Consider the following 57,671-nt stretch of genomic DNA (forward strand, 5'->3'; position numbering starts at 1 on the left):
CAAAAGAAAGCGGCTTATCCGGATTGGGCGATTTTTTATTCGCATAAAAATTTTCAACATCCTTATTGGTGACCTCTGGCCCGTAGAAATTTACCGCGCTTTTGGAAACATTATCCACACCCTTTGCAAGATTTACTTTTTTTGAATCCGTATCGTTGAAAATAACCTCAAATGCCTCTCCTTCCAGCGTGGTATTGGTACCTGCAAGCAATTGTTTCAAGTAATCTGAAGAAAATTCTGGCTTCAGCTTATCCTTTGAATAATGGTGGTGAATTCCATTGCTAAACCAAACTCTCTTCAAATAGGTTTCAAAATTTTTCCAGTCCTCGCTATTTTTATCACCGTTATAGGTGGTGTAAATTTTTTCCAGCGCATTTCTTATTTCAAGATTGTGGCGGTAGTTTTGGTCCCACATTATATCCCTTCCAGCAAGACCTGCCTGCGTTAGGTAATATACAAGTTTTTGTTCCTTAAGCGAAAGTTGGTCCCAGCTCGGTATTTTATAACGCAAGATTTTTACGTCGCCAAATTGTTCTACTTCGTAATTGAAGTCTGAAACTTGTTCATTTTGAATTTCAGCAACTTCCTTTTTTTCTTCCTTTTCTTTACAGGAAAAAAGTAGGATACCGCTTACTGCCATTGCCAAAATAAGGGTTTTCTTCATTTTTATGATGATTTTAGATTTTAGCAAATGTAACAAATTATAAAATTTTAATCCGAAAGCTTTTCCCGGTCGATTTAAAGGAATGCTTCTGAAGGGGATACTTTTTAAAATTTAACAATAGCACAGAATTTCATTATATTAGCCGTGCTAAATCAATACCTCCCAATATGAAGATTTTAAAATACTTATTCTTCCTCATTTTAATATTTATTATCGGAACGGCCATTTATTTCGGAACAAAGGACGGAACGTACGATATAAGCGATTCAATGGTAATCCAGGCTCCGCCGGAAGTAGTTTTCAACAAAGTGAATGACTATAAAAATTGGGAAAGCTGGGGTCCTTGGAAAAAAGAAGATTCCACAATGACGTTTAATTATGCTGAAAAGACAGTTGGTGAAGGTGGTTCGTATTCTTGGGAAGGTACTGTTAATGGCTCCATGGTAACGACCAAGGTTATTCCTAATAAAGAAATCGAACAAGATTTAAAGTTGGAAACTCCCGCAGGTGAACGAACTTCAAAAGTTTACTGGACGTTTGAGGAAACTGAAGAAGGTACAAAAGTAACGTGGCGAATGGCGGGGGAGCACACGCTTGTTGATAAGGCATATTTTGCGATAACCGACTACGATTTTGAGGAAGGAATCCACAAAATGAACGAAGCAGGATTGGAAGGCATTGCCGAAGAAGTGGCGGCAGATATGAAAAGATATTCCATAAATGTAGATGGCGTCACCCGCTACGGCGGTGGTTATTATATGTATACCACAACGGTTGCTCAACAAGATGAGATTGCGGAAAGAATGGAGCCAATGCTTACACAAGTTATGGGATTTATTGAACAGAACAATTTAAATATGGCTGGCCCTCCGTTTACAATTTACAATCAGTTTGACAATACTACTGGAACTGTAATATTTTCGGCAGGAATACCTGTGAGAGAGCAGGTTATAACTCCCGAAGGCAGTCCAGTGGTTTGTGGATTCATGGATCCCGTCCAAACGGTAAAAATTTCTTTGAAAGGTGATTATTCCCATTTAACCGAAGCCTACAAAACCGGAATGGAGTTTATTGAAAAGAACAATCACCAATTGCACCCCACGGCAAAAATGTTTGAAGTTTATGTAAGCGACCCGGGGGAAACGCCCAACCCAGCGGATTGGCTCACGGAGATTTATATTCCCATAACTGTACAGGAAACCGAGACACCAATCAGTTTTTAATGAAACAACTTGCCTTGGTATTTATTGGAGGAGGCTTGGGCAGTGCGTTGCGCTTTTGGATATCCAAATATTTGAACAGCTTTGAAAATGGAATTCCCTACGGAACTTTTGCCGCAAACATTCTCGGAAGTTTTTTAATTGGAATAATACTTGGGCTTGCCTTAAAAAACAATTCGCTATCCACCAATACCGTTCTATTTTTGGCGACCGGATTTTGTGGTGGCTTTACAACCTTTTCCACCTTTGCCTATGAAAATCACTTATTCCTTAAATCGGGTGATTTTTTCACATTTGCTTTATACACCATCGCTAGTTTTGTGATAGGTTTTGCCGCGGTATTTTTTGGAATGTGGCTTGTGAAGATTTTTTAATGCTTTTTGAAATCCTTCACTCCCGCTTCTATTCTTACTTCCAGATCATTTTCGGCCGGAGGGATTGGGCATGAATATCTATGATTATAGGCACAATACGGATTGTATGCAGTGTTAAAGTCAATTACAATAGTTTCACCTTCAGGAATTTTAAGGTCTATAAATCTTCCGCCACCGTAAGAGCCATCCCCGCTGGTAAAATCTGTAAAAGGCAGAAAGAGATAATCCTCATATCCCGGTTCATCGTACGGTTCAATGCTTTTATATAAATTCAACTTTAATTTCTGTCCATTTATATCAAAATGCGCTTCCCCATATTTCACATATTCCGGCTTTCTGCTTGTGGTTGTTTGCATTAAAAAAGGTTTCTCGCCTGGGGTGCGCACAAATTCAGCCTCGACAATATATTTTTCAGAAATGGGATAAAACTCTAAACCTTTAAAATTCTTAAAATCTTTGGGTTTCAGGATTGTAGTTTCCGGATTGCTAAATTCTTCGTTCAACTTCTGTTGTGCTGCTTTGCTTTGCTCAATACCAGCTCCATTTTGCGCCAATAAAATTTTCGAAATAAGTAAAAAGCTAAAAAGTAAAATTTGTTTCATTTCATTGAATTTGAGATAAAAATAAAAAACAAATCCGGAAAAATATCATTCAGAAAAATTTATCAAAAAGAAATTTGATTACATTTGAATTGAAATCAACATCAAAATGAAAAATACATATTCAACCGTAAAAAGAAATGTTTCAAAGCTGAAGCACGGGAATATGTTTTGATTATTTAGTTTAAAACTTTCAATATAAAACGTCCCGATTCAAATTCGGGACGTTTTAGTTTGTACCAACTGTGAAAAAAATTTACACAAGCTATATCGATAATTTTCGAGGCCTCTCTCGGGAAATTTGGCTATTGTCGCTGGTTACGTTTATAAACCGTGCCGGCGCAATGGTCATTCCATTTTTGTCCCTGTACTTGGTAAATGCAAAGAATTTTACCCTGCCGGAAGTGGGAATAATAATGACGTGCTTTGGTGCCGGTTCTCTTTTGGGAACATGGATAGGAGGAAGACTTACAGATGCCGTTGGTTTTTACAAAGTAATTCTTTTTAGTTTGCTTTTTGGCGGGATCGGGTTTGTGTTATTGCAAATTTTAGAGACTTTTTATGAATTTTGCATTGGTATTTTTCTACTTATTTTAGTAGCGGATGCAGGACGGCCTGCCATTTTTGTGGCTGCGGAAACATATAGCAAGCCAGAAAATATTACCCGGAGCATTACCCTTATAAGGTTGGCAATAAATTTGGGCTTTTCAATTGGACCTCTCATCGGCGGACTTATTATTGCGCACATAAATTACACATCACTTTTTTGGATTGATGGACTTACGTGCGTAATTGCAGGCATAAGTGTCTTTTTGCTATTAAAACCAAAACGACCAAAAGATGCCGATGAACAAATAATAATTGTTAAAGAAGGAATTCCACCTTATTTGAACAAATACTTTCTGCTATTTTTCATAATTATGATAGCGAACAGCATGATCTTTGTTCAGTATTTTTCGGTAATGCCACTGTATTATGAAAAAGCACATTTCCTCTCAGAAGATTTAATTGGTTGGCTACTATTCATCAATGGCGCAACGATCGTATTATTCGAAATGCCACTGATTGCGTGGTTGGATAGAAAGGGAATAAGTAAAACCATGGCTACTTTTTGGGGAATATTTTTCCTCGGTTTAAGTTTCGTAGTGTTAAATCTGACAGACTTTACTGGAGTTTTGATTGTCGGGATGTTGCTAATGACGATTGGCGAAATGGTTGGCTTTCCATTTTCGAACGCGCTCGCGCTTAAAATGGCACCCAAAGGAAGAAAAGGCAGCTACATGGGATTGTATAGTATGAGTTTTTCAATCGCGCACTTGGCGGGCCACAATGGCGGAATGAATTTGGTAAATACCTTTGGATACTCCAAAACATGGTTGATTTTTTCAATATTTTTAATAGTAATATGTATGCTCACTATCTGGCTCTATTTTCTTCTGAAAAAATCTGGCGCCAAAGAAATTTAAAGTTTAGCTATTCAATTCGGTATTTTGAATTTTGGTTTGTCTTCTTGCTTTTCGTTGACTTCTGCTGATAATTACTGAATCCAAACAAGAAACCATCAACCCAATACCAGCAAATAAACAAATAAGGCGTACTACGATTCCGCCGGGAAAATCAAGTCCCGTAAAGCCTAAAAGCGCTGAAATAATTGTGATTATTAAGAAGTGAAGAGTAAATTTTTTCATAATGCGATATTTTTAGTATTCCAAAGATAATTTCTGAAAGAGTCGAAAATTCACAAGAACTTCTCAATTGTAAAATTTTTAACAGCGGTGAAACATTTATTTAAGCGGTTTCAACTCTTTATTCTTTACTACTTGCGATAGGACAATTTGCGTTTTGGTTTCTCCGAAAACAATCAATTGATCAATAAAACTTTCCAAATGTTTTTGATTTTTTAAAACAACTTCCATTACAATATTTTCGTTACCGGTTATTCTATAACAATTCAAAACTTCATCGTATGTTTTTACAATCTCCAAAAAAGGTTTCAATTTTCCCATAAAGGCACGTAATGTAATTATCGCCTTGAATTGATAACCCGCTTCATAGGGAGAAACGAGTGTTACATAGCCTTCAATAACACCTGAATCCTCCATTTTTTTGATGCGCTCAGATACGGCCGGGGAACTTACCCCAACCTGCCTGCCAATTTCTGTATTTGCTTGTCTTGCATTTTTCTGAAGTGCTTTAAGTATTTTCCAATTCAAAATATCTATTGCCATATTTTAAAATTTTAAATCAAAAATACATAAATATTAAAGCAAAAATTATATTCTGCTTTAATAATGAAATTTAGTTGTACTGTCTTGTGATTAAATTTGGAATGCTTAAGAAAAGAAATATGCTGCCACATTTGGGCAATTCTATGAATCATTCTGCCATTTATAAAAAGGCCCTTGAAATCTTTGCCCTAACACGACAAATATCTTTTTATTTGACTCCGGATGTTTCGCATCTTCAAAAAAACGGAACCGAAGATCCCAATATATATTTTACCGGAGATATTGTTCAGCAATCAGTTTCGTTGGGACCACAAATATTAAAAGCAGAGCGTCAATATTTTTCCGAAGAGAAACATAAATATGCAGCCTCGGTAATGCGGTTGTCCAATCTGCTATACAAAAACTGTGAAAGGCTCGAACAAATAAACAGCAATGGAAAAGATTTTCTGCCTTTATTGCGTTCCGAGATAAAAAAATTCCGAAAGTTACAGCGCAATTGGCTTCTTACATTGTAAATTTCAGTAAGAATATTTATTTGGTTTTCGTTTCGTGATTTTAAAAGGTAATGGTAAAATATACGTGAGCATACCACCATTTTGCCAAAGAATTTAAATGAGATTCTTCCTATAAAATTTAATTTACATATTCCTTCTATACTGCCCGCCTACTTCAAACAAAGCTTCGGTAATTTGCCCAAGGGAACAAACCTTTGTGGCCTCCATTAGCTGTTCAAAAATATTTTGGTTGTGTACGGCAGCATCTTTTACTTTATCCAGAGCTTTTTTAGCATTTTGTTTATATACTTTATGAAGATTTTTTAAGGTTTCAATTTGAGCCATTTTTTCATCTTCAGTAGCTCTAATTACTTCCGCCGGTAAAACCGTTGGCGAGCCTTTACTGCTCAAAAATGTATTCACACCAATGATTGGGAAATCGCCATTGTGCTTCAAAGTTTCATAGTATAAACTTTCCTCTTGGATTTTTGAACGTTGGTACATTGTCTCCATAGCACCAAGCACACCACCACGTTCCGTAATACTATCAAATTCCTTTAATACAGCCTCTTCAACAAGATCGGTCAATTCTTCAATAATGAAGGAACCTTGTATAGGATTTTCATTTTTGGCCAATCCCAATTCCTTATTAATTATCAATTGAATCGCCATGGCGCGCCTTACACTTTCTTCGGTTGGTGTCGTGATGGCCTCATCGTAAGCATTGGTATGCAATGAGTTACAATTATCATAAATAGCATACAATGCTTGAAGCGTAGTTCTTATGTCATTAAAATCAATCTCTTGCGCGTGGAGTGATCGACCGGAGGTTTGAATATGATATTTCAACATCTGCGCCCTGCTATTGGCACCATATTTCTCCTTTAATGCCTTTGACCAAATTTTTCTGGCAACGCGGCCAATCACGGAATATTCCGGATCAATACCATTGCTAAAGAAAAAGGAAAGATTTGGACCAAATTCATTTATGTCCATCCCACGACTCAAATAATATTCTACATACGTGAAGCCGTTTGATAAGGTAAACGCTAATTGCGTTATTGGGTTCGCTCCAGCTTCCGCAATGTGATAGCCAGAAATGGATACGGAATAAAAATTTCGGACCTTTTTTTCAATGAAATATTCTTGTACATCACCCATTAACCGCAAGGCGAATTCAGTTGAAAATATACAGGTATTTTGCGCTTGATCTTCCTTTAAAATATCTGCCTGCACCGTGCCTCTTACTTGTTGCAAAGTTTCAAATTTAATTTTATTGTAGACTTCAGCTGGCAAAACTTGATCGCCCGTAACACCTAACAACATAAGCCCCAGACCATTATTGGATTCAGGCATAGCGCCATTGTATTTCGGTCTCTCAATCCCTTTTTTCTTATATATTTCTGAAATTTTATTTTCAATTTCATCAACCAAATTATTTTCAGAAATATATTTTTCACAATTTTGATCGATAGCCGCATTCATAAAAAAGCCGAGAAGCATAGGCGCGGGACCGTTTATAGTCATACTCACAGAGGTCATCGCGTGACTTAAATCAAAACCTGAATATAATTTTTTCGCATCATCCAGACAGCAAATAGAAACTCCCGCATTCCCGATTTTACCATAAATATCCGGCCGTAAATCTGGATCATTTCCATAAAGCGTTACACTGTCAAACGCTGTGGAAAGCCTCTTTGCCGGCAGGCCCATACTCACATAATGAAATCTGCGATTGGTACGCTCCGGCCCACCTTCTCCGGCAAACATACGAGCCGGATCCTCATTAGTCCTTTTGAAGGGATATAACCCAGCCGTATAGGGAAATTCACCCGGCACATTTTCCTGTAATACCCAGCGGAGCACATCGCCCCACGCTTTGTATTTGGGAAGTGCAACCTTAGGGATTTGGGTATGCGAAAGTGATTCGGTGTGTGTGTCAATATTAATTTCCTTATCGCGAACCTTAAATGTATACACAGGAGCTTTATATTTCTCAACCTTTTCATTCCAATTGATAATAATCTCCCAATTATAAGGATTTAAATTCAGCTTTTCCCTATCAAATTCAGCCAAAAGCAATTTCAGCAATGGTTGGTTTTTTTCTGAAGAATTTAATTTTTCTGAATCAATGCCAGATTTATCCAATATTGGCCTTTTACCTGAAATGGATTCAATGGTTTTGAAGATTCCATATAGCTTCTGAGCAACTTCAGCTTGCTCAGCAACTTTAGTATCGTAATTTCTATTATTTTCAGCAATTTCTGAAAGATAGCGCGTGCGTGAAGGCGGGATTACAAAGACTTTTTCATCCATTTCCTCAGAAATTTTGAAATTGCTTTTTAATTCAGAATTCGTTTTGGTAACTATTTCGGACATGATCGCCTTGTATAGTCTATTCATTCCAGGATCATTGAACTGCGAAGCAATAGTACCGTAAACTGGCAGATTTTCTTGGGGGGTGTCCCACAATTGATGGTTGCGAACGTACTGTTTTTTTACATCCCTTAAGGCATCCAAAGATCCACGTTTATCGAATTTATTGATGGCAACCAGATCGGCGAAATCCAGCATATCGATTTTCTCCAATTGTGTTGCGGCACCAAATTCCGGAGTCATTACATATAGCGATACATCACTGTGTTCCAGTATTTCCGTATCGCTCTGTCCAATGCCAGAAGTTTCCAATATAATAAGATCATATTTTGCGGCTTTCAAAATTTCAATTGCTTCCGAAACATATTTTGAAAGCGCCAAGTTGCTTTGCCGGGTCGCTAAGCTCCTCATATATACCCTTGGTGAATTTATAGCATTCATACGAATTCTATCACCCAAAAGTGCACCGCCCGTTTTTCTTTTTGAAGGATCGACTGAAATTATACCCAATGTTTTTTCGGGAAAATCAATTAAAAATCTGCGCACTATTTCATCCACCAAGGATGATTTTCCAGCACCCCCTGTTCCTGTAATTCCAAGAACGGGTATCGAGGAATTTTTATTTATGGTATGAATTTTTTTTAGAAATGGATCTGCTACCTCCGGAAAGTTTTCAGCAGCTGAAATCATGCGCGCCACAGCACCATTGACCTTATTATCAAGCTTATCAATTTCACCATTTAGAGTTTCACCTATTGCGAAATCTGATTGCTCCACCAAATCATTGATCATACCCTGAAGCCCCATTTCACGGCCGTCATCAGGTGCGTAAATCCTGGTAATCCCATAATCCATCAATTCTTTAATTTCAGTGGGAAGTATAACACCGCCTCCCCCACCAAAAATCTTGATATGTTCCGCCCCTTTCTCCTTCAGCAAATCATACATATACTTAAAGTATTCCGTATGGCCTCCTTGATAAGATGTTAAAGCGATAGCATTGGCATCCTCTTGTATAGCAGTATTTACAACCTCCTCCACACTCCTGTCATGGCCCAGATGGATAACTTCCACACCCGTTGATTGTATAATCCGGCGCATTATATTAATAGCGGCATCGTGACCATCAAAAAGTGAAGCGGCCGTTACTATTCTTACTTTGTTTTTTGGTTTATAGGGAGTTATATTCTGCATGAATAAATTTAATTTTAAATGGTTAGCAAATTTAATGAAAACTTACTGAAAACAGCATGTTATTGGCGTTGAGACAATTTAAATTTTTCAAAATATGCTTGTTTGTTTTTCATAATTTTGTATATTGCGTCATCAATATTAAACAATTTAAAACTTAACATTATGAAAAAAATTTACTTATTGGCATTTGCTTTAGGGGCATTTGCTTTTTCATCTAATGCCCAAATCATTAATGATGACTTAGAAAGTTATTCATTAGGGCCTGTTCATGAAGATCATTGGTCTAGTTGGAGCGGAGATGCCGGAGCAGAGGATCTAATTATCCAAACAGCTTTCGCCAATTCTGGTACACAATCCGGGGTTATAGGACCTGGAGATGTGCCTAACGGTGGTCCTCAAGATGCATTATTGTTATTAGGAAATAGAACTTCGGGTACCTACTATTTAAGATTTCAAATGTATATTCCTGCAGGGAAATCTGGATATTTCAATTTCCAAGGAACTACAACTGCTAATGGTGGTGCCGGAACTAGTACAACTACTGGTAATCAAGGAATATTCAACTCTCCAAATTTAGTATTTAATAATGCCCAAAGCGCTAGTGGTGCACCTGGACTTGGTGGTGCTTATGGAAATATTGATGATGCAGATCCTATTTACACTTGGACTTACCCTGAAGATCAATGGTTCCCAGTTGATATAACATTTAATGTTGATGCTGGTTTATGGACAATGACTGTCGCTGGTGATGAAATTCCATCACAACTATTTGATGATGAGAATGTTTTGGGAGGAATTGATTTCTTTGCTATTGACCCAAATAACGAATATTATATTGATGATGTTCTTTTTGATGATGAAGTATTAGGAACTAACGATTTCTCAGCGGACGCTTTCAGTGTATATCCAAACCCTGTTAAAGACATTTTGAACATCAGCTCAAAAGCTGCTGTTGACTCTGTAGTTGTTTATGATATTCTTGGAAAACAAGTTCTTTCTGCACAGCCAAATGCTATTTCACCTAAAGTGGATATGAGCGGCTTAACTTCAGGAGCTTACCTTGTGAATGTTACTATCGGTAACGCTTCAAAAACAGTAAAAGTTATCAAATAATTTTTATATATAATAATTTACTTAGCCTCTTCATTTTGAAGGGGCTTTTTTTATCTTTGGTTTACACATTTCAATTCTATTATGTTTCTTAAAAAGATTTTTTTCACCGCTATAGCAATCGCTACTATATCTTGTTCCGAACTTCAACAGGTAGTGAACACACTCCCAAACCAGTCAGGAATCGGCTTAGACCAAAATACAATCGCTAGGGGACTAAAACAGGCATTGAATCTAGGGATTGACAAACAGGTTACAAAGCTTACTGAAACTGACGGGTTTTATAAAAATCAGTTAGTAAAAATTCTTTTGCCTGCTGAATTGCAGGAAGTGGACAACACCCTGAGAAGTATCGGTCTTTCAAGCTTAGCTGACGAGGGATTAAAAGCTCTTAACCGAGCCGCTGAAAATGCCGTAAAAGAATCCACGCCAATTTTTGTTAATGCCGTTCGGGAAATAACATTCACCGATGCAAAAAATATTCTTCTTGGTCCAGATAATGCAGCCACAAATTATTTGGAACAAAGAACTACCCAACAACTTTACAATAAATTCAATCCTGAAATAAAAAAGTCATTTTCGAAAGTTGGTGCGGACCAGATTTGGTCAAATATTATAACCAGATACAATGCGGTGCCATTTGTTAATAAAGTAAATCCTGATCTTACAGATTACGTAACCAAGCAGGCATTAGATGGGGTGTTTAAGATGATCAGCGTTGAGGAAAATAACATCCGTTCAAATATTAATGCTAGGACAACCACCCTTTTGCGCCAAGTTTTTGCCCTCCAGGACTAAACATCCCACATTTTGAAATCTTTAAAATACAATTAACCAACTGTTAATACAGCTTTTAATACAATAAATATAATTTTGCTTCAATAAATAAATGGATAGCAATGGGAAATTGGTTCAAAAATAAAAGCAAACTTGAACAGCTCAAAGAGCGTTACACGCAGTTGATGAAAAAATCATACAATCTGTCCCTCAACCATCCAGAGAAAAGTGAAAAAGTTCATAAAGAGGCAGATAGGATTTTTCGAGAAATAAAAATGTTATCCTTTAACTCTTCGGAAGGATAATTTTAAGCGTGTAATTGCTTAAAATAATTGAAAGCATCTAGCAACCTAGACCCATACCAACTAAAGTATTCTCCATTCACCAATTTCACATTTACATTTAAGTTTTTTTGAAATATTTGAACATCTTCTTCCTTAAATGGATATGGTTCAGTTGATAAAAAAATAATATCTGCTGTTTGAAAATTATCTTCCGAGATTTCTGGATACCTTGTATCAAACCGTTTTCCTAGATTCTCAAAATTATTTAATTCCAAAATGGTATTAATGAAAGTTCCATCTCCTACACACATATATGGATTCTTCCAAATAAGATAAAAAACTTTTAATGAAGGTCTATTTTTGATAAAGTCGTAAAATTCATCACGTTTTTGAATCAAATTTGATACTAGTTTCTTGGCATTATCTGACACATCGAAAATTTCACCCAGTTTCAAAATCATATCAAAACTATCTTCTATTGAAATTATATCGCTTACCCAAACCGTTGCTATTTCCTCAAGCTCAGCAACCATTTCCGCGGTATTTTCCTCTTTGTTGCAAATTATAATATCTGGATTTAATTCTTCGATTTTATCAATATGGACTGATTTTGTTCCGCCTACTACAACCGCACTCTCCCGAAGATTTTTAGGATGTACGCAGAATTTAGTAATACCCACAATACGATCACGTAGCCCCAAATCAACTAATAGTTCGGTTTGCGAAGGCACCAATGATACTATTCTAGCGGGTGTGTTTTTAAGAGAAACAGTTCTTTGAAGTTGGTCTTTAAAGTCCATTGATTATTTCCTCCATTTGCATTTGCATAGAAGAAGCCTCCTGAGTAGCCTTTTCAGCAAAATCATCTTTATTTGAAGCATAGATAATTCCACGGGAAGAATTTATCAATAAACCAATGTCTGCAGTAATACCGTATTTACAAACATCTGCCAAACTACCGCCTTGAGCCCCAACGCCCGGTACCAGTAAAAAACTCTCGGGAATAATGTCACGGATATCCCGCAAATATTCGGCTTTTGTGGCGCCAACCACATACATTAAATTCCGGCTATTGACCCAAGTTTTGGATACTTGCAATACATTTTTGTAAGTTTCCAATCCATCCATTTTTTTTGTTTGAAAATCAAAAGCGCCTTCATTGCTGGTCAATGCCAATAAAATAGTATGCTTATTTTCAAATTTCAAAAAAGGTTCAACCGAATCCTTACCCATATAGGGTGCAACCGTAACAGAATCAAAACCCAAATCTTCAAAAAATGCTTTGGCATACATGGACGAAGTATTGCCAATATCGCCGCGCTTGGCATCTGCAATAGTAAAGATTTCTGGAAAATTTGTGTTTAAATAATCAATAGTTTTCTGAAGCGCTTCCCAACCTTTTAAACCATAAGCTTCGTAAAATGCAGTATTCGGTTTATAGGCCACCGCAAAGCGATGTGTGGCATCAATAATAGCTTTATTGAATGCAAAAATAGGATCCTCTTCTTCCAACAAATGCGCTGGAATCTTTTCCATATCCACATCCAACCCAACACACAGAAATGATTTTTTTCTTTTTATTTCTGAAATGAGTTGCGTTATTTCCATAATTTAAATTTGGATATTTTTAGAAGGTCTCGCCCGTTTCTTTAAGCTTTTCAGTATTGCTCACCAATTGAAGTTCATCAATAATTTCCTGCACATCACCATTCATGATATTGCCAAGATTGTAAAGCGTAAGATTTATACGGTGATCGGTTACCCGGCCTTGCGGATAATTGTAGGTTCTAATCTTTGCGCTTCGGTCGCCACTCGTAACCATGGATCCACGCTTGAGTGCATCCTCAGCTTGTTTTTTCGCAAGTTCCATATCATACAATCGGGAACGTAGCACCCTAAATGCCTTTTCCTTGTTTTTATGTTGGGATTTTTGATCTTGGCACTGCGCAACAATCCCGGTAGGAACGTGAGTCAACCGCACTGCGGAGTATGTAGTATTTACAGATTGTCCCCCTGGACCAGAAGAGCAGAAAAAGTCAATCCGCACATCTTTCGGGTTAATCTCAATATCAAATTCCTCAGCTTCCGGAAAAACCATTACCGTTGCGGCACTGGTATGAACCCTTCCTTGGGTTTCAGTTTGGGGAACACGTTGAACACGGTGAACGCCAGCTTCAAATTTCAACGTTCCATAAACGTCCTCGCCTTCTATTTCTAACTGTACCTCCTTAAAACCGCCGCTGGTTCCTTCATTAAAATCAATCACATTGGTTCTCCAGCCTTTTCCTTCGCAATATTTTGTGTACATTCTAAACAAATCTCCCGCAAAAATACTGGCCTCATCACCGCCGGTCCCGGCACGTATTTCCATAACTGCATTTTTCGCATCTTCGGGATCCTTTGGCACCAATAAGAATTTAATTTCTTCTTCCAATTGCGGAAGCCTGGTTTTTGCTTCCTCCAACTGAAGTTTTGCCATATCCACCATTTCGGCATCGCTGCCATCCGCAATTATTTCTTCGGCCTCTTTAATATTATCGTTCAATGCAATATATTCACTGCGCTTATCCATCAATACCCGCAGATCCTTATATTCCTTATTCAACTCAATGTAGCGCTTTTGGTCGCTAATAATATCGGGCTGAATGATAAGATCACTTACCTCGTCAAAACGTTGCTTTATTATTTGGAGTCTGTCTAGCATATTGATTTTATAATGGGTGCAAATTTACAATTTTTTAACCGAAAAAAATCTGCCAAATCCAGTGTCAAAATTTCAATAATTGAATTCGCCAAACTCACTTTTTATGGTAAGCCTTTTTTCATCTGAAGCTTCAACCCTTCCGATAATTTTCGCATCTATATTGAAAGATTTTGAAATGGCAATAATATTCCCTGCAATTTCTGAAGGTATATAGAGCTCCATTCTATGCCCCATATTAAATACTTGATACATCTCCTTCCATTCGGTCTTGCTCTCCTGCTGAATCAATTTAAAAAGTGGAGGCACTTCAAATAAATTATCTTTTATTATATGAAGATTTTCAATGAAATGAAGAATTTTGGTCTGCGCGCCGCCACTGCAGTGCACCATTCCGTGAATATCCTTATTGGAATATTCCTGAAGGATTGCTTTTATAATAGGAGCATACGTTCGCGTAGGTGAAAGCACCAATTTACCGGCATCCAGCGGACTGTTCTCTACAAAATCCGTCAACTTTTTTGAACCGGAATAAACCAAATCCTTCGGCACGGCAGCATCAAAACTTTCAGGGTATTTTTCTGCCAAATAAGAATTGAAAACATCATGCCGTGCAGACGTCAAACCATTGCTGCCCATTCCACCATTATATTCCTTCTCATAGGTAGCCTGGCCAAAGGATGCCAGACCAACAATCACATCACCAGATTTAATATTCTTATTGTCAATAACATCCACTCTTTTCATCCGTGCGGTCACCGTGGAATCTACAATGATGGTGCGAACCAAATCGCCAACGTCCGCCGTTTCGCCACCAGTTGAAAATATATTAATTCCAAATTTTCCCAGATCCGAAATCAATTCCTCGGTCCCGTTGATTATAGCTGAAATAACTTCGCCAGGAATCAAATTTTTATTCCTTCCTATTGTTGAGGAAAGCATAATGGAATCTACTGCGCCAACGCAAAGCAAATCATCAATATTCATTATTAAGGCGTCTTGGGCAATGCCTTTCCAAACTGAAATATCTCCAGTCTCCTTCCAGTACATATAGGCAAGTGATGATTTGGTGCCGGCTCCATCGGCGTGCATTATCACGCAATAATCGCTATCTCCGGATAGATAATCTGGAACTATCTTACAAAAAGCTTGGGGAAAAAGGCCTTTATCCACATTTTTTATGGCATTGTGCACATCTTCCTTCCCGGCAGAAACACCGCGCTGCGCATATCTTTTTGAAATTTCCTGGCTCATATCTTCGTGTTGATTGGCAAAAGTACGCATTAAAAAAAAGCCCACAAAGGTGGGCTTTTCAGTTTGTTGATATTTGGTTATTCCCAGTCTGGGTTGAAGGCATTTTCAAAAAGTAATTCCCTGCTGTCATCATCTTCAATAACAATTTTAAAAACGTTTCGCTGGGAAATACCATCATTTGAAGTATTTGTAAAAATTATTTCTGCCTCATTAGGCGAAAACCTAGGTTCAAGATCATTGGTTCCACCCGGTTTTTGATATGAAACCTCATTTTCTACTCCGCTTGTAAATTCGTAAATGAAGAGTCGGGAATCAAATCTTCGGTAAGCTCCAGATGCGTCCTCAAATCCTGAAACATCTCGTGCATACATAATTCTTTGGTTTGTTGCTGATAAGTTTAATCCGCTAGCCGCACCTGCCACTCCAGTTAAAATAGTCTGGAGCAGAGTTCCACTCATATCAATCGTAAAAATTTCTACATTATACCCATTAATATCATTCGTTTTTAATGCGATCATATTATTGTTCTGGCTTACACTTACTTCAGATATCAGTGACCCATCAGTAGTTTCATAAATCTGCGTCAACCCTTGTCCATTGGTGTTGATGCTGTAGAGACGATTGAAGTTTGGGAAATAAATTTTGTCACTATTTGCGGGCCAGGAAAAACCTATTTCACTTAAATTGAAACCATTGGGCCGAACGCTGGAAGTGATTTTAGTTTTTTCCGTTCCGTCACGGTTCATGGTAAAAATATCAATTTGGGAGCCCGAGGTCTGGAAATACGCAATCTTTCCAGCCGCCACATTTCTGCGAGGTCTAAAACTATTGGTATTGCTATCTGTAAGCTGAAATTCATCCCCATCCTCGTTTGCAGAAAAGATAACATTATTCCCATTTATATTTCGAACAAAGAGAAATCTATTTTCTGTTGGGGAACTCGTTACTTCGAAAGCGCTCACGGCACTTCCCACAGGATCGTTGATGTTATCGGTAGCTATAATTTGCCAAAAATATTTTGTCCCAATAGTTAAAGGCGATACCGTAAAAGTTGTATCCGTTATATTCTCAAAACGTTGAATTTCGTTATTGTTTCCATTTCTTAATTCTAGGGTGTAGCTAAGAACATCATCATCGGGATCACTGGAGGACCAAATAAAATTTGCCTCTATATTTTCAAGGATTTCATTATCCTCCGGCGAAATTAATATGGGCGTACTTGGTGGACGGTTGTTTGCGGTTGAAATATCTAACTCAAACACAACATTTGAGGTATTGCCAATGGTTATAGTAGTACCCTCAAAGGCAGTTTGGAAATCATCTAATTCTGCTTGGACGGAATACTCTCCAGCAGCAATTTGATCAATAGCAAATTTTCCTTGGTCATTCGTAAATACAGTAGTAGATGATGGAGTAGTAGTAATTTTTACATTTGCCAATGGTGTATTATTTCCAGAACTTACAACGGTTCCGACTAGTGAGCCTGTGCCAGTCTCATCTATACCATCTTCTGAACAGGATTGAAGAGCATAAATAAAAAAACACGAAAGTATAATTCTTATAACGTTATTCATCATTCAAGAGTTTTTGTGCCAGTATCAAGTATCTTCACGGTTGAACTACGACCAAAATAATAATTTAAACCTATACCAAAATTATAATAAAAATCATCACGCTTTCCATTTACCGCTAGATCTAACTCATCACTAAATGTGAAATTATTTTCAGCAAATGCTTTTATTCCTACTCTGCTAGAAACTAAAAAAAGCAAACCAGCACCAACCTGTAATTTAAATACAGGGTTTATTTTTCGTATAGCATTCTGTCTCTCATCAAGATCAAACAAATATCCTACACCTCCATATACGTACGGAGTAAATTTTTCATATGGTAATATAAATATATCAGCATTTAAGGAAGCTTCAACAAAATCTTTGGAATAAGTATTACCACCTTCTAAAGTTAGATGATTAGCCTTGAGTGATAAATCTAAATTACTGGTGATTTTTCTTGAATAACCCAAACCATAACTCAATCCCAATCGCTTCTTCGAATAATCTCCATTTAAAAGCGGAGCACTACCCATAGCAGAAAATACGTTTTGAAAATCTTTCGGAGTTTGTTCTCTATCATATAAAAGTGTCGCCTCTTCTAATTTTTTTTCTTTTTGATATACTTCTATTAAAGCTTTATTTGTTTGCTCACCATCTTTAGTACTCCATAACTTATCTTCAATACCCTCAATAATTAATGCTTCAACTGATTTTTCTATAGCATCTTTCATTGCCAATTGTACAGGTTCATTCTTAGTGAATCCTGTTTCAACCTCCAGAAGCCTTTGAAAATTTACATATCTAAATAAACTTGCATTAACTGCCTGGGATAGAATAGTCTTTGAAACATAAACTGTTTTAAGTATTTTCCCATTAGATGTAGATACAGCCCTTAAATAAACCGTTATTCTATCTTCTCTATATTGTGTGGATCCGCCAACGCCGAAATATCTAGCACCCAATCCACCAGTTACAATATTTGAATCATATGAGATAATGCCCCCTTCTAATAGAACTCCTGCATACAGTAAAGGCGGTAAATTTGGTTCGTTCGGATTATTATTCTTCCTGTATTCTTCGCGCGTAGTTCGAATAATATTTCGCTCGTTTAAAAGATTGCCTAAGTTTTCGCGCTCTATAGGTGTAAACCACTTGGAATCTTCTAAGGCTTTTACAAGCATAGTTGTGGCACCCTGTGAAACGGCCGTACTGAAAGTACTCCCATTTTCCACGCTTTTGTACTGACCAGTTTGATCCTTGAAGTTGTAGACACCAACTACAACTGGCTCAATTGGCAAAGGAAACTCTTGAAGTACAGTGCTTTTTGGAGTCAATTCACCAATTCTGGCGTTTTGTTGTTGAATAGGTTGATTAAAATAGGTTCCACAACTATTTAAGTTAAATCCTAATAAGAGAAGTAAAAAAATCCGTCTAAAAAAAAGCATTAAATTAAGGATTTGGGACAATAATTTGTGTTTCTTCACCCGTTGAAGTATCTAAAATATTTATGACTAAGCCATCTCCAGATTCAAATACCTCTAAAGATAACGAGCCAAAATTAAATGTTCCCGGTTCAAGCCCCCCCTCAAGTTGTGAACCCAAAAGTGAACGGGATATTTGACTCAGCAATTGCCTATTTAGGCTTTCCGCAAATTGATCAATAGTAGACCTATTGTTATTGCTAGCAGCATCGGGATCTTTAAAAGAATTCTGGGCATTAGCAGCGTTTAGCAACCATTGATGATTGAAAGTTTCGCCACCAAAAGCGGGATTTATCGCTTTGTATACCAATTGCTGCCCAAAGCTTGCAATTGAAATGAAAAAAACAAAAAAAGTAAATATAGCTTTCATGATAAAATTTAATATTGGCGAACTATATCTTTTTGTTTTTTCTGTCTTTGAAAATACTCATATACTTTTCTAATTGAAAAATCTGACATAGATTTTAAATATTCATTATTTGGTCTTGCGAAAAATTCAAAAATAGATTTATCATCTATCAGAATTTCAATTTTGGTATTTGTGCCCAAGGCTAAAACTTCCTTTATTACAATAATTTTTTCACCATTGATATTATTTAGACTATATGATGAATAGAACATATTGTAAAAATCCCTTCCCGGTTTGGTCTTGGTATCTTCTACAACAATACCACGCAAAATAATTCCATCTTTATTTTTATTATCAACATCATCAGAGTTATCTACCTCAGCTATGTTTTCCTTTTCGGGTATAGCCTCTATGAAAACCTCTCCGTTTTTAAAGACTATTCGATCCTTACCTTTTATATTGTCATCCAAATCATATATCAAAAGTAAAACAGTAACTTTATCAGGGTCATCCGCATTAATAATAGTCGTGGCCAATTGTAGTTTTTCTAAAGGCTCAATAACAATCCTCCCACCTTGACTATCTTTCGTTATATTCTCATTTAAATTTCCACTATCCCTAAAGACGGATAATTCAAATCTTAAACTTTCACTAATTTCAGATTTATTGAGAGCAGTTCCCGTAATTTGAATAAATTCAATATTGTTTTCAACGTCAATCTTCGCTTCAATCTCCTTATTGTAAAATTGCGCAATGGAGTCAAAGGAAAAAAGTAACACAAAAATAGTTAAAACAAAATTATGTTTAATTTGACGAACCATTTAATTCGTTAATTATAACTTCTTATAATCATTGATTTGGACTCACCTTGCATTGAGATTTTCAATCTTTCTGAAATAGAATTCCCTCCAAACCATTCAATATTTTGATTATTTCCATTTTGTAGAATTTGAGTGGCCTGATAATTAACCCGAAACGGATTTACATGAAAGTAACGGTTACTATTTCCGTTTTGAACAATGGTTTCTTCAATCCGTTCTCCCGAAACATTCAAAAAAACTTCGTTGTTCACCCCGTTTTGTGCTATATTAATATCACTCGAGTTGGTTTGTGTATTTACAATAGCCTGATTATTTGTTCCAATTTGATTTATAAAAACACTATTATTCGCCTCACCCGAAATAGAATTTCTTTGAACATTCTGTGAGTTTTGTTCGGCCAAAAATTTTATTTCGGCAGACTTGTTTTCAAAACTTTCAAATTCGGCGTTAGCATCTCCATTTTTATAGGTTTGACCAACCATATTGAGACAAATAAAAAATAGAACAATGCTAAAAAAGATTTTATTTTTCATAATTCTAAATTTTATAGGAAATATAAGCATTTTAGATGGAAATGATTTAGCGGAATGATAAAATACTTCCATTGATTTCAAATTTGAAAATTATTTTTTCAAAATTATAATATTTATAAAAAAGGAGGGAAAAATCTTTCCCTCCTTGAACTTGCATTTTCAAAATATTTGGAATGATTAACTCTGAAAAAATTAGTTTGACTGATTAACTGTTATAGAGTTACCAGTACCATTCTGTGTATTCTGGCTCCAATGAGAAGTCCCGGTCTGGTTTGTAATGGCTGAGTTATTACCCCCAGTTTGGATATCCCAAGCTTGATGACTGTTTCCGTTCTGAGTAATCAAGCTCGAATTGGCAGATCCGTTTTGTAAAGAATTTGCGTAATTATTTCCACCAGTTTGGTTCTGATCAACAAAATTGTCAGTTCCTGTTTGTGATGAAATCGCCTCGTTACTGTTACCTTCTTGATACTGTACTGCTTCGTTAAGATCACCTAGCTGAGATGCGGTAGCATCGTTGTTATCACCTATCTGGTCTTGGTCAATAACATTTTGGGTTCCACCAACACCACCTTGTGTAGCCGTTGCAGTATTTCCGTCACCATCCTGATATTGGTCTACATCATTTGCTGTACCAATTAATCCAGATTGTGTAGCGGTTGCAGTATTGCCATTTCCATCTTGTTCTTGATAGATATCGTTAAACATTCCGACTACACCACTTTGGTTTGCTGAGGCAGTATTGCCGTTTCCATCTTGTATTTGCTCAATGTAGTTAACACCAAAACCACCAGCTAAGCCAATGTTTTGATTTGCTGTTGCAGTGTTGTTATCTCCAATTTGCGTCTGATAAATTTCATTGGAAGAATTTTCTTGACTAGCAGTGGCGCTGTTACCGTCTCCATCTTGTATTTGCTCAACAATTCCACCATAAGATTCGTATAAAGGAAATCCCAAAAAACTTCCTGTAGTTCCTTGAGTAGAAGTGGCAGTGTTATTATGTCCATCTTGCTCTTGATACAAAGTATTATCATCTCCAACCTGTGCACCCACAGCCGTATTTCCAGCAGAACCATCGGGAGCACTGTCTTGATATTGGTCAGAAATGTTTCCATTTCCGTTTTGCACCATTGAGGCATCGTTGTTGTCATACTGTTGTCTTTGATAAGCATCGTTGTCATCTCCATCTTGATCAATAGAAGAAACGTTATCTTGCGCTTGGCCATTAGTCGATGTCAAACCTCCCACTTCTACCTTGGCAATGTTATCATCACCATCTTGCATAACAGTACTAGTATTGTTATCACCATTTTGCCATACATAAGAGTCATTACGCTCTCCGTCCTGATCAACCGTAGCTTCATTACTTACACCACTAATTGCACTCACATTTCCAGCTTGGTGAACTTTAGAATTGTTCTCCAAACCTTGTTGATCTACAGTTGCAACGTTTGTTGTACCGCTTTGATCCACTTGACTCGTGTTGTCTTGAGCAAAAACAACCGCTCCAATCATTAGCGCTGCTGCGCTTAACACTACTTTTTTCATAAAAATAAATTAAAGATTAATATTTGGTTAAAAACTATATTTGGTTAAAATATTCATACTTCGATTGCCAGCTTACGCTTGCATGAAGAACAATACCTAAATTGTTCTTGATAAAATAATTGTGGGGATACATTTAAAATCATTCAGCCAAACTATATTGGTAAATGAATTTATTTTAAAAATTGCAAACTATTCAGTCTGTCAAAAATCTAAGGGGATAAATTTTTTGAGGAGTATGTGATTGGAGTTTGTTATTTCCCTTTCACATTTCAAATATCCTACTTTTTTCCAAACTACCAAACTGTTATAATCTGTAGGAAAACTTATACTCTAAAAATGTAGGAATATACTTGTTAATAGTTTTTGTAAGAAAAGTTGTGCCAAGTGATTTTATCGTTGAACTGCACGAAAAGGAACCCTTGTTAATTTATGTTAAATTTATGTTAAAATCAGATTGTTGTTTCAAGGGACACTTATTATTCAAATATCCTACATTGTCAGCAAAACATTTGTTTTTAAAACATTCTACAACAATAAATTAATCACAGGTGTAATGGGTAATAACTATTTTATTTTCATTTGATGCAATAGCATCCATAATAAAAAACCCATCCTTTAAGGATGGGTTTTTTACATATATTTTAAACTGGTTACTGACCACCTGTATAATTCTGACGGACGCGTGCTGTATTATTATTCCCAATCTGTTCCACACGGGAATAATTACCATACAAATTTTGGTAAACGTAGGAAGTATTACTATTTCCAGTTTGCGTAACAAGGCTCACATGGTCGTCCCCATTGGTGCGGCCCTGAAAAACATCGGAGGCATTGTTATTTCCGGATTGGTTGACGAAGCTATCATTCCTGTTGCCCCATTGGCCCACCCAAGAATAATTATCAAAACCATCCTGACTGCTATCGCTTATGTTTTCATTTCCCTTTTGGAAAGAATAATTGTAGTTCTGCATCCCGAATTGTGAGACCATACTCCTATTATTGTTTCCTATATAACCCTGCCAGACAGTTGACACATTATTAGTCCCATTTTGAGCTACGTCAGATTGATTGCCATCCCCCTCTTGGTTCACTTCCGAAAAATTGCGAAGTCCATTTTGTGTGGTGTTGAGACGATTCAAATCTCCCTCTTGGTTTCCGTTGGATTCATTAAAGACACCTATTTGAAAAACAGTACTGCTGTTCAAATTTCCAAACTGATAACTTTCAGAATCGTGCCTGTTCCCCAATTGAAGTAAAATACCAATATTGCCATCTCCAGTCTGCTCTGCTATGGAAAAATTTCTATTTCCCAATTGAACGGAATTATTTGAATTGGCATCTTCTAACTGGGAAAGCGTTGCACTGTTGTTATTCCCAATCTGCGCCATACCGCCGTCATTACCATCTCCAATCTGGTCCAATGTTAAAACATTGGATGCTCCCAACTGGATGACACCACCAAAATTGCCCAATCCATTTTGGTTTACATCACTGTCATTCTCGTTCCCCAATTGATATACAACGGCATCATTGGTGCCGTTCTGGTTGACTGTGCTTTCATTCTGGGCAGAAACCCCACACGTAAATACCAGCAATCCAATACTATAGAATAATACTTTCATAATTCAAATTTAATAGTAAGGGGATATATGTGGGGAGTATTGAATCAAATGTACAATAATATTGAAAGAAACAACTTACACAATACCGAATTTCGTTAAGCGGGATATTTTGTCGACAAACCGCTTATATTAAATATTCTTTCGTTAATACCTTATTTCCCTGAAATTTAAATGCAAATAGGTATTATCCGCATTCTTTTAATGATCCTTTTTGAACCCGTCCTTTGTGGAATCGTCCTTTTCACTGTGCACCTATTTACTCCCTCTCGCCGTTTTATTGTATTCTATCAATAACAGATATCCCAATTTTATTTATCTGTTTTATCTTCTTCCGTAGAAATCAACGGATGGTCCTTTCGCATTCCAACTATCCAGATAATATTGGTTACAGTTGTATACAGCAGAAGAAGAACGGTAATAAGCATACCGCTTAAAATGGATGAGATAAACAGCGTAGACCAATAGATTGTGGTAAACCAAGAGGTAGGTACAGACTCCGCCTCCGTGATGGGAATGTTGAAAAGTTGGAACAGTATCAATGCCATAATAAATAATATGGTATCAAATTTAGCAATAGTAAGCACCTGCTGGTAATGGGCTTCCTTTAATTTGTTATCCGTTCCGGAGCTTATCCCCAAGAGTGTCAACAATAGCGCGAGGATGGTTGCCGAAGCAAGTACCACCGTATTGCACAACATATTGATTCCGGAAAGTGAGCTCGAGATTAGGTGCTTGGCTTCGTAACCGGAAATATTACCCAGTACGAACACGGCAAGCCCTATAAATAAGGTAGAAACCAGACCGCCAATGATGGGCAATTTATTTTCCTTAAAGAATTTTATCATAATAGTTTAATTATTGGTATTTTGAAGATTCAAAAATTGAGATTCCCAGCAAATCGTTCCTTCAAACTTAAAAGCTAGGGACAGCATGCAACAAAATGCACGGTAATGCCCCGGTGGAACCAGCCTTTTAAAATCCCAAGTCTCACACATTTCCGCCCGGTTGTTTCGCAAATCTAAAAAGAATGATAGCCGCTGTATGCCACAATGGAATTTTTTTATAATTGGATTGATTCTTCCAATTTCACTTCAACACGTTTAGGCTTATCCCATTACAAATTGATTTCAGATACAACCAGACTAAATCCGCGGTGCTGATCTTTCAAATTATGAGATAGTGTTAATGCCTGAAGCAATCGAGTTATAGGCGCATATATATAATTTCTAATTTTACCTGAAACCAACCAACTACATGCAGATATATAAAGTTACTTCCCTCCCTTTGGATGAAGTTATAAGGGATATAGCAAACGAATTTGAAACGGACTATTATAAAGAAAAGGGAGAATACATTCTTAACGTACCCCATAATATCGGTAGCGGAACTATCAAAGGAGTCAACTTTGACGGCGGGCTGGGTATAATCCAGTACAATTGCGCATTTAAAGATGAGACTGAAATACGTTTTACGGTAAATGAAGTCCATCCCCTAAAATTTATCTATCTCCTGGAAGGGGAACTATACCATAGATTTGCCAATAAAAATACGCCTCATAAATTAAATCGTTTCCAGAATGCCATCGTGGCAAGCGAGGATAAAAACGGACATATTCTTCGGTTTAAAAAAGAGACCCCTACCAGTATTTTCAGTCTGGAAATAGATAGAAAGAAATTCCAGCGCAATAACAGTTTTGATAAGGATGATATGAATATTTCCTTAAAAAAACTCTTTGAAGACGTGGAAGCAGAAACATCCTTTTATTACGAAGGGGATTATAGTCTGCGTATGACCGATCTATTTAAGACCGTGGAAGATCACCGGGATTGTACTTTCATTAACCTTATAAATATGGAAAGCGTGGCATACCAAACGCTTGTGCAACAATTGTCCCAATATCTGGATGACTTGAACGATTGTAATCAGCGGCATATTTTACGCAGGAAGGAAATGGAACAAATAAAGATAGCAGCAGATTATGTGAAGGATAATATAGCAACCTATAAAGCTATGCCAGAGTTGATAAAATTAACTGGCCTCAACCCGTTAAAACTTCAACAGGGATTCAAGGACCTTTACAATAAAACCGTTCACCAATATGTATTTGACACCCGGCTGGACTTGGCAAAGGATTTACTGGTGAATACAGATCAATCCATTTCTGAAATAATCTTTAAGGTAGGTCTTACCAGCAAAAGTTATTTCTCTAAAATTTTTAAAGAGGAATACGGCGTGCAACCTTCAAACTTTCGCGCAAAAAATAAAAGAAATAATTAGCTTAATTTTCAGTAAATTGAAATTTAAATAATTACATTTTCAATATAAATTATAAAATATAAAGCTATGGCAGAAACAGAAGACGGCTTCGGAAAAAAAAGGGACCAAAACCAATATGGTGAGGTAGAAAAAGATCCAAAAAAAGAGAAAAGGGAACAGCCCGTACCCAAATCCGATAAGCAGAATCCCGATAAAAAGAAAAAGAAGTAATAAGAATTCGGAAATATTCAATATAAAAAACCCTTGGAAATACATCCAAGGGTTCTTTTTTTAAATAAAAATAGAAACAATCGTTACTTTGCTTTTTTGTTCAATCGATCCTCGGCAAGATCGTTCAAGTTTTCGTCCGCATTGTATTCTTCATCCAGCGTTTCTTGAAGTTTTTTCGCAATGCTGACGTGGCCCAGTTCCTTTGCATACCGCACCGCCGTTCCATATCCAGAAATTTCATAGTGCTCCACACGTTGGGCCTCGGCAATCATCCCTGCGTGTTTTACATCATCATCATCCACCTCATCAAGAAATCCTTCCGCCTCTTTTATCAATCCTTCCATCGCTTTGCATTTTTCGCCCTCCGGCTTGATGGATAGCTCCTTGCAAATTTCTTCCAAACGCTTTTTGTGTCCTTTGGTTTCCTCCAAATGGTCCTCAAAGGCCTTTTTCAATTTTGAATCCCCAGCATTCTTTACCATTTTCGGCAATGCCTTTGTCAATTGGTCTTCCGCGCTGTAAAGATCCTGCAACTGATGTTCAAATAATGCTTCTAAATTTTTCATTTTTCAAGTTTTTTTGGTTATTGAATACTTAAAGATAGAAACCCATACAAAAATTGCCGCCGCATTTTAATTCTCTTTAACGCTCTTTGATTGATAGCGTTACAAATTATTGCAATCAAATCAAATTCACGCTCAGCATAACCTTCTTAATGCACTTTTTTACCGCTATCCTTTGAATTCAAATTCCCAATTCAAAACCTCATACTGCCATTTTGTTATATTTATTCCGATACTCCGTGGGCGTGAGACCCGTATTTTTCTTAAAAACGTTTCTGAAAGCCTTCGTATCGGTATAACCTACCTCATACATAATTTCATTCATATTTTTTCGGCTGTTCTCAAACCCTCTTTTGGCAGCTTCCACCTTTATTCTTTGTATATATTCCAAGACCGTATTGTTGGTGGCGGCCTTAAATCTGCGCTCAAAACTTCTTCTGCCCACGCTTACCAATTCGGTCAAATCCTCCACGCATATTTTAGCTTCCACGTGTTGCTCAATAAATCCCTGCGCCTTCAGCACGGCGTCATCGGTATGGTTTTTCTGTCCTTGGAACATCGCAAATGCCGTCTGGCTCTCCCTATCCATATCAATGGCAAAATATTTTGAGGCCAATATCGCGGTTTCCCTGTCCGTATACTTTTCAACCAAATGCAAGAGCAGATTCCAGTATGAATGGGCACCACCACTGGAATAAATACCCTGTTCCTCTGTGATGATGCTCCCCTCCATCACCTCAACCTGTGGAAATAATTCCCTGAACTCATTCTGAAATCCCCAATGGGTCGAACATTTTTTTCCGTCCAACAGTCCTGTGGAAGCCAACAAAAAGGCACCCAAGCACAAGGACGCTACTTCTGCCCCATTTTTGTAGTGCTTCTTAATCCAAGGCAATGCCGATTTATTACTAACGATAGCTTTCCGCATATCCCCGAACAACGCCGGGATTATGATTAAATCGGTCTGCTTCACTTCCTGTAACAAATGGGTGGGCCTAACCGAAAAAAGCCCGTCGTTTATTTTCACTTGTTTTTTTTGCCCTACCAATTGAATATTGAAAATGGGCTCCCTTCCCTTATTTATTTCAAATTGGTTCACGGTTGAAAAGAGATACTGCGGGTCTGCCACTGCCTGCATGACAGAGTGCTCCGGTACCAGAATGGAAATGTTCATAATAGTGATATTGCTTTTCTATAAAGATAAAAACTATTTTGTCGCAAATCACCCCATATTTGTCATTTTCAAACAGTTGCAATTGCCAAAAGTCTTTGCACCTTTACACTACGTAACATTTTAAAACAGCAATGATGAAAAACAATAGCGTAAGCCTGCATCGTATTTTACCGGTGCCACCTGAAAAATTGTTTAAAGCCTTTACCGATGCAGATGCCATGGCGGCTTGGATTCCACCTTATGGCTTCTTGTGCAAGGTCCATAATATGGATGCCACGATTGGGGGAAAATATAAAATGTCCTTCACCAATTTCTCAACGGGCAGTTCCCACTCCTTTGGTGGGGAATATCTGGAGATCGTGCCGAACGAACTTATAAAATATACAGATCAATTTGATGACGAAAACCTGCCGGGCAAAATGATAACTACAGTGAAGTTTAAAAAGGTTTCCTGTGGCACCGAATTGAACATTACCCAGGAAGGCATTCCAGAGGCAATCCCGGCAGAGCTATGTTATTTGGGCTGGCAGGAGTCTTTGGATAAATTGAAAAGGCTCGTGGAACCCAGTATTCCCGACGCACCGGAAGTTTAACATACCAAATCACAAAGAATGGCAAACGTTGCAATCTATCTAAACTTTCAGGGAACTACGGAAGAAGCATTTAATTTCTACAAATCAGTTTTTAAAACTGAATTTTCCTCACCCATCATGCGCATTGGCGATATGCCTCCCAATCCAGGCGCACCCACCTTTTCTGAAACCGATAAAAATTGTGTGATGCACGTCTCCTTGCCCATCATTGGCGGCACGGAACTAATGGGAACCGATATGCTGGAATCCCTGGGGCATAAAGTGATCGTGGGCAATAATACCACCATCAGCTTACAATTGGATTCAAAAGAGGAAGCCGATGAATTTTATGGGCTACTCTCCAATGGCGGAAGCGATAAAGCGCCTATGCGGGATGAATTCTGGGGCTATTGGGGTTGTTGCCTGGATAAATTTGGCATCCGCTGGATGTTCAATGTAATTGACAATCTTAATAGTTAAATGAGAAAAAAATTAGTTTACCTTTTTAAGTTAAAGAAAGAGTATAATTATAATAAATTTAATATTTAACAATATAGTTATTTTAGAATGGATCAGGCAGAATGATTTTGTATAGATGGTGTATAGATATTGTATGAATAGTGTATGGATAGTGTATGGATAGTGTATGGATAGTGTATGAAAAAAATGTTAGATAAATTCCTTATGATCAAATAAATTATTGATAAAAACCTAAAAAACTAAGAAATTCCAAAAACACACCTCATTTAAAACTAACTATCAAATCAGCACCGACTAATGCTGGCAATTATATAAAGGACAATATGAAAAATCCTAAATTGCGATCACATCTAAAGCTTAAACTATATCCATCCTCCCCCCCAAATATTTTGACCTATCTGCTACAAAAATTACCAAATAAAAAAAGCACTTAAATCAATAAGTGCTTTCTTCAATTGTTATTTATATTTTCAACTACTTCGTGAAAAGCAACTCCCTGTATTTGGTCAACGGCCATATTTCATCATCTACCAACAGTTCAAGCTTGTCACAGTGGTAACGTATGATTTCGAAATAAGGCTTTACCTCGTTGCAGTAAGCAAAGGCACGTTTTTCGCCATTTTCAATTTTATTGGCTTTTTTGCGCTCCTCAATCATATCGGTTATCCCTTTGTTGATATTCGATATATGCGCACTTATTTCCTCAATAAGTTGCATTTGTTCTTGGGAATGCTTTTTAAAATCCTTTCCATAGATTTCCTTCAGCCCCTGAACATTTTTAATTAGAATATTTTGGTATCTAATGGCCGTGGGTATTACGTGGTTGCGGGCAATATCTCCTAAAATACGTCCTTCTATCTGTATGCGAAGCGAGTAATCCTCAACCTCTATCTCGTGGCGAGCCTCAAGTTCCACCTTGCTCATAATCCCCAATTCCTCAAATAGCGCGATTGATTTTTTTGAAATCTTTGCCTTCAAGGCTTCCGGTGTGGTCTTGTGGTTGCTCAATCCGCGTTTTTTCGCTTCCTTTTCCCAAGCTTCTCCGTATCCATCTCCCTCAAACCGTATACGCTTGCTTTCTTTAATATACTCCCGCAATACGTTGAAAATGGCGTCGTCCTTCTTCATTTTCTTGTCCTTTATCAACGAATCCACCTTCTTTTTGAAATCAATCAATTGCTTGGCGACAATGGCATTCAAAACAGTCATTGGGTTTGCACAGTTTGCCGAAGAACCTACGGCACGCAATTCAAATTTATTACCAGTAAAAGCAAATGGGGACGTTCGGTTTCTATCCGTGTTGTCCAAAAGTATCTCTGGAATCTTACCCACAACGTTCAACTTAAGATCTGTTTTTTCCTGAGGCGAAAGTTTGCCATTGGTCACCTTTTCCAATTCGTCAAGAACATCCGTCAATTGCGAACCGATAAAAGCTGAAATAATTGCAGGCGGCGCCTCGTTTGCCCCTAAACGGTGGTCATTGCTCGCACTGGCTATGGATGCACGAAGCAATTCCTCATATTCATTTACAGCCATCAGCGTATTGATGAAAAACGTTAAAAACTGAAGGTTTTTCATGGGCGTACTGCCAGGCCCCAGAAGATTCACTCCCGTATTGGTAGCCAAGGACCAATTATTGTGTTTTCCGCTTCCGTTTACACCGGCAAAGGGTTTCTCGTGGAAAAGCACCTTAAAATTATGGCGAAGCGCAACCTTATCCATCACATCCATCAATAGCGAATTGTGATCCACGGCGAGATTGGTTTCCTCAAAAATAGGCGCCAACTCAAATTGGTTTGGCGCAACTTCATTGTGTCTTGTTTTTACGGGAATTCCCAAGAGCATACACTCCCCTTCCAAATCTCTCATATAGTTAAGAACCCGCTCTGGAATGGATCCAAAATAATGGTCATCCAATTGTTGCCCTTTGGCTGAGGAATGGCCCAATAAGGTTCTTCCAGCCAAGGAAATATCAGGTCTGGTAGCTGCCAACGCTTTATCTACCAAAAAGTATTCCTGTTCCCAACCTAATGTCGCAGTAACTTTAGTGACATTTTTATCAAAATATTTTGCCACATCCGTAGCTGCGGAATCCATTACCTGCAATGCGCGCAACAAAGGTGTTTTATAATCCAAAGCTTCTCCGGTATAGGCCACAAAAACGGTAGGGATACAAAGTGTTGTTCCAAAGATGAATGCCGGGGAAGTTGGGTCCCACGCAGTATAACCCCTTGCTTCAAATGTATTTCGGATTCCCCCATTTGGAAAACTGGAGGCATCTGGCTCTTGCTGCACCAACTGTCCACCGCCAAATTTTTCTATGGATTGTCCATTTTCCAAGGTCTCAAAAAAGGCATCGTGTTTTTCTGCAGTTGCACCGGTTAAGGGTTGAAACCAGTGTGTATAGTGTGTTGCCCCCTTTGCTATGGCCCATTCCTTCATCCCTGTAGAAATGTGATCTGCCATGGAGCGCTCTATTTTTTTTCCACTTTCCACGGCATCCATCACGCTGGTAAAGGATTGCTTGGTAAGATATTGTCGCATTGCGGCTTCATTAAAGACATTTTTTCCGAAAACGGCCGACCGTCTTTCCGGCTCGGTTATCTTAATGGGCACTCGATTAAAGGTTTCCTTAATTGCAAAAAATCTCATGGTGGGCATAACAATATTTTTTAGGGTTGAACGGTGCAAAAATATAAAATTTATTGTTCGTACCCCTAAATTCTGAATACCTATTTATAAAAATTATATTAAAATTTATAAACACACCCCAAAAAATTCATACTACATACAAAATAAAGCATTTCAGTATTATTTCGCCGAGCTCTACTTCAATAAATCCAACAATCTAAAAATCCAACAATCAAACCATCCAACAATCTATTCCGGCAATTCCAGAGCCTTTACAGGTTGAATTGCATTCCCCGCAATCCCACGGATGGACGCATGAAGATCAATTGTATTGAAGGTCACTTTATCTATCTGCTTTTCACGCTCTTTCCAAATGCGCTGCATAGCCCTTTTTTCGCTTTCCAAGGCCGTTTTCATTGCCGTGAAACCCTCAACGATTGCCTCAATCTGCATACGGAATTGGTTGCTGGTTAAATAATCATAGAGCATATGCATTTTGTCCCCTTTGTTTTCCTGGGTGCTAACGGCGAGATTTATTTTGATGATGGATTCCCGAAGTACGTGGCACAGCCCCTTAAATTCGGTGTAGTTGCAAATCCAGATTCCGTCCCGCAACCCCATTCTATCCATTCCCGCGGGCATAACTTCCGTGACCAAAACACCTATATTGGCTCCTTTTTCACGAATGTCGTTCTTGAATTTCTCTATCCAACTGGGTTGAAAATCCTTCGCCCTCTTGCTTTCGTAATAAATCTTTCCGCAATTCTGGTCAGACCTTGTATTTACTATCTGTATGCAATCGCCCCCGCGAGCTCCTTTCTTTATTTCTTCAATGGTATCCAGCGGAAATTGTTCCGAGAGCCATTCCTCAATTCCCAACTCCTGCACTTCGCCCTGCAACTGCATGCTTCCCTGCTCCTGCTTCCGCTTCATTTCCTCGGTCAACTTTTTCTGGTCCTCCAGCTGCTTTTGCATCTCCCGAAAACGCATTTCGTTACGCTCCTCCTCGCTCTTTCGTATTTTATCTTTTTCTGAAATGAGCAATTCATTCAATTTTTTTTGCGCTTCGGCTTCAGCGATTTCCTTGAGCTCATTCTTTTCGCGCTTCAGTTTTTCAATTTCTGCCTTTGTCCTGTTGAGCTCCTTTATCTGTTCCGATTTTTCATTGAGTTCCGCTTGCAACGATTTAAACTGATCTTGCTGCTCCTCGCTAATTTTGGCCTTCAGCTTTGCCTCCATCACGCTTTTTTCCTCGCGGAGTTTCCTATCAAAACGCTCCTGGAAAAGTTCATTTTCCTGTTTCTTTTTTGCTTCAAATTCCTGTCGCTCGCGTTGCAATTTTTCTTCGGCAACATCATAACGCTTCTTTTCCGCGGCAATTTGCAATTGGTATTTTTTCTTGATCTCATCCTCAAGTTGATGCGCAAGAATATCCTGAACATCAATGGATGTACCGCAGTTGGGGCATTTTATTTGTGTCTCTTTTTTCATTTTATTTTCAAATTATTCAAATATAAATATTTTATGGAAGATGGTTTTGGAACTGGGAACGGTTATAATTTGTGAATTCCAAAATTCATAACTAGCTTCGAAATCACATTCAAAATTCAAAATTTAAAATTCAACATTAGAATATGGTAAACCTGCTCCCAAAAGATGGAATCGTACATTACTACGGAAAGATTTTTTCTGAAGAAGAAGCCGCATATTATTTTGAGGCCCTGCTTCAATCTATTACCTGGAAAAATGATGAGGTTTTTATGTTCGGGAAAAAAATTGTCACCAAACGGAAAGTGGCGTGGTATGGCGACAGTGAATTTGAATATACCTATTCCAAAGTCACTAAAAAAGCAAATCTATGGACTCCCCAGCTGTTGGAAATCAAAAATAAAGTGGAGGCCACCACCGGCGAAACCTTTAACAGTTGCCTATTGAATCTTTACCACACCGGCGCCGAAGGAATGGGCTGGCACACGGACGCCGAAAAGGATTTACAGAAAAATGGCGCCATTGCCTCGGTAAGTTTTGGCGCGGAACGCAAATTTGCCTTTAAACATAAAATTACAAAGGAAACCGTCAACCAAAATTTGGAAAACGGTAGCGTCTTAATTATGAAAGGCACTACCCAAAGCCATTGGCTGCATCGCCTTCCACCAACCAAAACGGTTAACGCGCCGCGTATCAATCTTACGTTTAGGACAGTTGTTTTTTGAAAGAAAGATTTTTAAATATGATGTTTAATTAAATCCAACTTTCCCATTTTGTACCTTTACAGAAAACCAAATAAATGCAATCCCTAAAAGCCATAATACTTCTTCTGTTGTTCGTTTCTTGCGATCAAAAAGAAGAAAACCTCACCGCGCAGCAAATCGTGGATAAGGCCATTGAAAATGCTGGCGGCAACATTTATGAGAATGCAACAATCAATTTCACTTTTCGAGACACGCAATACTCGAGCCTAAGAAAAAATGGCAATTTTGAATACCGCCGTGTGGCAAAAGATTCCATCGGAGAGATTACCGATGTACTTACAAATAACGGTTTTGAGCGTTTTGTAAACAATCAAAAAATCAATTTGGCAGATACCACAGCTGCAAAATATGCCAATTCATTAAATTCGGTGAATTATTTTGTGCAATTGCCCTTCGGATTAAATGATCCCGCCGTCCAAAAGGAATTAATTGGCACAGCCGAAATCAATAAGGAAAAATATTACGAAATAGAGGTCACTTTCAAGGCCGAAGGCGGAGGCAAGGATCACGAAGACATTTATATGTACTGGATACATCAGAAAAACTTTACCGTAGATTATTTGGCATATAAATTTTACACCAATGAAGGCGGGATTCGCTTTCGAGAGGCTTTCAATGAACGAACCAACAACGGGATTCGATTTGTGGACTATAAAAACTACAAACTAGAACCGTGGAAAAATGTACCTTTACAACAACTGGATAGTCTTTTTACAGCGGGAAAACTCGAACTGCTCTCAGAAATAAAAACCGAAAATATCTCCGTAACGGTAAGCCAATAATTTTTTTCAATTAAAACTTGTTCATAATTCACTATCAATTAAAATTTCAGAACTGATAACTGATAACCGACAACTGATAATTGTTTATTGTTTATTGTTTATTGTTTATTGAAAAAAGACCGCATTTGCCAAAAACAATTTTCCATTGTGCCAAAAGGACCTGAACGAAACATCGTCCACCATATAAATCACGCTACCCCTACCCTTTTTCGCTTCCGCAAATACTATGGAATTTGCCAATCCTGCTTTCGCATTTTCACCAGAAAAACCAGAGACACTTTCTGGCTCTCCCTTAATATAGCCCACATTATAGCCCTCCGTGATCAAACCATAACTGTCGCTGCCTAATTTCAAACTATAATAAGCATCGCCATACCCAAAAGCCAGCGGATGTGTGCTGTCCAGCGTAACTTTGTAAATGCTTCCGGTAATAAAATCCTTCGTGCTTTCCAGTTCGCGCTGTGCGTAAGGAGTTAAATTTGGGATGGAATCCTTTTCCGCATTATCGGCACCACTTTCATTCTTATTTAAATCAAAGCCCTCTTTTCCTTCAAAAATACCCACCGCGCTTCCCAAGGCAATTACCCTTCCGCCAGCGCTTATAAAATCTTCCAATTTCTTAAATAAATCTTCCGTAATAATGGAATTATAATTTCCCTCGGGAATAATTAGCACATCGTATTTGCTCCATTCCACATCATTGAAACTATCGGTATTTATTGAAGTTATTGGATATTTTAGCTGCGTTTCAAAAAAATGCCAAAGCGCCCCATAATTTAACGAATTTGTTCCTTCGCCTTGCAGCATCGCCACGCGCTTTTTCTTGATTAAATGCACATACTGCGACCCAAAATCGGTCAATTTATCAGCAAAACTTGTGGACGAGACATATAATTCTCGGCCGTGGCGATTTGCGATTTCAATTACATTTTTATCGAAATTTTCATTTGAGTTGTTGCCGCTTCGAGTAATAATAAGACTCCCCCTTCCAAAGGTATTTCCGCCAAAGGCAAGCTCATTTTCAGAAAAACGAACCTTTATGTCATTTTTCAATAATTCTGAAAGGAAAGCCGCATCCTGCAAGCTGTTCCATTTTGCGATGTATCCAGCCGCATTGGGTGCGGGCACATTCGCAATTTCATTGTTCGAAGGATTTTCGGAAGCCGCAACTATTGCTGAAGTCGCCACGGTTTCAAGTCCGTAGGCATAGGGAAGGCTCCACGCGGTAATATCATACGTAATTGGCGTACTAAGTGCGGCATTGGGTTCAAAAAGCACCTGCACCATTTTGCCCTTGGGTTGATTGGTGCTTACCACTAAGGCGCCCGTGGCATCCATCGACCCCTTTTTGTTTTCGGAATAACTAAACCCTTTTACGTTACCACTTTTGGCAAATCCATATTTTATTTCGTGTTTGTCCAAAAGCTCCGCAAGAGCTTTCATGTTATCGGGATTTCCTTTCATCACAAAACTTTTATATTTCAAATTGTCATTTTGAAAGAATTTTTTGAATTCAGCATTGAGCGAAGCCACATTCTTTGAAGCTACTTCAACAGTTGACAACCCAGTCGTGGTGTGGTGTGCAATTCTATCTTTCAAGGTAAGCTCGAAATCTTCATCAGTATCAACACCCAAACCTGCAAAGCCGTGACCGGCCTGTTCATAGGTCATCCCGATGGCGCCCATATACAGCGGATAGGTATCCCCATAGCTGGGATACAGCAGGTCAAAACTTTCACGCGTGAAAAAAAGCCATCCATTTTCATCAAAATAGCGTGCATTATTTTTTCCTATTTTATCCTGAAATTCCCGTTGCCACGGCGTAATTATTTCGTGAAAAGGCTCCGCCGCTGGCGCGAAATAATACGGGTTATTGATGTATTGCTCGTGAAAATCCACATGGATATGCGGCATCCACTGATTGTAAACTTTCAGTCGCTGCTGGGTTTCCACTTGGCTGGCCCACATCCAGTCCCTATTTAAATCAAAAAGATAATGGTTTGGTCTACCTCCGGGCCACGGCTCGTGATGCTCTGTGGCATCGTGCGATGGATTGTGCGGTTTGGCTTTTAATTGATTGTACCAATTTACATACCTATCACGGCCATCCGGATTCATTCCCGGATCAATTATAACAACCACATTTTCCAGATATTCTGAACGTTCCGTAATCAATTTATAAACAGTATTCATCGCTGCCTCGCTGCTACTGGCTTCATTGCCGTGTACGTTGTAGCTCATCCAGACAATGGTTTTCTGCGGATTCGCTTCGCCTGGAACAATACCGATATTCTTTAAATTATCCATTCGTATTTGTTCCAAATTTGCCAAATTTTCTTCGGAAGAAATCACCGCGTACGTAAGCCTTCTGCGTTCGTTGGTTTTTCCGTAGTTGAAATAATCCACCATGTTGCTGTTCGCCGCCACGTGTTCAAAATAGGAAACAACATCTGCATGGCGCGAGAATTCCGTACCCAATTCATACCCCAAAAATTGGGACGGAGATTGTAACTGTGCAAAAATGAAAAGGGGGAAAAACAGAAATACGGAAAGAAAATAACGCGTCATTTTTCGAATTTTAAAAAGGTGGACTAAACTACTAAAGTTTTACCAAATTCAGAATTGCGAATTCTGAATTCTGAATTATACTGTATTTTTGTTTGAATCTTTCCTAAAAACCTATGCCAAAACATTCCCTCCCGTATTCCGAAACTGGATATTTTTCAAATCTAATTTGTGATTATTTGGATGAAAATGAAACACTAAAAAACTTCTACCACAGGTTTCCGAAGCTGGAAAACTTCAAAGCGCAAATGGAAGAAAAGCAACGTGCTTTTTCAGATGAAAAAAGGCATTTGCTCGCGGAGCGCATCTTATTTCAATATGGCGACAATTCCATTTCGCAGCATACCTTGAGCAACATCGATCTATTGCGCGAGTCGAACACTTTTACCATAACCACCGGGCACCAGCTCAATCTTTTTACGGGTCCGCTTTATTTTCTGTATAAAATTTTCTCAGTCATCAATCTTTGTGAGCAGCTTCACGAGGCCTATCCCAAAAATCATTTTGTACCTATATATTGGATGGCGACGGAGGACCACGATTTTGACGAAATCAATTATTTTAATCTCTTCGGAAAAAAAATAAGTTGGAATAGAAATGCCAGCGGCGCGGTGGGCGAACTTTCTACGGAAGGATTAAAGGAATTGAAGAATTTACTGAAAAAGGAATTTGGCGAAAGCGAAAACGCCAAAAAACTCATCGATTGTTTTCGCGATGCCTATTTAAAACATAACAACCTTGCCGATGCCACGCGCTTTTTGGCGAACACTCTTTTTTACCATCACGGATTGGTGATTGTAGACGGCAATGATAAGCGCTTAAAAGAAGTCTTTATCCCATATGTCGAAAAGGAAATTACCGAAAACCTAAGCTACAAAAAAGTTACTGAGACCACCGAAAAGTTGATGGATTTGGGCTATGCCGAACAGGTGCACCCACGGGAAATAAATTTATTTTATTTAAAAGAAAACCTTCGGGAACGCATCATTGAAAAAGAAGGCAGATTTTATGTAAATGAAACGGAAATCTCTTTTTCAAAAGAAGAAATTTTAAAGGAACTGAATGAAAATCCACAGCGGTTTTCGCCCAACGCGCTGCTTCGCCCACTATACCAGGAATTAATCTTGCCAAATTTATGTTATATAGGCGGTGGCGGCGAACTCGCCTATTGGTTTCAGTTGAAGGATTATTTTAAAACGGTGGATGTTCCATTTCCCATTTTACTGCTTCGGAATTCGGTTTTGCTGGTTCCCGGGACTCTTTCAGAAAAACTTAAAAGATTGAATATTCCCCTTAAAGATTTATTTCTTCCGAAACACGAATTGATGACCAAGCATACCAAGGAAATTTCCAAAATTGAAATTGATTTTTCGCAACAAAAGAAATTTTTGAGACAACAGTTTTCAGATTTATACGAAGTGGCAAAACAAACCGACGCCTCCTTTTTGGGAGCCGTGGGCGCGCAGGAACGAAAACAGATTAAAGGTCTTGAAAATCTGGAAAAACGCCTTTTGAAAGCACAAAAAAGAAACTTGGCTGATGAGCTAAAGCGCTTGCAAAATATTCAGGACCAACTTTTCCCGAAGCAAAGTCTACAGGAACGCCAGCTAAATTTTTCTGAATTCTACCTGGAATACGGCGAGGATCTATTGGATTCATTGAAAGAAAACCTAGATCCGCTGGATGCTACTTTTACTGTTTTGGAGCTATAAAAATATAGTAAATTGACAATTTGAGATCAATAAACCGAATAGAATAAATTATTTATTCGTGAATTCGTGGTTAAAAAACCAGAACATAAAATTCCCAATTTTGAATTCCTAATTCGTAATTAAAAAAGTATTTTTGCCTATGCAAAACAACGTCCTCATTTTAGATTTTGGTTCGCAGTACACCCAATTAATCGCTAGGCGCGTGCGGGAACTGAACATTTACTGCGAAATTCATCCTTACCACCATATTCCAGAAAATCTTGAGCCATTTAAGGCCGTAATTCTTTCGGGCAGTCCTTTTTCGGTGCGTGCCGAGGATGCACCACATCCAGATTTATCACAACTACGTGGGCACAAACCTATGCTGGCTGTTTGTTATGGGGCGCAATATTTGGCACATTTCAATGGCGGGAGCGTAGAACCATCCAATATTAGGGAATACGGTCGTGCAAAACTTTCTATGATAAAATCTGGAGAAGTTTTTTTCAATGGCATTCCTGAAAACACACAAGTATGGATGAGCCACAGCGATACCATTGCCCAACTCCCGAAGAATGGGGTTCGGCTCGCCAGTACCGCAGATGTTTTGAACGCAGCGTATAGAATTGATGGCGAGGAAACGTACGCAATACAATTTCACCCAGAAGTGTATCATTCCACGCACGGAAAGCAATTGCTTGAAAATTTTCTGGTAACTATCGCAGGAGTTCAGCAAACTTGGACACCCACAGCATTCGTTGATACCACGGTTGCGGTTTTGCAGGAACAGTTAGGAAATGACAAGGTTGTGCTTGGCCTAAGCGGTGGGGTAGATTCTACCGTAGCTGCAATTCTTCTCAATAAAGCTATTGGCAACAATCTCTATTGCATCTTTGTGAATAACGGACTGCTGCGTAAAAATGAATTTGAGAGCGTACTGCACCAGTATAAGGATATGGGCCTTAACGTAAAAGGCGTGGACGCTTCGGAACGCTTTTTGGAAGCGCTTAAAAATGAAAGCGACCCCGAGAGAAAGCGTAAGGCTATCGGGAAAGCTTTTATCGAGGTCTTTGATGATGAAGCACACCAAGTAAAAGACGTTGATTGGTTAGCGCAAGGAACAATATATCCCGATGTTATTGAAAGCGTCTCGGTTAATGGTCCTTCGGTGACCATTAAAAGTCACCATAACGTTGGTGGCCTTCCTGATTTTATGAAATTGAAAATTGTGGAGCCATTACGCATGCTTTTCAAGGATGAAGTACGAAGAGTTGGAAAGGAAATGGGCATAGATCCAGAATTACTGGGCAGGCACCCCTTCCCCGGCCCAGGATTGGCGATTCGCATTCTTGGCGATATTACTGCAGAAAAAGTTCGTATTTTACAGGAAGTGGATGCCATTTTCATTAACGGACTCAAAAAATGGAACCTGTACGATAAAGTGTGGCAAGCGGGCGCCATCTTGCTTCCGGTAAACAGCGTGGGCGTTATGGGCGATGAAAGAACCTATGAAAAGGTTGTGGCACTTAGAGCAGTTGAATCTACCGACGGCATGACCGCAGACTGGGTAAACCTTCCCTATGAATTTTTACAGGAGGTGAGCAACCACATAATAAACCGCGTGAAAGGCGTTAATAGAGTAGTCTATGATATAAGCTCAAAACCGCCCGCAACTATTGAGTGGGAATAATTTTGAAACCGAAGTATTATGACCAAAAAATCTAAATTCCGAATAATTTTTATGTTGAAGTTTTTAACATTCGCTTCTGTAATTTTTCTATTTACCATCAGTTGTGGTTCCGTGGCACAACAGCAATACAAAAGTTACGCGGTAAAACAGGGTGAGACAGTTTATAGCATTGCAAAGGACAATAATATTTCAGAAGAAATAATCTACAATCTAAACCCTGATGCCCGCAATGAGCTTAAAACCAACAGCATCCTCATACTTCCAGCAAAAAGTGGAAGCGGCAATAATTCTTCAGCTCAAAATTACAAAGAGCATAAAGTGAAGCGCAAGGAAACTATTTTCGGCATTGCGCAAATGTATAATATAAGCGTTGATGACCTTAAAAAGGCAAATAAGGAACTGTATTCGCGCGGTCTGAAAAATGGAGAGAAAATATTGATTCCTATAAATTCTGAACCAAACAATCCTGTTTCATCTACGCAGGAGACACTTCCGGGAACTGAAAAATATAAAGTTCAGGCCAAGGAAACCAAATTTGGAATTGCCAGAAAATATGGAATAAGCATCGCAGAGCTTGAAGATTTAAATCCAGAAATGGGAACGAATTTAAAGGTAGGCGAAACCATTATCGTTCCCAGTAAAGTTGTAATTGAAACCTCTGCTGCCGAAGAAGAAGGTTTTCAATATTATGAGGTGAAGCCAAAGGAAGGTTTTTTCAGAATAAAACAGAAACTTGGTTTTTCCGAAGAAGAAATTTTGGCATTAAATCCATATGCCAAGGATGGCCTAAAGGAGGGTATGATTTTAAAACTCCCGAAGCCCACTGATACTATTTCCACTGAAGATATTTCAACCTTAAATCTGGAAAGAAAAATCGATAATAAAAAAATGAAGACGGTGGCATTGATGCTGCCTTTTCGGCTAACACAGTCGCAAACCGATTCTACCCAAAATAATGAGGACTGGCTGAAAAAAGACCCCACGCTTCGGGTTGCTTTGGATTTTTACAGCGGCGCACTGATGGCTGCGGAATTTGCAAAGGATAAAGGAATTTCCGTAACGCTGGATGTGTATGATACCGAAAAAAACGAATCCAAAGTGACATCCATAATCTCGGGGAAAAATTTCAAAAAAGTAGATGCGGTAATTGGACCGTTAATGCAAAAAAATGTTGAAAAAGCTTCAGAGTTATTGAAGGATGACAACATTCCGGTTTTTTCACCCTTAAGCAACCGGGAAATGAATATGAATTCCAATTTTTTCCAAACGCTTCCTACCCAAGAAGTATTGAATCGAGCGATGCTGGAATACATTAAAAAGAATGAGTCTGGAAAAAATTTGATAGTAATTGCGGACAGCAAGATGCAAAAGGAAAAGCAAATGATTACCTCAGCCTTTCCAAATGCAAAAACGGTCTCTGCACGTGGCGGAGGGTATATTCAGGCCAGCGATGTAAATAGTGTATTGGCCGATGGCTTGGAAAATTGGGTCATTCTTGAATCAACAAACCCAGTGTTGGTGAGTAGCACCGTAAATGTGCTTAGCGCTATTGCGCCCAATTATAAGGTCCGGCTTTTCACGCTGGAAAAAAACGAAGCGTATGAGTGGCACGAAGTTTCCAGCACCCGCCTCGCAAAATTGAATTTCACGTTTCCTTCCGTGAATAGAAATAGCAACGAGGAAGATCGCGAACCTTTTATCATCAGTTATAAAAATAAATATGGCGTATTGCCCAATCGCTATGCCATCCGCGGGTTCGATGTTACTTACGATGTTCTGTTACGCTTGGCTGCCGGGGACGATATTTTTGAAAATATAATGCCAGAATCTGAAACAGTTTACATTGAAAATAAATTTAGATACCAGCAAATCGATTCAAAAGGGTACAGCAATCAGGCGGCTTATATTTTAAAGTACAATAAGGATTTGAAATTTGAAGAAGTAAAATGAGCACGGCAAAGGTTACATACTTAGGAAATTTGCGCACCGAAAATGAACACTTAAAATCGGGAAACAAATTTATTACCGATGCCCCAACCGATAACAATGGCAAGGGTGAAGCATTTTCGCCCACAGATACCGTTGCTACCGGTTTGGCCAATTGTATGCTGACTATTATGGGAATAAAAGCGCTCGATTTACAGGTAAATATTGATGGAGCCACCGCAGTGGTGACCAAAACGATGGCGGCGGACCCAAGACGCATATCCAAAATAGAAATTGAACTTTCCTTTCCGGAGAAATTGGATGAAAAATCCACAAAAATTATTGAAAGAATTAGCACCTCCTGCCCTGTTTATTACAGCCTACACCCAGATATAGAAAAAATCATCACTTTCAATTGGGGATAAAAAGGCATTGTTTTTGATTTTCAAAAAACTATGAAAATACTATTCGCTTTTTTATTCCTATTTATTTATTCGCCGCAGGACAATTCAGAAAAAATGCCTTGGGACAAAGACCGCAAACTCACTTGGGAGGATTTCAAAGGAAAAGCGCAACCCAATGCAAGTTTTGTGGCGAGCACAAATTCCGGTATCAGTTTTTCATATTCCTATTCGCAGCAAAATGGAGCGGTAGATGTTACTTATACAGTACAGAGCAACTTTTACCCTGAAAAGTCTTGGTTTCAACCCGGCCGTGTGACGCAGCATATTTTAAATCACGAACAATTGCATTTTGACATTTCAGAATTGCATGCGCGCATACTTCGAAAACGACTTTCAGAAAAAACATTTACAACCCGAGTGAAAAGCGAAGTAGAGAAATTATACAACGATACCGAGCGTGAGCGCCGCGCCATGCAATCTAAATTTGATGCAGAAACAGATCATTCCAGAAATATTGAAAAAGAAATATTTTGGGAAAAATATGTAGCCCAAAAACTTGAGGAATATGAGCAATGGCAGTAAAAATTCTGAAATGGAAACCGAACCAAATCCCGAACATTTAGTAGCGCTCGCCAATTATAAAATGCCTTTCGGAAAATATGAAGGGTATTATCTGGCAAATATCCCAGAATATTATTTTGTATGGTTCAAGCAAAAAGGTTTCCCCGAAGGGAAATTGGGCCGAATGATGCAGGAAATGTACGAGCTAAAACTCAATGGCTTGGAAGGTTTGTTGCAACGGCTTATCAAGAAATAAGTTTTTTCACCGAATTCGGAAAACCTTTTGGTTTATAATTCATTTCCAAAGCTTCAGGTTTAGGCGATAAAAAACTACTCTTGCTTAATTTCATTTTTGAATTTTAGACTTTACCATCCGCAATAAAAATGTACCTTTGCATCCCGTATAGTTATTTCAGCAAACGCATTCATGGGCACTACAAAATACATCTTCGTTACGGGCGGGGTTTCATCATCTTTAGGAAAAGGAATTATAGCGGCGTCACTGGCTAAGTTATTGCAAGCCAGAGGGTATCGTGTTACCATTCAAAAACTGGATCCGTATATCAATGTGGATCCCGGAACGTTGAATCCTTATGAACACGGAGAATGCTACGTAACGGACGACGGTGCCGAAACTGATCTGGATTTAGGCCACTACGAGCGTTTTCTGAACACCCCAACTTCTCAAGCCAATAACGTGACCACAGGCAGAATTTACCAAAGCGTCATTGAAAAAGAACGCCGGGGCGAATTTTTGGGAAAAACGGTTCAAGTTATCCCACACATTACCAATGAAATAAAAGAACGAATTCAAATCCTTGGAAATAATGGGGATTACGATATCGTAATTACTGAAATAGGCGGCACCGTGGGCGATATAGAATCGTTGCCATACATTGAAGCCGTGCGCCAATTGAAATGGGAGTTGGGAGACGACAATGCTTTGGTTATTCATCTTACGCTCGTTCCGTACCTTTCCGCCGCAGGCGAATTGAAGACAAAACCCACACAACATTCCGTTAAAACGTTGATGGAAAGTGGAATTCGTGCAGATATTTTAGTTTGTAGAACCGAACACGAACTCTCTGAAGATTTGCGCCGAAAATTAGCACTTTTTTGTAACGTGAAGGAAGATGCGGTTATTCAATCCATTGATGCTTCCACAATTTACGATGTTCCAAATATGATGCTTGAAGAAGGTTTGGATACGGTGACGCTTCAAAAACTGAATTTGAAGAATTCCAAAAAACCGGATTTAAAACAATGGAATAAATTTTTGGATAGACATAAAAATCCAAAGGGTGAGGTTCACATTGGTTTAATCGGTAAATATGTGGAGCTTCAGGATAGTTACAAATCCATTTTGGAGGCTTTCATTCATGCGGGTGCTGAAAACGAAGTAAAAGTAAAATTGGAATACATTCATTCCGAACATATTAACGCTAAAACAATTGGCAAAAAACTCTCTAAACTGGATGGTATTTTGGTCGCTCCCGGTTTTGGGGAGCGCGGTGTGGAGGGAAAGGTTGCCGCCGTAAAATATGCCCGCGAAAATAATTTGCCATTTCTGGGAATTTGCTTGGGAATGCAAATGGCCGTAATCGAATTTTCACGGGACATGTTGAATTTGAAGGATGCCAATTCTACCGAAATGGATTCGCAGACAAAAAATCCCGTAATCAGCATTATGGAAGATCAAAAAAATATTACCAATATGGGAGGGACAATGCGGTTGGGCTCTTGGAAATGTGATCTTAAAAAAGGAAGCATTGCCAGTAAAGTTTATAAATCAAAAACTATTGAGGAACGCCACCGCCATCGTTATGAATTTAACAATAAATATCGTGAGCAATTGGAAAATGCCGGTCTGGTGGCAACCGGGATAAACCCAGACACCGGCTTGGTCGAGATCGTGGAAATTCCCAGCCACCCTTGGTTTGTAGGTGTTCAATACCATCCGGAATACAAAAGTACGGTCGCCAATCCGCATCCGCTTTTTGTTGCATTTGTAAAAGCCGTTCATAAACACGCAAAAAATAGCAATTAAGACAATTTGGCGGATTACAAAAAGAGGCGTTATTGTTGCTAAAATGGCTTCAAGGATTTAATGCATTTTAGCTTTAGAATTTAAATTTGAAAAAATAACATTCCGAATTTTTCGGAATCATTAAAATCGATTGCGGAACAAGTTCGCAACCACATATGGAAGAAAAGAAATTCGACGTAAATTCACTTATAGGATTTTTATTGATTGGTGGAATTTTGGTATGGATGCTATATCTAAACAAACCCACCGAAGAAGAATTACAGGCGGAAAAAGCCAAAACTGAAGCTGCACGACAGGAAAAAACCTCAAAGCAAAAAGAGAGTGATGTCACCTTTGCCCAAGCTGCTAATGATAGTACCAAAAGGCAAGGAGATTCTCTGGCCTATGAGGAAATGAAGAACAAACTCGGTTCTTTCGCCTATTCCACTACCCTTTCCTCTGCAAATGATGAAACCACGACACTCGAAAATGAGGTACTTGCATTGAAAATTAGCAATAAGGGTGGTTATATTACGGAAGCGCATCTTAAAAATTTCAGAAGATTTGATTCGGTTCCGGTAAATCTTATCAAAGATGGCAATGCTTCACTAAACCTTCAATTTTCAGCGGAAAACAGAATGTTGAATTCGCAGGAAATGTATTTTGAACCCACACTTTCAAAACAAGGTGAGGATCAAATTCTTTCCATGAAATTGAAAACTTCAGAAAACGGTTTTATTGAATACAGATATGTGCTGCACCCGGGTGAATATATGCTTGATTTCAGCATCAATTCACAAGGGCTCGATGGCGTTTTAAATACCTCGCAACCCGTTTATTTAGATTGGAAATTGAAGGGATACCGAAATGCCAAAAGCATTTCCTATGAAAACCGCTACTCCCGTTTAACTTATGAATATGATGACGAGAAACATTCCAAGCTTTCACCTTCTGGAGAAGATGATGAACTGGAAGTAGATGTTACTTGGATGAATTTCCGCCAGCATTTCTTCAGTTCGATGCTTTTAACGGATACGCCTTTCAAGGAAGTTGCTCTTACCTCAGTAGATTTGGTGGAAGACGAAGAAGTAGATACTATATATACCAAACAATACGGCGCAAAAATGCTGCTCGAGCCAAAAGGTGGCGCACTGGCTTACAATATGAATATGTATTACGGCCCGTCTGACTATCAAATTTTCAAAAAATATGATAGAAATCTGGATGAGGCAATGCCACTGGGCTGGGGAATTTTTGGCGTAATCAACAAATACATAATCATTCCACTTTTCGGGTTTTTGATTGATCTGCTACCTGCCGGAATTGCCATTATCGTCTTAACAATATTGATCAAATTATTACTATCTCCCGTTCAGTATAAACAGTATTTGGCACAAGCCAAAATGAAGGTATTAAAACCCGAAATGGACGAGATTAAAAAGAAATATGAAGGGAATCAATTAAAAATCCAGCAGGAAACAATGAAACTGCAAAATTCTGCCGGCGCCAGTCCCCTCAAGGGATGCTTGCCAGCGTTGCTGCAGATTCCTGTGTTTTATGCACTGTTTACATTTTTCCCGTCGGCGTTTGACCTTCGCCAAAAAAGTTTCCTTTGGGCGGATGATCTTTCCAGTTATGATACCATTGCAGAACTCCCTTTCCACATTCCATTTTATGGTGATCACGTAAGTTTGTTCCCAATTTTGGCTTCCATCGCAATCTTCGTTTATATGATGATGACAACGGGCCAAAACATGCAACAAAACCAGCAACCCGGAATGCCAAACATGAAATTCCTGATGTACCTTTCGCCATTGTTCATGTTAGTATTCTTCAACAACTACGCGAGCGGACTTTCACTTTATTATTTCGTTTCAAACTTAATTACCATCGGGATTATGTTGGTCATCAAAAATTTCATTATTGATGAAGAAAAAATCCACGCAAAAATTCAGGTGAAGAAAGCGCAGCCGAGAAAACAGAACCGCTTTCAAAAGAAAATGGCCGAAATGATGGAACAAGCCGAACAACAGAAAAAAGCGGGAAGAAGATAATTTCTTCAATATATGGCATTTTTTTTGGAAACTAATGGTATAAAAATTCAATAGAAATCCTATTGAAACGTTTACCGTTTTAAATCCCCATAGTATGCAAAAAAATCTGTTTTTAATTTTCTTCGGAATATATTTAAGTACAACATTTTCTTTCGCGCAAAGCGAAATTAACCAGAAAGATTCTGAAGGAAGAAACCACGGTGTGTGGAAGAAAACTTTTCCCGGAACTAAACAGCTTCGGTATGAAGGTACCTTTGAGCACGGGACCGAAGTGGGTGAATTCAAATTTTATTGTGAAGATTGCAAGGACAAACCCATGGTTGTCAAAAATTTTTCTGGTAAGGATGGAATGGCGAAAGTGCAGTATTTCACCAAAACTGGAAAATTAGTTAGCGAAGGAACTATGATGGGGAAAAATCGTGTGGGCGAGTGGATTTACTATCAGGAAAAATCCAAGAATATAATGACCAAAGAGCATTATGTTGATGGAAAGTTGAATGGCACCAAAATTACGTATTACCCAAACGGCAAAGTTACCGAGGAGGAAAATTATAGAAATGGTTTGAAGGAAGGGGAAAATAATTACTATTCGCCAGAGGGAGTGCTCATCAAAAAATTACTTTATAAAAATGATGTTCTGGATGGTCCCGCTATGTATTATGATGCGAATGGCCAAGTTGTGATTGAAGGATTTTATAAGAACGATAAAAAACACGGGGTTTGGAAATATTATAAAGACGGGAAGGTCACACTGGAAGAAACATACCCAAAACCAGAAAAAAACTAAGAACTTTCGGGTAAGCATTTTCTAGGTCTACCGACCAAAAATTAGTTTTTATCTTTGCACAGTACTAAATTTTCATGAAAAAACGAGTCGTTGTTGGACTAAGTGGTGGAGTAGATTCCAGCGTTGCAGCCTATTTGCTGAAGGAAGCTGGCTATGATGTTATTGGGCTTTTTATGAAAAACTGGCACGATGATTCCGTTACCATTTCCAACGAATGTCCGTGGCTTGAAGATAGCAACGATGCAATGCTTGTTGCTGAAAAGCTGGGAATTCCCTTTCAGACGGTAGATTTAAGTGAAGAATACAAAGAGCGAATTGTAGATTATATGTTTCGCGAATACCAAATGGGACGCACGCCAAACCCGGATGTGCTCTGCAATCGTGAAATCAAGTTTGATGTTTTTATGAAAATTGCGCTCGGTTTGGGTGCAGATTTTGTAGCGACTGGCCATTATTGCAGAAAAGGTATTTCCAAGAAAAACGGGAAAGAAGTTTATCATTTATTATCGGGAAAGGACCCAAATAAGGATCAATCCTACTTTTTATGCCAACTTTCGCAGGAGCAACTTTCAAAAACGCTTTTTCCCATAGGTGAATTATTAAAACCGGAAGTTAGGAAAATAGCAGCAGAGCAAAATTTAATCACAGCTGAAAAACGTGATTCACAGGGCCTTTGCTTCATCGGCAAAGTGAGGCTTCCTGAATTTCTTCAGCAAAAATTAGCGCCAAAGGATGGGGAAATCGTTGAAGTGCCGGCAACCTTTTCAGAATATAAGAGAATTAAAACAGAATTTTCTACCGAAGAAGAGCGATTAAAATATTATTCCACCAAACGGAATTATTCAAAAGTTGACGGAAAAACAATTGGCACGCACCACGGCGCGCATTATTTTACTAAAGGTCAGCGTAAAGGCTTAGCAGTAGGAGGTACCGCCGAACCGCTTTTCGTTATTGATACAGATGTTGAAGAAAACATAATTTATACAGGGCAAGGCAAAGACCATCCCGGCCTTTTTCGCCGCGGAATTTTTGTGAAACCAGAGGAAACCCATTGGATCCGGGAAGATTTAAAACTTTCGGAGGATCAACAGTTGGAGGTCATGGCTCGCATACGTTACAGACAACCGTTGGAAAAGGCCGTGCTTTACCAAACATTGTCAGGACTTTATATTATATTTGAAAATCCTCAATCTGCCGTTACTGAAGGTCAGTTTGTCGCTTGGTACAGAGGCGAGGAATTGTTGGGAAGCGGTGTTATTTCTTAAAAAATTATATTATGAAAAAAATACTTTTACTATTTGCGATTTTTATTTCAGGTTTGGGTTTTTCGCAGGAAGACGCCATGGTTTTCTTTGCTGATAAAGAAAACGTTGCGGCTTCAATTGCTAATCCAATTTCAATTTTAACGCAAGCAGCTATTGACAGAAAAACTGCACAGGGTATCGTGATTGATGAGCGCGATGTTCCTTTAAATGAAACCTATAAAAGTCAAGTGGAAAATGCTACGGGAATTACCGTATTGGCAAAATCGAAGTGGATGAACGCTGTTTACGTCCGCGGAAGCCAGGCCAATATCAATAATCTTTCAAACCTTCCATTTGTAACAGAGATTGAATTTGCTGATAGCAGTTTGAATAGACCTGCATTTCCAAATATTCCGACGGATAAATTTGAAGTTGAAGACACACAGGTAAATTATAATTATGGTGATGCAACAAACCAGACAGAAATGCTTTCAGTTGACTATTTGCACCAGCAAGATTACACTGGTGATGGAATCCTCGTTGCTTTTATGGATAATGGATATCCTGGTGTTATGACAAATCCAGCCTACCAAACCTTACGCAATGAAGGAAGATTATTAGGTTCTTATGATTTTGTTGCTCGAGTTGAAAGTCCAAATGGCACCGGTAGTCACGGCGCCGCTACATTTAGTGACGCTGCGGGATTACTTGACGGTCAATTTGTGGGAACTGCTCCAGGTGCTTCCTATTATTTATTTGTTACAGAAGATGACGACAGCGAGACTCCCGCAGAGGAAGCATATTGGGTTGAAGCTTTAGAAAGAGCGGACAGCCTAGGGGTTTATGTCACCAATACTTCTTTAGGATATCAGGATTTTGATAATTCAGCCTACGATCATCAATATGAGGATCTTGACGGTCAAACGACTATTGGAGCGCGCGGCGCAAACCATGCTTTTGATAAAGGTATGATTACGGTAACCTCAGCCGGAAATGATCGATTTGGTTTTACGTATGTTGGCACGCCAGCCGACGCTCCCGGAGCATTCACAGTGGGAGCCGTAGATGCCGGGGAATTTATTGCTTCTTTCAGCTCGATCGGTCCAACTGTTGATGGAAGAGTAAAGCCTGATGTAATGGCGCAAGGTGAAAGTGCGGCGGTCGTTTCCCCGAATGGAGATGTGAACTTCTCAAATGGCACGTCCTTTAGCTCGCCCATTATGGCAGGTGCAGTGGCTTCTCTATGGCAAGCAGTACCGAATTTGAAAAATGATGTTGTTATGCAGGCGATTCGTGAATCTGCTGATAGATTCAATAATCCTTCTGATGAATACGGTTACGGTATTCCAAATTTTGAAAATGCCCTGAATGCTTTGTTACAATTAGGTTACGAAGATCATTTGAAGGATTCTCAGTTTGCACTGTTTCCAAATCCAGTTTCAAATGAACTGAATATTTCATTTCCAAAATCTTCAGAAAATGCGCAACTTTCATTATATAATGTTTTGGGTGAAAGAATTCTGCAAACTGAAATTTCACTTAACAAAAACCGAATTGATGTTTCTTACTTGAAATCGGGGATGTACATAGCCTCCATTACTTCAAACAACAAAACTACAAGCTACAAAATCATCAAGGAATAGTGAAAAATCGGGTCACCGAACTTTTTAAAATAGATTATCCCATTATACAGGCCGGAATGATCTGGAACAGCGGTTGGCGCTTGGCCAGTGCTGTAAGTAACTCTGGCGCGCTTGGTCTTCTGGGCGCTGGTTCAATGTATCCGGAAATTCTCCGGGAACATATTCAGAAATGCAAGAAAGCGACAGATAAACCATTCGGTGTAAATGTGCCTATGCTTTACCCAGATATCGATAAAATTATGGATATCATTATGGAAGAAGGGGTAAAAATTGTTTTTACTTCCGCAGGAAATCCAAAAACGTATACTTCGAAATTAAAGGAAAACGGTATTACTGTTGTCCACGTGGTAAGCAGTGTAAAATTTGCTTTAAAAGCCCAAGAAGCAGGTGTGGATGCCGTAGTTGCAGAGGGTTTTGAGGCCGGTGGACATAACGGCCGTGAAGAAACCACAACTTTTACTCTAATCCCGATGGTGAAAGAACAATTGGATATTCCATTGATTGCCGCTGGTGGAATTGCAAGTGGCAGAGGGATGCTTGCCGCGATGGTGCTTGGCGCGGATGCCGTGCAAGTGGGCAGCAGGTTTGTTGCTTCAAATGAAGCATCTTCCCACCAATCCTTTAAACAAATGGTTGTTGATGCCAAAGAAGGCGATACGCATCTTACTTTAAAGGAATTGGCTCCCGTGCGAATGCTGAAAAACAAATTTTTTGAGAGTGTAGTCCAACTTTATACAACCAATCCTTCCAAAGAGGATTTGATTTCACATTTGGGAAGAGCGCGTGCAAAACGAGGCATGTTTGAGGGCGATCTCGAGGAAGGTGAATTGGAGATTGGCCAAATTGCAGGATTAATTCACGATATAAAACCGGCGGCAGAAATTGTAAAAAATATGATTTCTGAATTTGAAATCGCAAAGGCTGAAATAGCTAAAATTCAATTGCAGTAATACGTTACATCCGTAAGCTCCCTATTTTTTAGAACAGCTGAAAATTCATTCTGAAAGGAAATGGGACAAACTTCACTTTGAAAATTTCCACCCGAAATCCGGTCTGTATATTCAACCAAAAAAACGGCTTTATTTATTGAAATATATGGAGTTAAAGATTGATAGAAATCATCAACAAATGCATCTTCGGTTAAAATCCAATCAAACTCATCGTACATTTCTGGAATAAGTTCTTCGGCATTTTTTTGGCCAATGGAAAGACCTCGCTCGTGTGCTTTTGCAATCAACCACCTGGAATAATTTATGGTGTCCTCTTCAGAAATATCAAATCCTGTGTTATTTTGGTAACCATTCATATTGTCGGGTTCAATTCCGTCAAATCCTTTTTTCTTTATCATATCGAACCGCGCCTCTATAATTGGAGCCAAAATTTCAATTTGCCGAATGTCCAACCATTTTTCATCGGGATATTCATCATATAAATTTCCTATAATATTTTCAGGAAAATTTTGGGCATCGGGTCTATAGTTTTCAACACTTCCCACTGAAAGATAAGCGATTACTGTTTTGCCTTGGGACTTTAAATTTTCCACCAATTGTGCACTGGAGGTAAATGCATCAATATCAATTACATCTGCATTGGATTGATAGGAATTTGGAATTTCATCCAATCTCCATTCAAATTTTTTTTCCTTCGGAATCACATAATCCGAATTAGGAACCTCAATTAAATTTTCTCGAGGAATTTCTTCATCAGTGTTTGAGCATCCCAATGAAATTGCAAAAATGATAATAACGAAAGTGATTTTTAGAAGCATAATTTTTAAAACTGAATTAACGCGCAGTAACTAAAATTATTTCAGAAAGCTTTAACAATAAATAAGTGACTGTGTTAATCCCTCGTTAAATGGCTATTTTTTAAAAACCAATCGATTCGCATTGGCGTATGTTTGGCAGAAAGAAATATTTTTAAATTAATAATCAAAATTCTATGAAAAACAATTTTACTTTTATGATTGCAGCTTTTTTTGCAATTATTACCGGAACAACTGTGTCTGCACAAGTTGTGAACAGCACAGCAGACGACGGAACTGAAGGAACACTACGAAGAGAAATTGCCGATGCAACCGCAGGCGACGAAATTACATTTGCAATAGGAGTTGGAACAATAACTCTGGACAGCGAAATTATTATTGACAAAGAATTGACTATTTCCGGAGGTTTAATCGGGATAGGAACCAACACAATTGATGGTGGTGCCAATGGAAGAATCTTCAATATTACAGCAGGACCTGTAACGTTGAATAATCTTGTAATAACCAATGGACTTGAAGAAGATGGTGGCGGTATCTACATTGACGGCGCTACGGTGGAAATAAATGACTCTGAAATTTCGGATAATATCGCCAACGGAGCTTCTGGTTCTGGAGGTGGAATATTTATGGATGAAGGAGGCAGTCTTACAATTAATGATTCTTCAATAACCGGAAACCGTGCTAATCGCGCCGGTGGTGGTATCGAAAGAGCTGCGAACGGCGGCATGATTACACTTAACAGCGTAAATTTAGACGATAATAATGCTGGAGTAAGCCCAGCAACTGCCGCACCTGGAAATGGTGGTGGTCTTCATATTACCGGTGGCGGTATGGTGGAAATTAACGGCGGAACTGCAAATAATAATGTAGCTGCTCTTGAAGGCGGTGGATTATGGAACGGTTCTGGAACTATGGTTGTAGACGGAACTACCATTGATGGAAATGTTGCTTCTGGCGATGGAGCCGATGAAGGTGGCGGTGGATTATTCAATAACGAAGGTACACTTACTGTATTGAACTCTACAATTACAAATAATATAGCTGATGGAACGTCAGGTTCTGGAGGTGGAATCCTAAATAATTTGGGAGTACTTACCGTTGAAGATTCAGATATTGATGGTAATTCTGCCGTTCGTGCAGGAGGCGGGATTGAAGATAATTCCGTTGCCGGAAATATGCTCATTTTAAATAATGTAAATTTTGATGGAAATGATGCTTCAGGAAATCCTGGAAATGGTGGTGCTTTACATATCACTGGTCCGGGTGATGCCACGATTACTGGTGGTACTGTAACAAATAATAACGCTAGCCGTGAAGGTGGTGGACTTTGGAACAGCGTAGGAATTATGATAATCGACGGAGTGTCCATTACAGCAAATACTGCAGAAGGCGATGCCGCAGATGATGGTGGAGCTGGAGTATTTAATAATGGAGGAACTTTGACGATACAAAATGGTACTGAAATAAATAACAATATTGCCAACGGAACTTCTTCCAGTGGTGGTGGTATCTTAAGCGTTAGCGGAAATGTTTCTATTGCGGAATCTACAATCAATGGAAATTCTGCAAACAGGGCTGGTGGTGCTATTGAAATAATTGATGGTAATCTTTCAGTTTTTGTTTCCGAAATGGATGGAAATGATGTAAATGGAACTGCCGGTACTGCAAATCCAGGAAATGGTGGAGCTGTCCACATTACAGGTATGAGCGGCACAATGCTTATTTCAAAAAGTGATATTACAAACAATGAAGCAGCCAACGAAGGTGGTGGTCTTTGGAACCAATCCGGAACTACATTCAATGTTGATAGAACTACAATCGATGGAAATTTTGCCGACGGCGGTGGAGGTCTATACAACAACGGAGGTACTTTCAATGTTGTAACTTCTACGGTTTCAAACAATGCTGCTACCACGCAAGGTGGTGGGATTTTAAATGATACTGGTTCATTTAACTTGATGACTAGCACAATTTCAACCAATACTGCCGAAGACGGCGCAGGTATCTATAACAATGCTACAATGGATATTAATGCCGTAACCATTTCACTTAACAATGCAACTGGCAATGGTGGTGGAATTAATTCTGAAACAACTACTTCAGTGAAAAATACAATTGTAGCTGGAAATATCGCAGTCAATGGTGCAGATCTTAGCGGAACTGGTACATTTACTTCAAATGATTATAACTTGATAGGGAATGATGATGATAACGTTTTCCCAGAACAAGCGAATGATCAAGAAAATGTTCTACCTCTATTAGGCCCATTGCAGGATAATGGCGGATTTACGTTTACCCACGAATTGCTTGCGGGAAGTGACGGTATAGATGATGGAGATCCAGCAGATCTTTTCACTGACCAAAGAAATTTCACACTTGTAGGAACAAGAGACGTAGGAGCATACGAGCGTGATGGTGTTTTGGGTATTAATGATGGTGAGCAAATTACAACTAGTGTAATTTACCCCAACCCTACTTCAGGTAATTTCAATATTGAAATTGCAAATACCATTAATGGAAGAGTAACTGTGGAAGTAATTTCAATGACTGGGCAAGTAGTACAAGGAGCTGTTTTGACAACTGGTGTTAACCAGATGGACATCAACGGTCTATCTTCTGGAATGTATATTGTTAAAGTATATACCCAAAACAATACTTCAACACACAGATTGATACTTCAATAATCTTGAAATAATAGAAAGAAAAAGCCGCCCAAAAGGCGGCTTTTTTACTTTTATAAAATATATTTTAATAAAAAACCTCTCTAAATGAGAGGTTCGTGCTTTTAAAAAAAAGTTTTGTGTATGTATTAAAGTACTTTTACGTTAACTGCATTCAAACCTTTTTTACCTTCTTTAAGATCAAATTCAACCTCATCTCCCTCACGAACTTCGTCGATAAGACCTGAGATGTGTACAAAATGCTCTTTGTTGGTTCCTTCTTCAGTAATAAAACCAAAACCTTTGGTATCATTGAAGAATTTTACTGTTCCTTTGTTCATTGTAATAATTTAAAATATTTATATAAGTGGCAAAGATAATGTTATAATCGAGATCTTTTCATTTTAAAGAACTTTTTTTTGAATTCAACCAAATGTTATTGGTTGTTTAATAATTTAACAATATTCGTGAAACATAAATCAAAAATGCAATTATTAAATTTCATTTTTCACTTCGGGATTGGGTGCGTTTCTGTTTTACTTCCATTTTATCAAGCATCCATTTCGGGTATTTTGAAGAATCCTCAGCTTCATAAATTGCAATTTTTTGCGACGGGTTGGGTTTTAAGACATCCTTTTGCAGTTTTCCCAAAATTGTTGCAGCAGTCTGCACACCAGAATATCCTGCCCCAGCGACACCGTGACTCGTGATACTGGCGCCACATAAGTACAAATTTGCTATTTCACTTTTTGCTTTGTACGCAAAAGGTCCTATTTGAGACAGTTTTTTTTCAGTACCATAAACGCAACCATTGGTAGCATTTACGTAAAATTTATTGGTTATGGGAGTGCCCAGATCTTTATGAATTATATGCCCACTTATTCCTGGAATCACATTTTCCAAGGTGTTGACCATCCGTTGCATTAATTTTTCCTTGAAGGCAAGATACTGAGGCGACCTTGATTCTTCTTCATCCTCAAATTTTTTGAAAGATCCGTAATTAATGTAAGTTATAGCTTCGATAGTGTGGTGCTTTCCATCAAAACTGGCTGGATCTTTCAACGTGGTACAACTCACAAACATGCAAGGAAAATCACCGTCTTCATTCAAATCTGAACTCATCATTCGCTGGTGAACTGTATCAAAATTTTCATTTGGCATCATCCAAATGTTGCCGGAATCCATACCCGCTTGCCTCAAATCCATATCCACTGTCACAAAAAGCATCAGCGATGTGCAGGAATACTTCGTTTTAGCCAATTTTTTTTTGAGTGAAACACTTAAATTATCCTCTCCAACGAGCCTATTGTAGGTAATTCCGGGATCGGCGTTTGATATTATTTTTTCCGAATAAATTTTCTCGCCATTTTCCAGCTCTACCCCTACTGCACGTTTTTTTCTTTTTCCTTCAATTAAAATTCTTGAAACTTTTTTACTGGTTTTGATTTCTCCTCCATTCCTTTTTAGCGCATTGGTCATTGCCTTTACAAGCGCTCCCCCACCTCCATAGGGATAATATCCGCCATGGAAATAGTGATCCATTACCGCGCAATGAAGTGGAAAACTAGCTTTTGAAGGTGGCAAGCCGTGATCTCCATATTGAATATTCAAAATCTTTTTCAGCAACGGATCTTTAATAAATCGATTGATGACTGCTTCCAGACTAAATAATCCATATTTTCCTAAATTTTTTGTTCGAAATGGAATAGTCAAGTGCTCCCAAAACCCTGAAATATTTGGCATTAATTGAAGCTCGGCGCTCACTTTTTTAACGGTTGCCAAATATGCTTCTATGTTTTTCTTTTCGTGTGGGAATCTTTCGGAAAGTTTTGAAACAAATTCATTGTAATCCGCGGGAATATCAAAACGTTCCTCGCCAATATATGCGTGCTCGTAACCCTTTGGATTCATTTTGAAAAAGGTGAGATCGTTTGCAATCCCCAATGCCTCGTACAATTGTGACGTGGAACCTCCTTCCTGCAATAGCCCAACATAATGAAGACCGGGCGTAAAACGGAAACCATTTAAATAAAAACTATGGCACCAGCCACCCGGCACATCGTGCTGCTCCAGCACCAAAACTTTTTTACCGGCTTGGGAGAGTATGATTGCCGCGCAGAGACCTCCCATTCCGGAACCGATGACAGTAACGTCATAATCATTTTTAGGCTGTTGGGATGGGACGTTTCTCACAGTTGGCTTTTTTTTGAATAATTAGTGGAGGAAATTTTCGTATCCAACTATTGAATTTAAATCTCCATAACTACTTGATTTCTAATAATATCATCAAAATTTTCCCGCTTTCTTATTAAATGCGCCTTACCTTTGTACCAGAGTACTTCCGCAGGGCGATATCGAGAATTGTAGTTGCTCGCCATCGTAAAACAGTAAGCTCCCGCATTATGGAATGCCAGGACGTCACCTTCGTGTACCTCAGGAATGCGGCGGTTATTTGCAAATGTATCTGTTTCGCAAATATAACCGGTAACGGTATAAAAACGATCGCGGCCGTGGGGACGTGAAATATTTGAA

52 protein-coding genes (2 of these 52 running past the window's edge) are annotated in these 57,671 nt (G+C 38.6%); 26 read left to right on the plus strand and 26 right to left on the minus strand.

Annotated features, from left to right (window positions below; translation table 11 throughout):
• A protein-coding gene (locus KIV10_RS08735; RefSeq protein WP_214113126.1) for a dipeptidyl-peptidase 3 family protein crosses the window boundary here: on the minus strand, positions 1 to 664 show its 5' portion. It extends 1,376 nt beyond the left edge of the window; 664 of the gene's 2,040 nt are visible here — the first part of the coding sequence; it begins with the start codon at positions 662 to 664; its stop codon lies beyond the left edge, outside the window.
• A gap of 167 nt (positions 665 to 831) precedes the next feature.
• Between KIV10_RS08735 and KIV10_RS08740 the strand changes: the two genes are divergently transcribed.
• Positions 832 to 1,887 (plus strand): SRPBCC family protein, encoded by a 1,056-nt coding sequence (locus KIV10_RS08740; RefSeq protein ID WP_214113127.1) that lies wholly within the window; start codon positions 832 to 834, stop codon positions 1,885 to 1,887.
• Positions 1,887 to 2,258, plus strand: coding sequence for a fluoride efflux transporter CrcB (gene crcB / locus KIV10_RS08745; protein ID WP_214113128.1), 372 nt, complete (start codon positions 1,887 to 1,889; stop codon positions 2,256 to 2,258). The genes KIV10_RS08740 and crcB overlap by 1 nt, the downstream gene beginning before the upstream one ends.
• Here crcB and KIV10_RS08750 read toward each other — a convergent pair.
• Entirely contained in the window at positions 2,255 to 2,860 is a 606-nt protein-coding gene (locus KIV10_RS08750) for a DUF1684 domain-containing protein (RefSeq protein WP_214113129.1), read from the minus strand. The genes crcB and KIV10_RS08750 overlap by 4 nt on opposite strands.
• Before the next feature lie 242 nt (positions 2,861 to 3,102).
• On the opposite strand from KIV10_RS08750, the gene KIV10_RS08755 reads away from it, so the two are divergent.
• Positions 3,103 to 4,323, plus strand: coding sequence for an MDR family MFS transporter (locus KIV10_RS08755; RefSeq protein ID WP_214113130.1), 1,221 nt, complete (start codon positions 3,103 to 3,105; stop codon positions 4,321 to 4,323).
• 3 nt (positions 4,324 to 4,326) lie between these two features.
• Here KIV10_RS08755 and KIV10_RS08760 read toward each other — a convergent pair whose 3' ends face one another.
• A complete protein-coding gene (locus KIV10_RS08760) occupies positions 4,327 to 4,545 on the minus strand; it encodes a hypothetical protein (RefSeq protein WP_214113131.1) in 219 nt (72 codons plus the stop codon).
• A 96-nt stretch (positions 4,546 to 4,641) separates the two neighbouring features.
• Positions 4,642 to 5,085 carry an Lrp/AsnC family transcriptional regulator gene (locus tag KIV10_RS08765; protein WP_214113132.1) on the minus strand — a complete coding sequence of 148 codons (444 nt, stop codon included), beginning with the start codon at positions 5,083 to 5,085 and terminating at the stop codon, positions 4,642 to 4,644.
• Between the two features lie 101 nt (positions 5,086 to 5,186).
• Between KIV10_RS08765 and KIV10_RS08770 the strand changes: the two genes are divergently transcribed.
• The gene (locus KIV10_RS08770) at positions 5,187 to 5,600 is read left to right on the plus strand and encodes a hypothetical protein (protein WP_246516238.1); all 414 of its coding nucleotides are present in this window, start codon (positions 5,187 to 5,189) and stop codon (positions 5,598 to 5,600) included.
• 123 nt (positions 5,601 to 5,723) lie between these two features.
• Here KIV10_RS08770 and KIV10_RS08775 read toward each other — a convergent pair whose 3' ends face one another.
• Entirely contained in the window at positions 5,724 to 9,149 is a 3,426-nt protein-coding gene (locus tag KIV10_RS08775; RefSeq protein WP_214113133.1) for a methylmalonyl-CoA mutase family protein, read from the minus strand.
• 162 nt (positions 9,150 to 9,311) lie between these two features.
• Between KIV10_RS08775 and KIV10_RS08780 the strand changes: the two genes are divergently transcribed.
• The 3 genes from KIV10_RS08780 (at position 9,312) to KIV10_RS08790 (ending at position 11,341) form a co-directional block, all read left to right on the plus strand.
• Entirely contained in the window at positions 9,312 to 10,262 is a 951-nt protein-coding gene (locus tag KIV10_RS08780; RefSeq protein ID WP_214113134.1) for a T9SS type A sorting domain-containing protein, read from the plus strand.
• Between the two features lie 81 nt (positions 10,263 to 10,343).
• The gene (locus KIV10_RS08785; protein WP_214113135.1) at positions 10,344 to 11,057 is read left to right on the plus strand and encodes a DUF4197 domain-containing protein; all 714 of its coding nucleotides are present in this window, start codon (positions 10,344 to 10,346) and stop codon (positions 11,055 to 11,057) included.
• A gap of 101 nt (positions 11,058 to 11,158) precedes the next feature.
• Complete coding sequence (locus tag KIV10_RS08790; protein WP_214113136.1) at positions 11,159 to 11,341, plus strand: Lacal_2735 family protein; 183 nt, start codon at positions 11,159 to 11,161, stop codon at positions 11,339 to 11,341.
• Between the two features lie 2 nt (positions 11,342 to 11,343).
• Here the strand turns inward: KIV10_RS08790 and KIV10_RS08795 are convergent, their stop codons facing one another.
• The 12 genes from KIV10_RS08795 to KIV10_RS08850 all read right to left on the minus strand — a co-directional run bounded on the left by KIV10_RS08795 (position 11,344) and on the right by KIV10_RS08850 (position 24,027).
• Complete coding sequence (locus tag KIV10_RS08795) at positions 11,344 to 12,120, minus strand: ABC transporter substrate-binding protein (protein ID WP_214113137.1); 777 nt, start codon at positions 12,118 to 12,120, stop codon at positions 11,344 to 11,346.
• Positions 12,110 to 12,928, minus strand: coding sequence for an orotidine-5'-phosphate decarboxylase (gene pyrF, locus KIV10_RS08800; RefSeq protein ID WP_214113138.1), 819 nt, complete (start codon positions 12,926 to 12,928; stop codon positions 12,110 to 12,112). The genes KIV10_RS08795 and pyrF overlap by 11 nt, the downstream gene beginning before the upstream one ends.
• 19 nt (positions 12,929 to 12,947) lie before the next feature.
• Entirely contained in the window at positions 12,948 to 14,024 is a 1,077-nt protein-coding gene (gene prfA, locus KIV10_RS08805) for a peptide chain release factor 1 (RefSeq protein ID WP_214113139.1), read from the minus strand.
• A 72-nt stretch (positions 14,025 to 14,096) separates the two neighbouring features.
• A complete protein-coding gene (locus KIV10_RS08810) occupies positions 14,097 to 15,275 on the minus strand; it encodes an AIR synthase related protein (RefSeq protein WP_214113221.1) in 1,179 nt (392 codons plus the stop codon).
• A 77-nt stretch (positions 15,276 to 15,352) separates the two neighbouring features.
• A complete protein-coding gene (locus tag KIV10_RS08815) occupies positions 15,353 to 16,849 on the minus strand; it encodes a carboxypeptidase-like regulatory domain-containing protein (RefSeq protein ID WP_214113140.1) in 1,497 nt (498 codons plus the stop codon).
• Positions 16,849 to 18,273 carry a CsgG/HfaB family protein gene (locus KIV10_RS08820; RefSeq protein ID WP_214113141.1) on the minus strand — a complete coding sequence of 475 codons (1,425 nt, stop codon included), beginning with the start codon at positions 18,271 to 18,273 and terminating at the stop codon, positions 16,849 to 16,851. The genes KIV10_RS08815 and KIV10_RS08820 overlap by 1 nt, the downstream gene beginning before the upstream one ends.
• A 4-nt stretch (positions 18,274 to 18,277) precedes the next feature.
• Entirely contained in the window at positions 18,278 to 18,679 is a 402-nt protein-coding gene (locus KIV10_RS08825; protein WP_214113142.1) for a curli production assembly/transport component CsgF, read from the minus strand.
• 8 nt (positions 18,680 to 18,687) lie between these two features.
• On the minus strand, positions 18,688 to 19,479 hold the full coding sequence (locus tag KIV10_RS08830) for a CsgE family curli-type amyloid fiber assembly protein (protein ID WP_214113143.1): 792 nt from the start codon (positions 19,477 to 19,479) through the stop codon (positions 18,688 to 18,690).
• Between the two features lie 8 nt (positions 19,480 to 19,487).
• Positions 19,488 to 20,093 (minus strand): curlin repeat-containing protein, encoded by a 606-nt coding sequence (locus KIV10_RS08835; RefSeq protein ID WP_214113144.1) that lies wholly within the window; start codon positions 20,091 to 20,093, stop codon positions 19,488 to 19,490.
• Positions 20,094 to 20,204: 111 nt separating this feature from the next.
• The gene (locus KIV10_RS08840) at positions 20,205 to 21,560 is read right to left on the minus strand and encodes a hypothetical protein (protein ID WP_214113145.1); all 1,356 of its coding nucleotides are present in this window, start codon (positions 21,558 to 21,560) and stop codon (positions 20,205 to 20,207) included.
• A gap of 650 nt (positions 21,561 to 22,210) precedes the next feature.
• Positions 22,211 to 23,182, minus strand: coding sequence for a hypothetical protein (locus tag KIV10_RS08845; RefSeq protein WP_214113146.1), 972 nt, complete (start codon positions 23,180 to 23,182; stop codon positions 22,211 to 22,213).
• Between the two features lie 308 nt (positions 23,183 to 23,490).
• Positions 23,491 to 24,027, minus strand: a complete 537-nt coding sequence (locus tag KIV10_RS08850; RefSeq protein WP_214113147.1) for a hypothetical protein — start codon at positions 24,025 to 24,027, stop codon at positions 23,491 to 23,493.
• 409 nt (positions 24,028 to 24,436) lie between these two features.
• On the opposite strand from KIV10_RS08850, the gene KIV10_RS08855 reads away from it, so the two are divergent.
• Positions 24,437 to 25,459, plus strand: a complete 1,023-nt coding sequence (locus KIV10_RS08855) for a helix-turn-helix domain-containing protein (protein WP_214113148.1) — start codon at positions 24,437 to 24,439, stop codon at positions 25,457 to 25,459.
• A gap of 66 nt (positions 25,460 to 25,525) precedes the next feature.
• A complete protein-coding gene (locus KIV10_RS08860; RefSeq protein WP_214113149.1) occupies positions 25,526 to 25,669 on the plus strand; it encodes a hypothetical protein in 144 nt (47 codons plus the stop codon).
• Positions 25,670 to 25,752: 83 nt separating this feature from the next.
• Here KIV10_RS08860 and KIV10_RS08865 read toward each other — a convergent pair whose 3' ends face one another.
• Both KIV10_RS08865 and KIV10_RS08870 read right to left on the minus strand, forming a co-directional pair.
• Complete coding sequence (locus tag KIV10_RS08865) at positions 25,753 to 26,235, minus strand: YciE/YciF ferroxidase family protein (RefSeq protein WP_214113150.1); 483 nt, start codon at positions 26,233 to 26,235, stop codon at positions 25,753 to 25,755.
• A 199-nt stretch (positions 26,236 to 26,434) separates the two neighbouring features.
• Positions 26,435 to 27,406, minus strand: coding sequence for a GlxA family transcriptional regulator (locus KIV10_RS08870; protein ID WP_214113151.1), 972 nt, complete (start codon positions 27,404 to 27,406; stop codon positions 26,435 to 26,437).
• A gap of 134 nt (positions 27,407 to 27,540) precedes the next feature.
• Here KIV10_RS08870 and KIV10_RS08875 point away from each other — a divergent pair, with 134 nt between their 5' ends.
• Both KIV10_RS08875 and KIV10_RS08880 read left to right on the plus strand, forming a co-directional pair.
• Entirely contained in the window at positions 27,541 to 27,999 is a 459-nt protein-coding gene (locus KIV10_RS08875) for an SRPBCC family protein (RefSeq protein ID WP_214113152.1), read from the plus strand.
• Between the two features lie 18 nt (positions 28,000 to 28,017).
• Positions 28,018 to 28,458: a VOC family protein gene (locus KIV10_RS08880; protein WP_214113153.1), complete on the plus strand. Its 441-nt coding sequence runs from the start codon at positions 28,018 to 28,020 to the stop codon at positions 28,456 to 28,458.
• Between the two features lie 474 nt (positions 28,459 to 28,932).
• On the opposite strand, the gene KIV10_RS08885 is transcribed toward KIV10_RS08880, so the two are convergent.
• Together KIV10_RS08885 and KIV10_RS08890 are read right to left on the minus strand one after the other, a co-directional pair.
• On the minus strand, positions 28,933 to 31,119 hold the full coding sequence (locus tag KIV10_RS08885; protein WP_214113154.1) for a glutamine synthetase III family protein: 2,187 nt from the start codon (positions 31,117 to 31,119) through the stop codon (positions 28,933 to 28,935).
• Positions 31,120 to 31,338: 219 nt separating this feature from the next.
• Complete coding sequence (locus tag KIV10_RS08890) at positions 31,339 to 32,580, minus strand: DUF2130 domain-containing protein (RefSeq protein WP_214113155.1); 1,242 nt, start codon at positions 32,578 to 32,580, stop codon at positions 31,339 to 31,341.
• Between the two features lie 143 nt (positions 32,581 to 32,723).
• Here KIV10_RS08890 and KIV10_RS08895 point away from each other — a divergent pair, with 143 nt between their 5' ends.
• Both KIV10_RS08895 and KIV10_RS08900 read left to right on the plus strand, forming a co-directional pair.
• Positions 32,724 to 33,302: an alpha-ketoglutarate-dependent dioxygenase AlkB family protein gene (locus KIV10_RS08895; protein ID WP_214113156.1), complete on the plus strand. Its 579-nt coding sequence runs from the start codon at positions 32,724 to 32,726 to the stop codon at positions 33,300 to 33,302.
• 74 nt (positions 33,303 to 33,376) lie between these two features.
• Positions 33,377 to 34,123 (plus strand): DUF6503 family protein, encoded by a 747-nt coding sequence (locus KIV10_RS08900; RefSeq protein WP_214113157.1) that lies wholly within the window; start codon positions 33,377 to 33,379, stop codon positions 34,121 to 34,123.
• Between the two features lie 105 nt (positions 34,124 to 34,228).
• Here KIV10_RS08900 and KIV10_RS08905 read toward each other — a convergent pair whose 3' ends face one another.
• Positions 34,229 to 36,691 (minus strand): M14 family metallopeptidase, encoded by a 2,463-nt coding sequence (locus KIV10_RS08905; RefSeq protein ID WP_214113158.1) that lies wholly within the window; start codon positions 36,689 to 36,691, stop codon positions 34,229 to 34,231.
• 113 nt (positions 36,692 to 36,804) lie between these two features.
• On the opposite strand from KIV10_RS08905, the gene bshC reads away from it, so the two are divergent.
• The 12 genes from bshC (at position 36,805) to KIV10_RS08965 (ending at position 51,664) form a co-directional block, all read left to right on the plus strand.
• Positions 36,805 to 38,400, plus strand: coding sequence for a bacillithiol biosynthesis cysteine-adding enzyme BshC (gene bshC, locus KIV10_RS08910; RefSeq protein ID WP_214113159.1), 1,596 nt, complete (start codon positions 36,805 to 36,807; stop codon positions 38,398 to 38,400).
• A 139-nt stretch (positions 38,401 to 38,539) separates the two neighbouring features.
• Complete coding sequence (gene guaA, locus KIV10_RS08915; protein ID WP_214113160.1) at positions 38,540 to 40,069, plus strand: glutamine-hydrolyzing GMP synthase; 1,530 nt, start codon at positions 38,540 to 38,542, stop codon at positions 40,067 to 40,069.
• A gap of 51 nt (positions 40,070 to 40,120) precedes the next feature.
• The gene (locus KIV10_RS08920; protein WP_214113161.1) at positions 40,121 to 42,019 is read left to right on the plus strand and encodes a LysM peptidoglycan-binding domain-containing protein; all 1,899 of its coding nucleotides are present in this window, start codon (positions 40,121 to 40,123) and stop codon (positions 42,017 to 42,019) included.
• Complete coding sequence (locus KIV10_RS08925; protein ID WP_214113162.1) at positions 42,016 to 42,420, plus strand: OsmC family protein; 405 nt, start codon at positions 42,016 to 42,018, stop codon at positions 42,418 to 42,420. The genes KIV10_RS08920 and KIV10_RS08925 overlap by 4 nt, the downstream gene beginning before the upstream one ends.
• Before the next feature lie 30 nt (positions 42,421 to 42,450).
• The gene (locus tag KIV10_RS08930) at positions 42,451 to 42,981 is read left to right on the plus strand and encodes a DUF922 domain-containing protein (protein ID WP_214113163.1); all 531 of its coding nucleotides are present in this window, start codon (positions 42,451 to 42,453) and stop codon (positions 42,979 to 42,981) included.
• 10 nt (positions 42,982 to 42,991) lie between these two features.
• On the plus strand, positions 42,992 to 43,216 hold the full coding sequence (locus KIV10_RS08935) for a DUF3820 family protein (RefSeq protein ID WP_214113164.1): 225 nt from the start codon (positions 42,992 to 42,994) through the stop codon (positions 43,214 to 43,216).
• A gap of 171 nt (positions 43,217 to 43,387) precedes the next feature.
• Positions 43,388 to 45,007, plus strand: coding sequence for a CTP synthase (locus KIV10_RS08940; RefSeq protein ID WP_214113165.1), 1,620 nt, complete (start codon positions 43,388 to 43,390; stop codon positions 45,005 to 45,007).
• Between the two features lie 155 nt (positions 45,008 to 45,162).
• On the plus strand, positions 45,163 to 47,040 hold the full coding sequence (gene yidC / locus KIV10_RS08945; RefSeq protein WP_214113166.1) for a membrane protein insertase YidC: 1,878 nt from the start codon (positions 45,163 to 45,165) through the stop codon (positions 47,038 to 47,040).
• Between the two features lie 94 nt (positions 47,041 to 47,134).
• Positions 47,135 to 47,827, plus strand: a complete 693-nt coding sequence (locus KIV10_RS08950; protein WP_214113167.1) for a toxin-antitoxin system YwqK family antitoxin — start codon at positions 47,135 to 47,137, stop codon at positions 47,825 to 47,827.
• A 74-nt stretch (positions 47,828 to 47,901) separates the two neighbouring features.
• Entirely contained in the window at positions 47,902 to 49,092 is a 1,191-nt protein-coding gene (gene mnmA / locus KIV10_RS08955) for a tRNA 2-thiouridine(34) synthase MnmA (RefSeq protein WP_214113168.1), read from the plus strand.
• Between the two features lie 11 nt (positions 49,093 to 49,103).
• Complete coding sequence (locus KIV10_RS08960; RefSeq protein WP_214113169.1) at positions 49,104 to 50,714, plus strand: S8 family peptidase; 1,611 nt, start codon at positions 49,104 to 49,106, stop codon at positions 50,712 to 50,714.
• Positions 50,714 to 51,664, plus strand: coding sequence for an NAD(P)H-dependent flavin oxidoreductase (locus tag KIV10_RS08965; protein ID WP_317194712.1), 951 nt, complete (start codon positions 50,714 to 50,716; stop codon positions 51,662 to 51,664). The genes KIV10_RS08960 and KIV10_RS08965 overlap by 1 nt, the downstream gene beginning before the upstream one ends.
• Here the strand turns inward: KIV10_RS08965 and KIV10_RS08970 are convergent.
• Positions 51,652 to 52,482, minus strand: a complete 831-nt coding sequence (locus KIV10_RS08970) for an endo alpha-1,4 polygalactosaminidase (protein ID WP_214113170.1) — start codon at positions 52,480 to 52,482, stop codon at positions 51,652 to 51,654. The two genes, KIV10_RS08965 and KIV10_RS08970, sit on opposite strands and share 13 nt — an antisense overlap.
• Positions 52,483 to 52,655: 173 nt before the next feature.
• Here KIV10_RS08970 and KIV10_RS08975 point away from each other — a divergent pair, with 173 nt between their 5' ends.
• Entirely contained in the window at positions 52,656 to 55,163 is a 2,508-nt protein-coding gene (locus tag KIV10_RS08975) for a beta strand repeat-containing protein (protein ID WP_214113171.1), read from the plus strand.
• 125 nt (positions 55,164 to 55,288) lie between these two features.
• On the opposite strand, the gene KIV10_RS08980 is transcribed toward KIV10_RS08975, so the two are convergent.
• The 3 genes from KIV10_RS08980 to lysA form a co-directional block, all read right to left on the minus strand.
• A complete protein-coding gene (locus tag KIV10_RS08980) occupies positions 55,289 to 55,480 on the minus strand; it encodes a cold-shock protein (protein ID WP_214113172.1) in 192 nt (63 codons plus the stop codon).
• A 160-nt stretch (positions 55,481 to 55,640) separates the two neighbouring features.
• Positions 55,641 to 57,332, minus strand: coding sequence for a phytoene desaturase family protein (locus tag KIV10_RS08985; RefSeq protein WP_214113173.1), 1,692 nt, complete (start codon positions 57,330 to 57,332; stop codon positions 55,641 to 55,643).
• A 56-nt stretch (positions 57,333 to 57,388) separates the two neighbouring features.
• On the minus strand, positions 57,389 to 57,671 hold the 3' end of the coding sequence (lysA, locus tag KIV10_RS08990) for a diaminopimelate decarboxylase (protein WP_214113174.1). The gene runs 923 nt beyond the window's last position; the window shows 283 of its 1,206 coding nt (coding positions 924-1,206); its start codon lies off the right edge, out of view; its stop codon occupies positions 57,389 to 57,391.

This window comes from Aequorivita echinoideorum (assembly GCF_018476645.1).
GTDB lineage: Bacteria > Bacteroidota > Bacteroidia > Flavobacteriales > Flavobacteriaceae > Aequorivita > Aequorivita echinoideorum.

Excerpts from the sequence above, each read along its gene's own strand:
- KIV10_RS08740 (WP_214113127.1), top strand. The coding sequence starts at position 832 with ATGAAGATTTTAAAATACTTATTCTTCCTCATTTTAATATTTATTATC.
- crcB (WP_214113128.1), top strand. The coding sequence starts at position 1,887 with ATGAAACAACTTGCCTTGGTATTTATTGGAGGAGGCTTGGGCAGTGCG.
- KIV10_RS08750 (WP_214113129.1), bottom strand. The coding sequence starts at position 2,860 with ATGAAACAAATTTTACTTTTTAGCTTTTTACTTATTTCGAAAATTTTA.
- KIV10_RS08760 (WP_214113131.1), bottom strand. The coding sequence starts at position 4,545 with ATGAAAAAATTTACTCTTCACTTCTTAATAATCACAATTATTTCAGCG.
- KIV10_RS08765 (WP_214113132.1), bottom strand. The coding sequence starts at position 5,085 with ATGGCAATAGATATTTTGAATTGGAAAATACTTAAAGCACTTCAGAAA.
- KIV10_RS08770 (WP_246516238.1), top strand. The coding sequence starts at position 5,187 with ATGCTTAAGAAAAGAAATATGCTGCCACATTTGGGCAATTCTATGAAT.
- KIV10_RS08775 (WP_214113133.1), bottom strand. The coding sequence starts at position 9,149 with ATGCAGAATATAACTCCCTATAAACCAAAAAACAAAGTAAGAATAGTA.
- KIV10_RS08780 (WP_214113134.1), top strand. The coding sequence starts at position 9,312 with ATGAAAAAAATTTACTTATTGGCATTTGCTTTAGGGGCATTTGCTTTT.
- KIV10_RS08785 (WP_214113135.1), top strand. The coding sequence starts at position 10,344 with ATGTTTCTTAAAAAGATTTTTTTCACCGCTATAGCAATCGCTACTATA.
- KIV10_RS08790 (WP_214113136.1), top strand. The coding sequence starts at position 11,159 with ATGGGAAATTGGTTCAAAAATAAAAGCAAACTTGAACAGCTCAAAGAG.
- KIV10_RS08795 (WP_214113137.1), bottom strand. The coding sequence starts at position 12,120 with ATGGACTTTAAAGACCAACTTCAAAGAACTGTTTCTCTTAAAAACACA.
- pyrF (WP_214113138.1), bottom strand. The coding sequence starts at position 12,928 with ATGGAAATAACGCAACTCATTTCAGAAATAAAAAGAAAAAAATCATTT.
- prfA (WP_214113139.1), bottom strand. The coding sequence starts at position 14,024 with ATGCTAGACAGACTCCAAATAATAAAGCAACGTTTTGACGAGGTAAGT.
- KIV10_RS08810 (WP_214113221.1), bottom strand. The coding sequence starts at position 15,275 with ATGAGCCAGGAAATTTCAAAAAGATATGCGCAGCGCGGTGTTTCTGCC.
- KIV10_RS08815 (WP_214113140.1), bottom strand. The coding sequence starts at position 16,849 with ATGAATAACGTTATAAGAATTATACTTTCGTGTTTTTTTATTTATGCT.
- KIV10_RS08820 (WP_214113141.1), bottom strand. The coding sequence starts at position 18,273 with ATGCTTTTTTTTAGACGGATTTTTTTACTTCTCTTATTAGGATTTAAC.
- KIV10_RS08825 (WP_214113142.1), bottom strand. The coding sequence starts at position 18,679 with ATGAAAGCTATATTTACTTTTTTTGTTTTTTTCATTTCAATTGCAAGC.
- KIV10_RS08830 (WP_214113143.1), bottom strand. The coding sequence starts at position 19,479 with ATGGTTCGTCAAATTAAACATAATTTTGTTTTAACTATTTTTGTGTTA.
- KIV10_RS08840 (WP_214113145.1), bottom strand. The coding sequence starts at position 21,560 with ATGAAAAAAGTAGTGTTAAGCGCAGCAGCGCTAATGATTGGAGCGGTT.
- KIV10_RS08845 (WP_214113146.1), bottom strand. The coding sequence starts at position 23,182 with ATGAAAGTATTATTCTATAGTATTGGATTGCTGGTATTTACGTGTGGG.
- KIV10_RS08850 (WP_214113147.1), bottom strand. The coding sequence starts at position 24,027 with ATGATAAAATTCTTTAAGGAAAATAAATTGCCCATCATTGGCGGTCTG.
- KIV10_RS08855 (WP_214113148.1), top strand. The coding sequence starts at position 24,437 with ATGCAGATATATAAAGTTACTTCCCTCCCTTTGGATGAAGTTATAAGG.
- KIV10_RS08860 (WP_214113149.1), top strand. The coding sequence starts at position 25,526 with ATGGCAGAAACAGAAGACGGCTTCGGAAAAAAAAGGGACCAAAACCAA.
- KIV10_RS08865 (WP_214113150.1), bottom strand. The coding sequence starts at position 26,235 with ATGAAAAATTTAGAAGCATTATTTGAACATCAGTTGCAGGATCTTTAC.
- KIV10_RS08870 (WP_214113151.1), bottom strand. The coding sequence starts at position 27,406 with ATGAACATTTCCATTCTGGTACCGGAGCACTCTGTCATGCAGGCAGTG.
- KIV10_RS08875 (WP_214113152.1), top strand. The coding sequence starts at position 27,541 with ATGAAAAACAATAGCGTAAGCCTGCATCGTATTTTACCGGTGCCACCT.
- KIV10_RS08880 (WP_214113153.1), top strand. The coding sequence starts at position 28,018 with ATGGCAAACGTTGCAATCTATCTAAACTTTCAGGGAACTACGGAAGAA.
- KIV10_RS08885 (WP_214113154.1), bottom strand. The coding sequence starts at position 31,119 with ATGCCCACCATGAGATTTTTTGCAATTAAGGAAACCTTTAATCGAGTG.
- KIV10_RS08890 (WP_214113155.1), bottom strand. The coding sequence starts at position 32,580 with ATGAAAAAAGAGACACAAATAAAATGCCCCAACTGCGGTACATCCATT.
- KIV10_RS08895 (WP_214113156.1), top strand. The coding sequence starts at position 32,724 with ATGGTAAACCTGCTCCCAAAAGATGGAATCGTACATTACTACGGAAAG.
- KIV10_RS08900 (WP_214113157.1), top strand. The coding sequence starts at position 33,377 with ATGCAATCCCTAAAAGCCATAATACTTCTTCTGTTGTTCGTTTCTTGC.
- KIV10_RS08905 (WP_214113158.1), bottom strand. The coding sequence starts at position 36,691 with ATGACGCGTTATTTTCTTTCCGTATTTCTGTTTTTCCCCCTTTTCATT.
- bshC (WP_214113159.1), top strand. The coding sequence starts at position 36,805 with ATGCCAAAACATTCCCTCCCGTATTCCGAAACTGGATATTTTTCAAAT.
- guaA (WP_214113160.1), top strand. The coding sequence starts at position 38,540 with ATGCAAAACAACGTCCTCATTTTAGATTTTGGTTCGCAGTACACCCAA.
- KIV10_RS08920 (WP_214113161.1), top strand. The coding sequence starts at position 40,121 with ATGTTGAAGTTTTTAACATTCGCTTCTGTAATTTTTCTATTTACCATC.
- KIV10_RS08925 (WP_214113162.1), top strand. The coding sequence starts at position 42,016 with ATGAGCACGGCAAAGGTTACATACTTAGGAAATTTGCGCACCGAAAAT.
- KIV10_RS08930 (WP_214113163.1), top strand. The coding sequence starts at position 42,451 with ATGAAAATACTATTCGCTTTTTTATTCCTATTTATTTATTCGCCGCAG.
- KIV10_RS08935 (WP_214113164.1), top strand. The coding sequence starts at position 42,992 with ATGGAAACCGAACCAAATCCCGAACATTTAGTAGCGCTCGCCAATTAT.
- KIV10_RS08940 (WP_214113165.1), top strand. The coding sequence starts at position 43,388 with ATGGGCACTACAAAATACATCTTCGTTACGGGCGGGGTTTCATCATCT.
- yidC (WP_214113166.1), top strand. The coding sequence starts at position 45,163 with ATGGAAGAAAAGAAATTCGACGTAAATTCACTTATAGGATTTTTATTG.
- KIV10_RS08950 (WP_214113167.1), top strand. The coding sequence starts at position 47,135 with ATGCAAAAAAATCTGTTTTTAATTTTCTTCGGAATATATTTAAGTACA.
- mnmA (WP_214113168.1), top strand. The coding sequence starts at position 47,902 with ATGAAAAAACGAGTCGTTGTTGGACTAAGTGGTGGAGTAGATTCCAGC.
- KIV10_RS08960 (WP_214113169.1), top strand. The coding sequence starts at position 49,104 with ATGAAAAAAATACTTTTACTATTTGCGATTTTTATTTCAGGTTTGGGT.
- KIV10_RS08970 (WP_214113170.1), bottom strand. The coding sequence starts at position 52,482 with ATGCTTCTAAAAATCACTTTCGTTATTATCATTTTTGCAATTTCATTG.
- KIV10_RS08975 (WP_214113171.1), top strand. The coding sequence starts at position 52,656 with ATGAAAAACAATTTTACTTTTATGATTGCAGCTTTTTTTGCAATTATT.
- KIV10_RS08980 (WP_214113172.1), bottom strand. The coding sequence starts at position 55,480 with ATGAACAAAGGAACAGTAAAATTCTTCAATGATACCAAAGGTTTTGGT.